The following is a 41,054-nucleotide window of genomic DNA, read 5'->3' as shown; positions in this document are numbered from 1 at the left end:
CCATGTCAATGTCCTTTCCGTTCACGAAGAATCCGTAGGCGAAAAAGCAGGGAATATGGAGGGCAGAATTTGCCTTACCAGGCAAATTCTGTTGCCGCCGGCGGCGCGAATGCATCGGCATTCGGGCCAACTGCGGCAAGCACCCTCCATATTCCCTGCTTTTTCACCAACGGATTCTAACGCTTACTCTATGGACTTTGACATGGCATACACTTCCCCGGCAGGGAACCAGACTCGCCTTTCACTACGCTGGGCGCATCCGGGCGGGAGGGCGGCTTCACGGGAGAGTGATGGACGGGGGCGGCGTATTTGGGTGGGCTATTTGGAATGTTGTTTTGTGGGATGTGCATAAATTATTGGTGGTAAAATAGGTGGTTTTTACTATTGTTTTTTTTGTTTTGATTTGTTATAGTACATTTTGTAAGAAAATTGATTATATGGAATGTTATGATTCAGTTCAGCATGATCCGTTAAGATGTTTATTTCATAGTTTATATGGAATCGTCGTACGGGTCTTTTTTATTTTACTTTGGGGGAAAGCAGATGAAGATTTCCAGAGTTTTGAATAATAGTTGTGTGATTGTGTTAGATGATAATGAGAAAGAGCTGGTTCTTTTGGGGAATGGGATTGGGTATGCTAAGCGGCCGAAGGATATGGTGGATAAGACCAAGGTTGAGAAGGTTTTTGTTCTGCAGGAGGGACAGCATGTGGAACGGTTTGCGGAGCTGCTGGAACGGGTGCCGGATGGAATCGTGGATCTTGCAGAGGAATTGATTGAGACGGCACATGAAAGCCTGGGGACGGAACTGGATGAGTCTATTCATATTTCGCTGCCCGATCATATTGCGGGGGCAGTGGATAATTATAAGAATGATGTTGTGCTACACAATACATTGCTTTTGGAAATAAAAAAGTTTTATGAGAAAGAATATCGTGTCGGAGAGGCGGGGCTGAAGTTGATTGAGGAACGCCTGGGAATCAGGATGGCCGAGGATGAGGCGGGGTTTATTGCTATGCATTTTGTGAATGCCCAGTCTAATTCAGAAAATGACCAGACCAGGGCAGTGATTACGCTGGTGGATGAGATGGACAGGATTATTTCTCAGTATTTTGGTAAGAAGATGGCAGCGTTGGATAAGAATTCCCTGATTTATTGCAGATATATGACTCATTTGAAATTCTTTGCGCAAAGGGTGCTTACCAAGACTTATTTTGAAGAGAATGATGTGAAGCCGCTGAACCTTACGCTGAGGAAATATAAAGAAGAGTACGCATGTAGCAAGAAGGTGTGCGGGTTTATTGAGAAGAAATACAATTACGAAGTAAATGAGGACGAGGTGCTGTATCTGACCGTGCACCTGGCACAGATCATGAACAGGAAGCAGCAGGTGTAGAATGCTGTGTGTTACTATTACGGAGCCGTGCACCAAGCTACACGGCATTCGAGACAATAAAGTGGTGGGGACGGGCAGCTGACCTGAGGGGCGGCTGGAAGTATAAGTAGATAGTGAAACAGGAATGTTATGATTGAGTTCAGCATGATCCGGATAACCAAGGGGGCGGTTTAAACTGCCGTCAGGTTTTCTGGATCATTTTTTATATAATAGGAACGTGCTTAGCACTCTCCTAATTATATAAAACCCTCCGGGGGATGCACACGCCCCCACAAGGTATATAGCCGCAACGCGGTATCGCGGCGGCGCCAAAGTGTGCAAGCCCCTTAGGAGTGAGGGGATGGGGAGCTGAAGTGTGCTTGGCCGCTTTGTTATCATCAGGTCATTTTATATGACCTGCAGCTGATGCTTCCGGGCATCTGTAAACTTGGGAAATACCGCTGTTACGGTGTTTTAAAGTCTCCTGCAGGGACAAATAGATTTTACTTCGAACATGTGATGTTCTAAGGAAACACAAGAAATAAGTTCATACAATTTATCAGGAAGAAAGAGAGGAAGAGAATTATGGCAAAGGATTACAGCAGGCTGGCGGAACAGATTGTTCAGTGCGTCGGCGGAAAAGAAAATATTAAGTCCTTGATCCACTGCATGACAAGACTGCGGTTTCAGCTGCAGGATACGGAGAAGGTGGACACTGGGAAACTGCAGCAGACGGAGGGCGTTATTAAGTTAATGATCTCAGGGGAGCAGTATCAGGTCGTGATTGGCACGCATGTGGATGAAGTGATGGCGGCCATTGAGAAAGTGACCGGTGTTTCCTATGGCGGGAAAATTGATGCGGTGGAGCCGGAAGACGTTAAGAAGGGCTGGAAGGAGAGGCTGTCACCGAAGAATATTGTGAATGTATTTATCGATACGGTGGCGGGTATCTTCCTCCCGCTGATGGGCGCTATGATGGGCGCGTCGCTGCTGAAGGCAGTGGCTATTATGTGCTCCACTTTCGGATGGCTTTCACCCGATAACACAACCTATACGATTTTATATGCAATCGGGGACGGATTCTTTTATTTCATGCCGATATTTCTTGCATTTACGGCGGCAAAGAAATTTGACGCAGAGCGGTTCGTGGCGGTGGCGATTGCCGCAGCTATGGTATATCCGGATCTGACGGCGCTGTACAGCAGCGGCGCAGAGACACAGTTTCTGGGGATTCCGGTTGTACTGATCAGCTACACGTCATCTGTACTGCCGATTATCGCTGCGGTATATGCGCAGAGTAAGCTGGAAAAAGTTTTGAAGAAAATTTTCCCGAAAATGATACGTTCTATTTTTGTACCGGTTTTAACGCTGCTGATCATTGTACCAGTTTCCCTGATTGTAATAGGGCCTGTTACGGATGTGATTGGTTCCGGTATCGGGAACGGACTTGGATGGCTGGTTGAGACGGTTCCGGCGGTGGCAGGATTTGCACTTGGCGTTTTGTGGCCAATCCTGATTATCTTTGGATTCCACTGGGGGCTTGTACCGGTTGTTATGAATAATATCACCGTGTATGGAGGGGATATGCTTCTTCCTTGTACGGTCGGAACGAATTTTGCAATGGCCGGCGCAGCACTGGGGATCTGGCTGAAGACCAAGAAAACTTCCGTGAAAAGCGCCGCGCTGCCGGCAGCCGTGTCGGCACTGGTGGGCGGTGTTACCGAACCGGCTATTTACGGACTGAACCTGAAGTATAAACGGCCGTTTTTTATCGCATGCCTCTGCACCGGCGTGGGCGGTATATTTGTGGGAATGTCGGGGGTCATGTTCCCATCCGTTATGACAACCTGTATTCTGACCCTGCCGGCTCTGATCGGTCTGGGCGGTGCGTCCGTGGCTATTGCATCCGCAGTTGGGTTCTTCGGAAGCGCGGTACTAACGTATTTGTTTGGATTCAATGATTCTATGGTAAAAGAGGAGGAATAGCAATGAAGAAACCTGCAGTTAATCCATATCTGCCGTCCTGGGAGTTTGTGCCGGACGGGGAGCCGCATGTATTTGGAGACAGGCTCTATGTATATGGATCCCATGACCGTTCCCATGGAACGACCTATTGCGAGGAGGACTATGTGGGCTGGAGCGCGCCTCTGGACGATCTGGGAGACTGGAAATACGAAGGCGTGATCTATCGGAAAAATCAGGACAGAGAGAACCCGGACGGTAAGAAGTTGATGTTTGCGCCGGATGCCGCGCAGGGACCTGATGGACGGTATTATTTGTATTACGGGCTTTCGGATGTAGAATACATAGGAGTGGCGGTCAGCAGTTCGCCGGCCGGCCCCTTTGAATATTATGGGAGAGTGGCATATGAAGACGGCAGCGGCCTGGAGGGGCTGGCATTTGACCCGGGGATTCTGGCAGAAGAAGACGGGATCTATCTTTATTATGGGTTTTCACATAAAGCAGATGATAAAACCAAGAGACAGTTTGAGGTCATGAACAAAAAGATCATGCCGGGTGCATACATGGTGAAGCTTGACAGAGACATGAAAACAGCGGTTTCAAAGCCGGTTCTGATTGCCAATGGCTATTCTTCTGCGAAAGGAACCAGTTTTGAAGAGCATCCGTTTTTTGAGGCTTCCAGTATCCGGCGTATTGACGGGAAATACTATTTTGTCTACTCCAGCCTGCAGGGACATGAGTTGTGTTACGCGGTATCCGATTCCCCGGAGGGGCCGTTTGTCTACGGCGGAGTGATCGTATCGAACGGTGATATCGGCCTGGGAGAGGGGCAGAGGGCCTATGATGCGAATAATCACGGCGGAATCGTGGAGGTAAAGGGACAGTACTATATCTTTTATCACCGGCATACCCACGGAACCCATTTCAGCCGTCAGGGGTGTGCGGAAACAATACGGATCATGGAAGATGGCAGTATCCCGCAAACGGAGATCACAAGCTGCGGGCTGAATCGCGGCCCGCTGCCTGCAAAAGCACAATATCCGGCATACATTATCTGCAATCTGCACGGTCCCAAACCTGCCTGCCACATACCGTCTAAACCTCCTTATGACGAGACAGTGCCCTATCTGTGGGAAACAGAAGAGGAGGACAGGGAGCAGCGGATATTATATCTGAAGAATCTTCAGAAAAATGCGGCCTGCGGGGTAAAATACCTGGAATTTTCAGGCGTATCAGAGATCAAGGTCACAGTCAAAGGCGCATCCGGGCGGATTCATGTTTGCCTGGATGATGAAAAGAACAGCCCGTCAGCCGTGATACATGTGGGAAACACTTCCGAAGAATGGCAGTCCTGCACTGCGCCCGCAGTTATTTCCGACGGCATTCATGCAGTCTATTTCTGGTTTGAACCAGACACAGGCTCCATGGACATGCTGGATTTCAGGTTCTCATAATATGAAGAATATTTCTGAAATAAGAAAAATTGACGGTATATGGACGCTGCTTGTGGATGGGAAACCATTTACCATGTTATGTGGGGAAGTGCATAACTCGTCGGCGTCCGATGCCGGATATATGGAAGAGCAGGTATGGCCTTTTCTGAAAGGGCTTCATATAAACAGCCTTCTGGTTCCGGTTTACTGGGAAATGATAGAGGCGCAGGAGGATGATTTTGATTTTACTGTATTAGATGCTGTAATTGAACAGGCAGAAAGGGAAGGGGTAAAACTTGGTATACTTTGGTTCGGCCTGTGGAAAAACGGAATCTCCAGTTATGCCCCGGAGTGGGTGAAGAAAGATCCGGGACGCTTCTTTCGGTCAGAAGACAGATATAACCGGCCCATGGATGTCATTTCCGCGTTCTGCAAGGCGGCTGTAGAAGCGGATGCAAAGGCATTTGGCAGATTGATGGAACACATTGGCGAGAAAAATAAAGAGATGCAGACCGTCATTTTGGTACAGGTAGAAAACGAAGTGGGGCTGCTGGGCAGCGACAGAGACTATTCCCCGGAAGCAAATGCGCTATTTGCGAAAGAAATACCCGGGGAGATCTCGGAGATGTATGAGAGAAGCGGTTCCTGGGAGCAGGCGTTTGGAGAAGAGGCTGCCGAAGTATTCATGGAATATGCCTACGCTTGTGCCGTTGGGGGGATTGCCAAAGCAGGAAAAAAGGCATACCCGCTTCCAATGTGTGTGAATGCATGGATTGAGAAATTTCCATGGCGTCCGGGCGGATATCCAAGCGGCGGCCCAATCGCCCGTTTCCTTCCGCTCTGGAAAAGATTCGCACCCGATATAGATGCAGTATGCCCGGATGTGTATACCTCAGATTTTAAAGGGATCTGCAGGGAATATAAGACGGCGGGGAATCCGCTGCTGATTCCGGAGCACAGACGCGATATCAGGAATATCAGTCATTTGTTTTATGCAGCAGGTGCGTGCCAGGCTCTGTGCTTTTCACCCTTTGGCATCGAGGATTTTCTGATGCCGCCGGAGACACGGACAGGGATCGGCAATCCGGAGGTTATGAAAATCCTGAATATCGATAAGAGCGCATGGGAGTGTGAAAAGACAGGTGTTTTTCTGGGCTTGGCATATCAGCTGCTGGCTTCCTCCATGGATGTGATATACCGATATCAGAAAATGGGGAAAGTGCACGGATTTCTGCGGGAAAATGAACATGATAAGGGAACGGTCATACACCTTTCATCCTGCGATGTGCGGATCGACTATATAGACCAGAAGCCGGATACGCCGAAGTCGGCAGGTCTGATTATAGAAAGCGGGGACAGGGAGTTCTATGCCGCAGGCGTGAATTTTAGATACTCACTGCTTCCGCCTAAAAACAAGATGAGGGAGGCAGGCATATTAGAATACAGCGAAGGGCAGTTTAAAGATGGTGAGTTCCGAAGATGCCGCATACTGAACGGAGACGAGAGGTACTGCATGCTGATGTTGGAAAAACCGGAGCTGCAGCGAGTGAAATGGTATTTTTATTAGGAGGACATAGAAAAATGAAACAGATATTTCCGGAAACATTTTTGTGGGGAGGAGCGGTAGCGGCCAATCAATGTGAGGGCGCTTATCTGGAGGACGGAAAAGGGCTTTCCATACAGGACGTGACTCCGAGAGGGATTATGGGGGCGCCCACTGAAACACCTACCAAAGATAATATGAAACTGACGGGCATTGATTTTTATCATCGCTATAAGGAAGACATCAGGCTGTTTGCAGAGATGGGGTTTAAAGTGTTCCGGACTTCCATAGCCTGGTCCAGAATTTACCCGCATGGGGACGACAGAGAGCCGAATGAGAAGGGACTTCAGTTTTACGATGATTTGTTTGATGAATGCCATAAATATGGAATAGAGCCTTTGGTGACAATTTCTCACTACGAAACGCCCTTGCATCTCGCTAAAGAATACAATGGATGGACTAATAGGAAACTTATTGCTTTCTATGAAAATTATGTGAGGACTATTTTTGAGCGCTACAGAGGGAAAGTGAAGTATTGGCTGACGTTTAATGAGATCAATTCCGTCCTTCACGCCCCTTTTATGAGCGGAGCAATCATGACGCCGAAGGAGTCTCTCTCTCAGCAGGATCTGTACCAGGCAATTCATCATGAGCTGGTGGCAAGTGCACGGGCGGTCAGCCTCGCACATGAGATGATGCCGGGGGCCATGGTGGGCTGCATGATTCTGGGAAACCCCACATATCCGCTGACGCCGGATCCGTCCGACGTCATGAAGGCGATGAAGCGCGATCAGGAGAATTATTATTTTGCCGATGTACAGGTAAGGGGATATTATCCCCGGTATATGGACCGTTTTTTTGAGGAAAATAATGTGAAGATACAGATGCTTCCCGGAGACGAGGAAATTCTGAAAAATACGGTGGACTTCATATCTTTCAGTTATTACGGAAGCACATGTGAATCTGCAGACCCAAAAGCCAAAACGGGGGAAGGCAATATCATGGGAGGCGTGGCCAATCCCTGCCTGCCGGTCAGCGAGTGGGGATGGCCTATCGATGCGCAGGGGCTGCGCTACTATCTGAATCAGTTGTATGACCGATACCAGAAGCCTTTGTTTATCGTAGAAAATGGCCTTGGAGCCGTAGACCAGCTCAAGGCAGATGAGGATGGGGTACTGACTGTGGAGGATGATTACCGAATCCAGTATCTGGACGCCCATATCCGGGAAATGGCGAAAGCCATAGAAGACGGCGTAGATTTGCTGGGATACACTACCTGGGGCTGCATCGATCTGGTCAGTGCAAGTACGGCACAGCTGAAGAAGAGATATGGATTTATCTATGTGGACAGAAATGACGACGGCAGCGGCACGCTGAACAGATATAGGAAAAAATCATTTTACTGGTACAAAAACGTCATTGAAACAAACGGGCAGTGTCTGGAAGATGAAAAGAAAGGAGTGTAGGGCTATGTTATCATTTTTAAAGAAAAAGAACCAGGAGGAAACCGTAAAAGAGCTGAAAGCATGTATATCCGGCAGAGTCATTCCGATCACGGAAGTAAAAGATCAGGTGTTTTCATCCAGGGCGCTCGGGGACGGCATTGCGATAGAACCAGAGGGCAATATCATAACAGCCCCTGGTGACGGCGTCATATCGGTTGTCATGGAAGATACCCGCCACGCAGTGGGAATGACACTCAATAATGGTGCCGAGATTTTGATTCATGAGGGGCTTGATACCGTAGAAATGAATGGAGAGGGATTCGAGTTATTCGTGAAAGCAGGTGAAAAGGTAAAGGCCGGGGACAGGCTGCTGAAGTTTGATGCGGATCTCATATTGGAGAGAGGGTTTGAGAAGACTTGCGTTCTTGTATTGACAAACACGGATGAGTTTCCTGACGTTACCTTTCATACGGGGATGCTTGGGGAGCAGAATCAGACGGTAGTGGTTAGCTTCTGAAAAAAATATATAGGACAGCTTCCGGTCTTTGCTTTCCTGTACAAAAGTTATTCGCGTTCCGTCAATATATTTATTATCATTTAGAGGCGCATTCTATAAAAATTCCTACTTGTCCTTTTAAAAAAAATAGTTATACTTATAAGTATAAACATATAGGAAAGTTGGGATGTTGCTTTATGGCAAGCAAATACGTAAAAGTCTACAGTGCATTAAAAAAGCAGATTGAGCTTGGAGAATATGGCGTAGGTCAGCTGATTCCCCCGGAAGGGGAGCTGATGCAGGAATACATGGTATCCAGGGACACGGTGCGCAAGGCGCTGGGGATGCTGGAAAACCAGGGGTATATCCAGAAGTCCAGAGGAAAGGCAGCGGTTGTTGTTGAGAAAAAGGACTACAAGTTTCCGTTCGCTGAGATTGCCAGCTTTAAGGAGCTGAATGAAAATCTGGGGCGGCGGACGGAGACAGAGGTGGAGAACCTGGAGATTCTGACGGATAAGAAGCAGATCATGGCAGTTTTTGAGGATGACAGGGAAAAAGAAGTCTATGAGCTGCTGCGCATCCGGAAGATCGAAGGCGAACGGGTGATTATCGACCATGATTATTTCAAAAGAAGCGTGGTGACGAACCTTCCTCTCAGGGCCTGCAGGGATTCTGTTTATGCATACCTGGAGAAGGAGCTGGGAATCCGGATAGGCTATGCCTCCAAAGAGATATCCGTGGAAACAGCAAATGATGAGGATAAAAAGTATCTGGATCTGGGAGAATATAACTTGGTGGTTGTAGTGAAAAGTTATACGTACATGCGGGACCATTGTTTGTTCCAGTTTACCGAATCGAGACACAGACCGGATCACTTCCGCTTTGTAGGATTTGCACAAAGAAAAGAATAGAAATTTATGAATGGTGCCAAAAATGAGTGCGGCACCATTTTTATTTTCTAAAATGCTTGACTAACAAATACGTATATGATAGCTTTATATTAACATATACGTATAAGTTAACAAAGGAGATTCACTTCAAAATAGGAGGAATAGGGAGAATGGCTGAGTTTTCAAAAGACGCTGAAAAGCTGTTAGAATTGATCGGAGGAAAAGAGAATGTGGTCTCTTTCACCCACTGTGCCACCAGAATGCGCTTTGTTCTCGCAGATGAGAAAAAGGCAGATGTAAAAAAGATCGAGGAATTGCCTTCTGTAAAGGGAAGTTTTACACAGGGAGGCCAGTTCCAGGTAATTATAGGTAACAAAGTATCCGTTTTCTTTGATGAGTTTTCCAGAATCAGCAGGATGGACGGCGTAGATAAACAGGAAGTAAAAGCGGCGGCCAAAGGCAAGATGAACCTTCTGCAGAGGGGCGTTGCGAACCTTGCGGAGATATTTGCGCCAATCATTCCGGCCATCATTGTCGGCGGTCTGATCCTGGGATTTCGGAATATCATTGGTGATATCAAGCTTCTGGAGGACGGCACCAAATCCATCACCGAAGTGTACCAGATATGGGCGGGAATCTACAATTTTCTGTGGCTGATCGGCGAGGCCATATTCGTATTCCTGCCGGTGGGTATCACATGGTCCGTATGTAAGAAGATGAATGTGGACCAGATGCTGGGCATCGTGCTTGGTATCACACTCGTCTCCCCGCAGTTGATGTCGGCAAGTGATTACATTGCTGCTGTGGAAGCCGGCGAAGCGGTGAAAACATGGGACTTCGGGGCATTCCACATCAACATGGTGGGATACCAGTCCCAGGTCATACCGGCCATCTTAGTCGGCCTTGTTTTCGCGGTGTTCTACCGGTTCCTGAAAAAACGTGTGCCGGAAATGATCTCCATGATTGTCGTGCCGTTCTGTTCCCTTGTACCGGCGGTGCTTTTGGCACATACCGTAATCGGCCCATTCGGAAGGATGATTGGCGACGGCCTTGCAAGCATTATCATGGCAGGGTTCAGCTCCTCATTCAGCTGGCTCTTCAGCGGAATTTACGGGCTCCTGTATCCATTGCTGGTGATTACCGGGCTGCACCACTCTATGCTGCCGATCGATCTTCAGACCGTTGCGGTCATGGGCGGAATCTATACATTCCCGGTTGTAGCTTTAAGCAACATTGCACAGGCCTCCGCAGTTATGGCTTTTGTATTTCTTCATAAAAAAGACGCAAGGGTCAAAGAAGTGGGGATTCCCTCATTTGTATCAGGGTTCCTGGGAGTTACGGAGCCGGCAATGTTCGGTGTAAATTTGAAATATTTATATCCATTTATCGGAGCTATGCTGGCAAGCGGCGTCATGGGGATTATATCCCGCGTATTTGGGGTGATTGCAAACAGCGTCGGAGTCGGCGGTATCCCTGCATTTTTATCCATGCGCGGAGATAAGATGCTGCTCTATATCGTATGTATTGTGATTGACATTGTTCTGGCATTTTTATTTACCGTTCTACTGTCTAAGACCAAACTGAAAGATTACGGAAATAAATAAGAAGTACTTCAATGAACATAAACGAACATGAATTAAAATGAAGATTATGAATCGATAATCATTATGACCAGGAGACTGTGAGAAGGAGAAGATATATGAATTTAGGAAATAAAGTCGTTTATCAGATTTATCCAAAGTCATTCCAGGATTCCAATGGGGACGGCTTTGGAGACCTGGCAGGGATCATCAGCCGTCTGGATTATCTGGCAGAGCTGGGAGCAGACTACCTCTGGATTACGCCCTTTTTTGTATCCCCCCAGTATGATAACGGGTACGACATAGCGGATTACCGCAGGATTGATCCCCGCTACGGCACGATGGAAGAATTTGAAACCCTGGTAGCCGAGGCGGGAAAGAGGAATATGTATCTGATGATGGACATGGTGTTCAACCACTGCTCCACCCGCCACGAATGGTTCCAAAAAGCGCTGGAAGGAGATCCATATTACCGTGATTTCTTCATCATCAGAAAAGGAAAAAACGGACTGCCCCCTACGAACTGGGTATCCAAGTTCGGAGGGAATGCATGGAGTTATCTGCCTGAGACAGACGAGTATTACCTGCATCTTTTCCATGTGACGCAGGCGGATTTGAACTGGGAAAACCCAAATGTGCGAAGGGAATGCTATGATATCATACGCTTCTGGATGGACAAAGGGGTAAAAGGGTTCCGTTTTGACGTGATCAACCTGATTTCCAAACCAGAGGTATACGAGGACGACCTGATTGGGGATGGGCATACATTTTACACGGACGGCGCGAAGATCCATGAGTATCTTCATGAGCTGAACCGGGAGACATTCGGCAGATACGACGATATCGTTACGGTTGGAGAGATGTCGTCTACAACCCTGGAAAACAGCATCCGCTATTCCAACCCGGAATCAGAGGAACTGTCCATGATCTTCAGCTTCCACCATCTGAAAGTAGATTACCCGTCCGGGAATAAATGGGCGGTGGAGCCTTTTAGATTCCACGATCTGAAGAAAAATCTTTTTACCTGGCAGAGGGAGATGGAAAAAGGCGGAGGATGGAATGCGCTGTTCTGGTGCAATCACGACCAGCCAAGAATCGTATCCCGTATTGGGGATGACAAAGAATACCGCCTGGAATCCGCAAAAATGCTTGCCACAACCATACACGGACTGCGGGGGACCCCCTATATCTACCAGGGGGAAGAGATCGGGATGACCAATGCCGGATACACGGAGATCGGCCAGTATCGGGATATAGAGTCCCTGAATTACTTCAACATCCTGAAGCAGGAAGGCAAGAGCGAGCAGGAGATCTACGAGATTCTGGGCAAAAAATCCAGGGACAACTCCCGCACCCCGATGCAGTGGGATGACACAGAACAGGCAGGGTTTACCGATGGAACCCCGTGGATATCCGTAATCCAGAATTATAAAGAGATCAACACACTGGACCGAAACCGGGAAGACTCTATCTTCCAATATTATAAAAAACTTATAGAACTAAGAAAAACCTATCCGGTCATTGCTGACGGAACCTTTGAAGCACTTCTCGAAGACCATCCGCAGATCCTGGCCTATAAGCGGGCCAATGCAGACAGCGAACTTTACGTGTTCTGCAACTATTATCCCGGGAATGTAGAAATACCAATGGAAATACCGGGAGACTGCAGAATCATCCTGTCAAACTATCCCCGGAGCAGTCGTTCCGTGCTCCGGCCTTATGAGGCAGTTATGCTGTATCGGGAGATTGGAACGGAAGAATAGGAAGCGGTGATGGCCGTTTGGCTTCCTAACTCCGCTTATACTTAGTGGGCGGTTCTCCATAATGTTTTTTAAATAATTTGCTGAAGTGGTAAGCATCGTCATACCCCACCATTTCCGCCACATTCTGGATACTGAGTCCGGGAGCTGCTTCGAGAAGCTCCCGGGCTTTTTCCATCCTTAGCTCAATCAGATAATTGATGGGCGTGTCGCCGGTCTCGCTTTTGAATATTTTAGAAAGGTAAAACGTACTCAGATACATATTACGGGCAATCCGGTCCAGGGAAATCTTTTCCTGGTAATGCTCATTAAAATAGCGGATCATCTGATTGACAACGTATTTTTTATTCGGTGATTCAAAGATACATCCCTTCGTATTCTTGATCCCCTCAGCCGCCTCCTTCTGCTCCCGGAGCAGCTGAAGAATCAGCTGGATGAGGTAGGCTTTCAGCATAAAATAGCGCCCCGGACGGTAGGCCTGGAACTCTTTCCCCATAGATGCACAAATGCGGAACACCTCCTGCCGGATGACTTCCTTCATGGGAAGAATCACATTCCCCCCGGGGAGTGGGAATGTGTTGGGAGGCAGATCCCGCAGATGAATATCCGAGAATGCAATATAATATTCAACGGCACTATCGTCGGGGCAGGTGTAAAGGCTCTTATGGTAGGCCCCCGGATTCAGGATGATCAGGTCGCCCTGTTTGACCGGGTATTCTTTGCCGTCTATGTAAAAAGTACAATGTCCTTTCTTCACAATCGACAATTCGATGTGTTCATGACAGTGGTAATTGTTTTCAGACTCCGTGCGCTTAAGTTCACAAAAAAACAAAAACGTGGGGTTCAAATCATCGTAGGTCAGATCATATTCCGGTCTGCACATATTGAGGCCTCCTAAAAAGTATTTAGATGCATTATACTCCATGATCCGCCGGATGAAAAGAGAAAATCGGGAATTAGCAACGGGCTTTAGTCCCGGGGCGGATGGAGGGGGACGCTTACCGTGAGCCAGGAGATGCTGCGGCAAGTGCCTGCCCTGTTGGAAATACAGCCCGCTGCGCCAGGCAGCAGTAAGAGGAAATCCGCAGAACCAGCCGGAACCGAACACATTCACCGCTTAATCTGATGATTAAGCGCCTCAGGTGTTCTAAAAAGCTGCTTCGGGAGCAGCTTTTTTCCGGCTGGTTCCACGGATTTCCTCTAACTGCTGCCAGGCTCGCTAACATGCATTTCCAACAGGGCAGGCACTTGCCGCAGCATCTCCCGGCTCACAGTAAGCTGGTTCATCCGGCTGGTAGGTTAGGACCCGTTACTGAGATGGGGCCTCAAACGGAGGCAGCGGATGTGGATTGGCTATGCGTATTTTTCATCTTCAAGATGTGTATTGAATTATTTTGATACTGGAACCGTATCCCATTGCTTATGTACACCTACTGGGGACATAAAAGTACCGCCAATTCAATACCATACGCTGCCCCCGCTTGAGGCCTCTCCTTAGAAACGAGCTTTTTCCTGCCGGTTGGATGCGCCAGCTCCATGAAGGGATAGCCGAAAACCTCCCGGAGAACATCCATGTCCTTTCAAAAACGCTCAAAGCGAACCTTAGAAATTCTTGGTGGGAACAGCCCTGAAAATGGAGAGATTTTTGGATTCCGAATCCAAAAATCAGCTGACCCAGCGCGAGAAATCATCGGATTTCTCGTGATGTGTCAGTGGTACGGTTCTTTCTTAACTTTGGATACCATGAGATTTCTGTTTTGCCCAATGCCGCCTGGCATGGGCAGTTCAGAAATCCTATAAGGTATGAATTATCCAAACATGAGAAAGAACCGTGGTGCTCCATTTTCAGGGCTGTTTCCCGCCTAGAATTTCTTAGGTCCGCTTTGAGCGTTTTTGAAAGAACATGGATATTCTCCGGGAGGCTTTCGGCTATCCCTTCCTTATGTAAAGATTACCATAATAAAGGTTATGTAAAGAGTTAGATTATGTAAAGAAATACGGTCTCAGCCCAGCATTTCCAATGAACTGGGCTGAGATTTCTTTACATAAAGTTTTTTCATGTCACCATATTTCTCTAAACCATACCAGAAGGTAAAGATAAATATGGTAACAAATATTGAAGAACTCGTTGCACTTTGCGATGAAGACTTTTCTGAGGATGATCTGATGTATATAAGAGATTTGCTTGGGCACTCAACCATGATGACAATAGAATTCTATGCAAGAACCGATGCTAAGCTGAAAAGAAAGGCTATTGAGGCGGCAGGCAAAGAAATCCTCCCACTAGAAGATGCAGTTTGGGATACGGACGCTAACTTAAAAGCATGGTTAACGAGTTTCAATAAGCGATAACTTTATGTAAAGAAATCTAAGCTCAATTCACTGGAAATGCTGGACTGAGCTCGTATTTCTTTACATAATCTAAATCTTTACATAACCTTTATGGAGCGTCCCCATCCGCGCCGAGACTAAAGCTCGCCACTAAATCCCGGTTTTTTTGGTATTGTTTTGGCGGCATCCCTGTCACCCGTTCGAAGACTGTGATAAAGTAGTTATAATCACAAAATCCACATTCTGATGCGATCTCCGCAAGAGTTAAATCGGGCTGCTCTGATAAGAGCAGCTTGGCTTTCTCAATGCGGAGTTTTCTTATATATTCGGCAATCCCAATCCCATAATTTTGTTTTGCAATTTCATAAATCTTTGTTTTACCAATTTTGAAATATTGTGCAATAGAGACTGCGTCAATATCTTCAGTAAAGTGCGCCTGGATATATTCGTCAATTTGAACAGGAAGCTCCTGTTGGCGAAGGGATACCATGCGCTCTATACACAGAAACGAACTAACCGCCTGCATGATATGAGAGGCGGAAGTGATGTAGTCTGCCTGAATAATAGGCAGGCGCCTGCAAGCTGCCTTCAAGTCTTCCATTGATAGTTCGTAGGATTTGCATAGCTTTTGAATTTTATTCCAGCCAGCTTCATAGGAAGGGTAGGAAAAGACATGGCCGAACAGAAGATATCCGATTACAATATTTCCCATAAGGATGGGCGTGATGCTTTCTGTCAGACCTGCGTGGCAGCGGTAGGTGTATAATGTTCTTTTTTTTGCGGCAATTTTACACGCACGGGCATCACATTCATGGCATATTGCAGCACCGGCCGAGGAAGAACGAATGATCTGGCAAAAGGGTGCAATTTCATCTGGATAAGAGGTTAATTCGTGGAAAGCATCGTCAAATACAGTAATACGAATTTTTGTCAAATTATAAAAGTCTTTAAGTAAAGAATGGAGTTTGCTGATGTCGAAGCTTGATATCATGGGATCCTCCTATCCGTAAAATAGAAATGTTTTAATCATCATAATTTTAACATATTCACGAACAACATCAAAGTAAAAAGAACTGGGAAAACCATTATATATCGGAATTAAAAATTGATTTTGTATGCGTAATAATAGGTACATTATTTTAAAAAATGATTATTCTGGTATTCCTTTGGGGTCATATGGAAAACTTTTTTGAAACATTTATAAAAGTAAGTTTTATTTGAAAACCCAATCTTTCGCATAATTTCGTTGATGGAAAGCTGTTCTTTAATTAAAAGATCCCGAGCATATTTCATGGCAAATTCATTTTTGTATTCGCATAAGGACTTCCCGGTAAATTTGTTTATCGTTTTGTTGATATAGTTGCCACTATAGTGCAAAATGGATTCCATGTCTGCACGACTGACATTTCCATGATAAGTTTCAAGGATATGAACGATTTGGCGAAATAAATATTCTCCGGATTCAGCGTCTAAGAAAATATTTTTACCATTAAAAAATGTTGTATTACCAAGAAGCGTAAAAAATTGCATGATATACCCGGCAGAAAAAAAGGTTGAAGAAACATTTGTGTGTTTACAGTATGACATGATATGATCAAATATTTCCTGGAATACAGCTTGAACTTCGGTGTTGTAGCATCGTGGACGAAAGTCAATGTAACACTTTTTATAACTGGAATTTTGAATGAGTGTTAATAATTTTTCGAGGATTGAGCTGCTCTGGAGATTTATACTTTTTGGTGAGTTAAATAAGTGATTAAAACGTGAAAGCATTGTTATAAAGTCATCAGACAGGAGAAGAAAAATGGCTTTATAGTCGCTGGAGTAGGATTCGATATGACGAATCCATTTGTTTAAAATGCAGCATTGTCCTGCATTACAAAAATAGCGCTGGTCTTCAATACGGTGTTCAACATATCCTTCTAATACGAACATGATTTCAACCGCATCATGTTGATGAAGATCAGTAACAAGGCTTGGATCAACATCTTTATTGCTCCGAATTACTTCGTGTTTGTAATAATTGGGAGCAGTACAGATGTAATCCATATAAGAACGCGAATTTTTTACGTATTCGGCTACTAAAGCATAAGGGGCGGAAAGTTGAAAGAATGCATGCGGAATACTTCCTAGCTTTGTGACCTTCAGAGGAGTGTAATCTGTACAGGATAATTTGTCAGAAGAAGAAATCGTTGGCATAATAAAAATCCTTTCTTGATTTTGAAATTTAAAATCCCAAATCTGATACTTAATTTATAAGTTGCGTGATATAGGACATTGAATGAGGAAATTCTTGAAGATATACTGAGTTTATGAATTAAGTATACAACAATATTAAAAGAAAAGAGGTGAAAAAATAGCAAAAACAACAAAAAGAGTATCATATATGGGAATATATTACAAGCAATGAAGAGAACGATGAAAAATAAAAATCATGTTTAGTGTAAAAAAATATAGGAAGGAAAAAGCGGTAAGAAAATGATAAAAAAAGACTTTAATAATGGTTGGTCAGTAACGAATACAGGTGATATGGTAGGAGCGTTATTAGGAGAAGAACAATTACCACCAAAGCCTGTAACACTTCCACATGATGCAATGATTTTAAATCCGAGAAAGAGAGAAAATCCATCTCAGAATTCAGGAGGATTTTTTCCGGGAGGAGATTATATTTACACAAAGGAGTTTATGGTTGACCAATCCAGCGAAGGCAAGAATTTTTACTTGGAATTTGAAGGCATATATGAGAGAGGACAGGTATATATAAATGGAAATTTTGCCGGTTCTATAGATTGTGGATATACCCGTTTGATTATTGAGATTGCGGATTATTTGATTTTCGGAGAAAAGAATACTATTTCTGTCAGGGCATATAATTCTTCGCAGCCAAATAGCCGCTGGTATACCGGTTCGGGATTATATAGACCGGTAAACTTATATATAGGCGATTCTATGAGGATACCAATAGATGGAGTAAAAATAACTACTCCGGAGGTTGCTGAGGATATTGCAAAAGTTGTGATTAACACGCAAATTGATTATACGGGAAATGTGGTAAAAAGAATTGTTTTACGGACAGAAATAATGTCTGGGGAGGATATGGTTGCATATGAAGTTACTCCTGTGACAATACAAAGAAATAAAAAAATAGAAGTGGAACAAAAAATTTATGTTAGAAATCCACTCTTATGGACAATAGATTGGCCCAATATATATGTATGCAAAATTAGATTAATAGAGGATGAACAGGAATTGGACGTAGCGGAAAATACGTTTGGAATACGAAAATTAAGGCTGGATCCGGTAAATGGACTTCGTCTAAATGAAGATGCAATCTTACTTAGAGGGGCGTGCATACATCATGATCATGGGGCACTTGGCACAGCATCTTTTTCCAAAGCAGAGGAAAGGAAAATAAAATGTCTTAAGGAGGCGGGCTTCAATGCCGTTCGAATCTCACATCATTCAGCAACAAAATCGTTACTGGACGCATGTGACAGGCAGGGAATGTTAGTAATAGATGAAGTTTTTGATGTGTGGAACCACTGTAAGGTTCATTATGATTATTCGCTGCGTTTTGCAAAAAACTGGGAAAGAGATATAGAAGACCTGGTAGCAAAAGATTTCAATCATCCTTCTGTATTTATGTATAGCTATGGAAATGAAATTCAGGAATTAGCTTCTGTAGCAGGGGCTTTTTGGAGTCGAAGGATTGCAAAAAAACTAAGAAAATTGGATTCTACACGTTATATAACAAATTCTATAAATGGTTTGTCTGCTCTGGAAAATAAAAATGGTGAAATTGCTGCCGATATGGGACTTCTGTCGAAGACGGAAGTGAAGCAGTTGGAAACAGGCGAATTCAAAGGCGATATTAATGAACTGATGACTGTTTTACACGGAGCTATGAATGAGATGGCGGCACATACGATGATTGAAGATGCTATGCATGAAGCATATTCCTGCTTAGACGCATGTGGTTTAAATTATATGCGGGACTGTTACGAATTATATCAGAAAAAATATCCAAATAGAATAACATTTGGATCAGAGACACTTCCGCCAGATATTGCACGAAACTGGGAAAAGGTAGAAAAACTTTCAAGCTGTATAGGAGATTTTACATGGACGGGCTGGGACTATATCGGTGAATCCGGCGTAGGAATTATTGGTTATGATAGTGTGGATACATTCTTCAAACCGTATCCGGCATATTTAGCGTATGTGGGGGATTTGGACATAACAGGTTACCGACGCCCTGCCAGTTATTTCAGAGAAATTGTATTTGGATTAAGAAAGATTCCTTATTTAGCTGTACAGGATCCGAAATACTATGGGAGAAAAGAAAGTAAAACACCATGGACAATTTCGGATGCCATTTCAAGCTGGTCATGGCCAGGTTGTGAAGGAGAAACATGTAAGGTGGAAATCTATTCCCCATCCGATGAAGTGGAATTAAGGCTAAATGGCACCGCGATTGGGAGATATCCCACGGGGAAAGAAAATCAGTTTACGGCTCTGGCTGAAATAGAATACGAGCCGGGAATTATTGAAGCAGTTCCATATACGGATGGCAAATCGGGAGAATCCTATCAGTTATGTACAGTTTTAAATGATTACAAGTTAAAGATTGTTTGTGAGGACAAGGAACTAGAGGCGGGAGAAGAAGATCTTGCTTATCTGATGATTTATATAACGGATCAAAAAGAAACGATTCATACAGAACAGGATTTTAAAGTTTCTGTAAAAGTGTTGGGTGCGGCGGCTTTGGCCGGCTTTGCCACTGCTGATCCGGTCAGTGAAGAGAATTTTTACGATACGGTCAGAACAACATATGAAGGGAGGGCGCAGGTGATTGTTCGTTCAGGGGAACAGGCTGGAGATGCGGAAGTGTTAATCGAAGCAGAAAAATGTGAGCCGGTTTCAATATATTTGAAGGTAAGAGACAGGAAGTAAAAAACAATTGGATAAACGGGTAAAGGAGAGGTAAAATGGGTAGTAAAAAATATTTGAAATGGTATAACCAGGTGGGATATGGTTTCGGAGCACTTGGGAATAATATTTTGTATGCGCTTCCAACATATTTTGTTATGATTTATATGACTGATAGTGTTGGGCTTAGGGCGGGGATGATTGGTACACTGATGGTTGTTTCCAAATTGTTTGACGGATTTACGGATATTGTTTGCGGAAGATTAATTGATCGTACTCATACGAAAATGGGAAAAGCAAGACCGTGGATGTTCTTTTCAATGTTTGGCGCGGCCGTTTGCCTGACGGCAACCTTTGCGATTCCGGAAAGACTTGGGACAACTGCAAAATATGCATGGTTCTTCATATTCTATACATCTGTCAATGCAATCTTTTATACAGCAAACAGTATTGCCTATAATGCATTAACAGCTCTGGCAACAAAGAATGAGAGTGAAAGAGTTGGAATGGGAACTTGGAGCGTCGTTGGCGGATACATTGCACAGATAGGATTAGGATACTTAGGTGTCTCGCTTTCGTCTGCATATGGATGGAGAAATACAGCGATTATTTTTTCAGTTATAGCACTTGTATTCAACTCAATAACTTTTTTGACGATTAAAGAGCTTCCGGAGGAAGAACTAAATGCAAGCGATGAAACGGAAGAGGAACAGGAAAATGCAACAGATGAAACTGGAGAAAAGGTGTCTTTCTGGAAGGCCATGAAAGTTCTTTTTACCAATCGCTTTTATATTATTATTCTTGCAATTATGATCCTTGTGTATGTATATGCAGGATTGAGCAGTGTCGGAACATATTGGTTTACTTACATCATGGGAGATGCGGGCAAACTGGGTACCTACTCTCTGTGCATCGGAATTCCCGCTTATGTTGGAGTGTTACTGAATGTACCATTGGTAAAGAAATTTGGCGTATATAAAACCGTTTTTGGAACAGAGATTCTTACAGCACTTTTTTTTGGAATTGCAATACCATTTGGACTTTCAGGTAATTTTGCTTTGTTTGTTGTAATGTGTGCTTTGGCGAATTTATTTAGCAGCCCGTACAATTGCTGCCTGAATACAATGATTGCAAAAGCCTCAGATTATTCATTTAATAAAGATCATGTGCGTTTGGCCGGAACGATGTATTCCTGTACATCTGTAGGAATTAAAGTTGGTTCTGCATTAGGGACAGGTCTATGTGGATGGCTTCTTGAATTGGGGAATTATGTGGCAAATGCTAAAGTGCAGCCAGCGAGCAGTATTGCGGTATTAAATTTCATGTTTGTTATTGCACCGTTTATCATTTTCGCAGTGATTGCTTTATTGTGCGGACTTATGGATATAGATAAAGCACAGGCAAAGCTAAACAAAACAATAGTAGCAAAAAACGAATAGCAATAAAAAGGTAAAGAACGGATTGTAAAATCCGTTCTTTTACATATATGGAAGCAGTAGAAATTCCTGGTCATACAAAAGGTGGTTTAGGCTTTTATATGTAAGGAAGAGAGCAGGATGTGTATTATAAATCCGAACAAAATCAGAGTAAAAAGAACAAATGTCTATATATTCTAAAAGCAGAAATTTATAAAATAAATACATACCCAAGGAGTTCCGTTATTCATTCCTCTGCGGTGCGGGGGTGCAATGAAACTAAAAAGGGGGTATGTATGAATAAAATGCAGTATTTAAATTCCAGAGGCAGTAAAAGAAAATAAAAAAGGATTCGTTCAGGAAATTTGCTTCATTGTGCTTTTACAAAACAAAATCAAAGGAGGATTCACAATATGAAAAAAATGACATTTGCACTGTGTTTCTGCAACAGAGGATTTATGCCGGGCGAGCTGATTTATGAGGCAAGGGAAGACATGATTAAAGCGGTCACGGATGCGGGATATGATTACATAGCCATGGATGCAGAACTGACCCGGTATGGCGGGGTCGAGACAAGGGAAGAGGGCCTTTTATACGCAAAATGGCTGAAAGAACATGAGGGAATGTATGATGGCGTGATATTCTCAATGCCCATTTTTGCGGACGAGAACGGAGCCATTACCGCATTGCAGGACGCGGGAGTGCCGATTCTAATGCAGGCATATCCGGATGAAATTGGAAAAATGGATTTCCAGCACAGAAGGGATGCTTATTGCGGCAAGTTTTCCGTAACCGATGTTTTTACGCAGTATGGCGTGCCGTTTACGGTGATGAAACCCCATGTCGTTCATCCGCTGTCGAAAGCATTTGCCGGAAATTTGATGGATTTTGCTGCGGTCTGCCGGGTAGTAAATGGCATGAAACGGTTTAACCTTGGCTGTATTGGGGCAAGGACCACGGCATTCAAGACGGTGCGGTTCGATGAGATTGCAATGCAGAAATACGGGATCAATGTGGAGTCGTTTGACTTATCCGAGGTGTTTTTCAAGGTAAGAAGTATGGCGGACGATGATGAGGCAGTTACTGCCAAAATAGAGCGCCTGAAAAATTACAGTGATTTTTCCCTTGTTCCGGAGAGTAATATGCTGACATTGGCGAAGATTGGGGTAGTGATTGACCAGTACATTGAAGAATATCATCTGGATGCACTGGCGCTGCGCTGCTGGAACGAGATGGAGACGGAGATGCGGGTATGCCCGTGCGTATTGCTCAGTGAACTGAATGACAGGGGAATTGCAGCGTCCTGTGAAATTGATATGTGTTCGGCGCTGACCATGCGGGCTATGAGCCTGGCGAGTGAACAGCCGACGGCCGTCCTGGACTGGAATAATAATTATGGCGAAGATGAGAATAAGGTGATTCTGTTCCACTGCGGTCCGGTTGCGCAGTCTCTGATGACCGGAAAGGGGACGGTCACCGAGCACAAGATGTTTGCAAAGAACGATCCGGGATCCGGCTGGGGATGCAATGAGGGGCGGATCAGGGCCTTTGATACTACGCTTTCCAATTGCCAGACCAGGGATGGGAAAATTATCGTATATGCAAGCGAGGCCAGATTTACAGACGACCCGATAGAAGATGCATTTTTCGGGTGCGGCGGGGTAGCGGAAATTCCTGATCTGCAGAACAAGCTGATGAAGCTGGCCAGAGGTGGATTTAAACATCATACTTCCATAGGCGCAGGACATATGAAAGAAATATTGAAAGAGGCATTTACTACTTATCTTGGTTATGAATGGGTAGAAATCGACTAGTACATCGTATAGTTAAGGATAAAGTTGCCGGCGGACAAAAAGCAGCAGCAGGTGGCTGAGAGCGGTTACCGGCAGATAAAAGCAGCAGCAGGTGGCTGAGAGCGGTTACCGGCAGATAAAAGCAGCTGCGGGCGGTTAAGAGCGGCTGCCGGCGGGAAAAAATAGCTGCGGGAGGAGGAAGATTATGAAAGTGGCGGGGCTGGATATCGGGACAACAGGCTGTAAACTGACAGTTTTTGACGAAGATGGTACTTATCTGGATGAATCCTATCAGGACTATTCTGCGAAAAGGAACGATGGTGTGCATGAAATAGATGCGGCTGCAATCATGGAGAGCGTATTCGGGGTGATCCGTGCAATAACGCGCACGCATCCGGACATTGCAGGGATTGGGGTGACCAGTTTTGGGGAGACCTTTGTTATGGCAGACGCAGAAGGGAATCCCCTGCATCCGGCGATGCTGTATACGGATCCGCGCGGGGAGGAGGAGTGCCGCTATTTGACAGAGCAGATGGATGGGAAGACCATTGCTTCTATTACAGGGGCAAAACCGCATGTCATGTACAGCATTTCCAAAATGATGTGGATGAAAAAGCACAGGCCGGAGATATACGGGCGGGCAGAGCATATCTTCCTGATGGAGGATTTTGTGGTGTTTGCACTGACCGGCCGGGCACAGATCGATTATTCTCTGGCGGCCAGGACGATGGCATTTGACATTACGGCGTTGAAATGGAGCCGGGAGATCTTTGCTCTTGCGGGAATCGACATGGAACTGATGTCAAAGCCGGTGCCCACGGGAACCAGCGCCGGAAGAATCCGGCCGGAAATTGCGCAAAAAACGGGCCTTTCCAAAGACACGCAGATCATATCTGTGAGCCATGACCAGGTGGCTGCTGCTGTGGGATCCGGGGTGTTTTCATCCGATAAAGCGGTGGATGGAGCCGGTACGGTCGAGTGCATGACACCTGTTTACGACAGTATACCGGAATTGGAGGTCATGTATGAGGGAAATTACGCGGTTGTCCCGTATGTACTGCCGGGAAAATATGTCTGCTATGCATTCTCTTACACCGGCGGAGCGCTGATTCAGTGGTGTGCAGATACACTTGCTAAAAAGGAGAAAGAGCTGGCAGAGGCACAGGGCATTTCGGTGAACGAGTTCTTAGAGCAATTGTATGAGGCAGAGCATGAATGCCCGGAAAATGCAGCCGGTACGGATGTTCCCATGCCTCCTACGGGAATATTGGTTCTGCCGCACTTTGCCGGGGCGGCCACGCCCTATATGGATACCGGGTCAAAGGGGGCAATCGTGGGAGTGACGGCCGCGACTACAGTCAGTGACATATACCGCGCATGTATGGAGGGTGTTGTTTACGAAATGATGTTGAATATGGAATGCCTGGAAGATGCGGGACTTCAAATGAAACGGCTGAATGCCACGGGGGGCGGCGCAAGATCAAAAGTCTGGATGCAGATGAAGGCGGATGCTCTGAATGTAGAGATCACTGCGCTAAAAACAGTGAATGCGGGAACTGCAGGGAGCGCGATGCTGACAGGAATTGCGGTGGGATGCTTTCAGAACCTGGAGGATGCGGCGGCGCATATGGTAGAGGAGACCGAAACTTATATTCCAAATCCGGAAATGACGAAGAAGTACAGGGAAGTTTATAAAAGATACCGGCAGCTGTATAAGGCAGTGCGCCCTTTGGTATGAATGGGCAGCAGTTCAGAAGTGTATGAATTGCCGTGTGAAAGGACAGCAGCTCGGCATTGTCTGAACTACCGCGTGAAAGGAGAATTTTGATGAACCCATATATCGGACATGATTCCCAAGTGTATGGAATCGAGGAACACCGCCTGGTGGGCGGTAAAGGCGATGGAATGCGCCTTCTGGAAATAAATAACGGAAAAGGGGCGGAACTGACGGTTGTTTTGGACCGCTGTGCAGACATCTCCCGGCTGCGTTACAAAGGGGTTAATCTGTCCTACTTCTCGCCCTGCGGCTATGTGGCCCCGGCGTATTATGATGCAGCAGGGGCAAACTGGCTGAAATCATTTACTGCCGGTTATCTGACTACCTGCGGGCTGCAGGCGGTCGGCTCTCCCTGCACGGATGAGGGGGAAGAGCTGCCCCTGCATGGTTCCATCGCCAATATGCCGGCAGAACAGGTATATTGGCTGGAAGAAGAGGGGGAGCTGGTGGTTTACGCGACGATTAGGGACGAGGGGATTTTCGCACCGAAACTGCGAATGTCCAGAGAGATCAGAGTCAGCCTTAGGAGTAATGAATTTTTGATTCAGGATACCATCGAGAATACCGGAGATACAAAGCAGCCCTTTGAGATTCTGTATCATATGAATATGGGCTATCCAATGCTTGATGAGGACAGCATACTGGAGATTCCGTCTGCCGAAGTGCTGCCCCGGGATGAGCATGCGGCGGAGGATATCGGGAATTGGATGCACATGATGAAGCCGGAGGCAGGATATGTGGAGCGGTGCTACTACCATAAGTTCCCGGATAGAAACGGAAAAGCCGGCATATACCAGCCAAAGCTGGGAAAAGGGCTGGAAATCACCTTTGACGCAGAGGAACTGGATGGGTTTGTAGAATGGAAGATGATGGGAGTCCGCGATTACGTGCTGGGGCTGGAATGCGGCAACTGCTATCCCGATGGGCGCGATGTGATGAGAAAGACCGGTATGCTGAAATTTTTGGAACCGGGAGAGAAAAAAACGTATCAGGTGAAAGTGCGTATGTTTGAGCGTTTGTAAAATATGGATGTACTAGAAAGGGTGAAACAAAAATGTTAGTATCGCTGAAGCAGATATTGAATCTATGTGAAGCAAAAAAATGCGCGGCAGGTTCTTTTAACACGCCGAATCTCGAGTCGGTTATGGCAGTGATTGGCGCAGCAGAGGAATTGGACGTGCCCGTGGTGATCCAGCATGCAGAAGTGCATGAGGAAATTATGCCGATTGAGATTATCGGGCCGATCATGCTGGAGCTTGCGGGGAGGGCAAAAGTACCGGTGTGCGTGCATTTGGACCATGGAGAGACATTAGAATATGTATGTAAAGCTTTGAACATCGGTTTTACCTCTGTGATGTACGATGGTTCGGTTCAGCCTTTTGAAGTGAATATGGCTAATACAAAGATGGTTGTTTCATTTGCGGCACAGACAGGGGCCTCTGTGGAGGCGGAGATCGGCTGCATGGGAAAACGGGAAACCGGAGCAGGAACAACTGGAAACGGGCCGGATCCGGAGAAGATTTATACAGATCCGGAGCAGGCAAAGCTCTTTGTGGAGGAGACGGGGATAGATGCCCTGGCCTGTTCCTTCGGGACGACACATGGGGTGTATATTACAAAACCCAAGTTAGACTTTAATGTAGTAAAAAATGTGCGCAGGAAAGTAGACATTCCAGTCGTCATGCACGGAGGCTCCGGTGTCAGCCCGGAAGAATTCCGCATGGCCATTGAGAGCGGGGTGCGCAAGGTTAATTACTATACATATATGGCGATGGCGGGAGGTGAGAAGATAGCAAGCCAGTTCCAAACGGGGTGTATTCCGGTTGAAAAAGGCGGGCGGCATTATAAATACTGCTATTCTTTGATCGAGAGCGATAAGGATACGCCGATTATGTACCATGATATTGTGCAGTATGGGACAGAAGCTATGAAAAGGAATTGTAAGGAGGCGATGGAGATATTTGCTATGAGGTAAGAGAGTTCTGATTAACTATACATAAAGAGGCGGCAGGAAAACACATGTGGTTTTCTACATTTTTAAGAGGGTGCTGCAAAATCATCAAAATGATGAGTTTGCAGCACCCTTGTTCTATTTTTTATATAAAAATTATTCTGCCCTCCGTGCTATATACGCATCGGTATTCGTGCAAAATACTACATTCATTGAACAAGAAACTACATTCTGCTTTTTCAATTAATGCTTATAATAGAGTATGTTTAGAAAAAGACAGGAGGTATGGATATGACGAAAAAAATGACAGAAGGCAGCCCGGCAAAATTGATTGTAATGTTTACGATACCTTTGCTGATCGGAAATATCTTTCAGCAATTATATAGCATGGTAGATACTTTGATTGTGGGAAGGACCCTGGGGGTCAATGCCCTGGCGGCGGTGGGCTGCACGGGGAGCATCAATTTTTTGATCCTCGGTTTTGCAATGGGAGTGAGCGCAGGACTGGCAATTATTACGGCACAGCGCTTTGGCGCAAAGGATGAGAAAGGGGTCAGAAGAAGCGTGGCCTCAGGAGCCTGGATCAGCCTTATGGTTACGGTCGTGCTGACAGCGGTTTCCGTTCCTATGACCAGGAAGATTCTGGAACTGCTGAATACGCCGCCCGAAATAATTGACGGTGCGTATGACTATATTGTTATAATATTCTGGGGAATAATAGCTTGTATGCTATTTAATTTTCTGTCGAATATTATCCGGGCGCTGGGGGACAGCCGGACGCCGCTTTTGTTCCTGGTTATTGCATGTGTATTGAATATTATTCTGGACTTTGCGTTCATACTTGGGGGAGGGATGGGGGTTGCCGGCGCGGCCTGGGCCACAATTATCTCACAGATGGTATCGGCACTCCTCTGCCTGTGGTACATCAAAAAGAAGCTGCCGATTCTGCATTTAACGAAGGATGACTGGAAGGTATCCGCATGGGATCTGAAACAGCACTTTCGGATCTCTATGCCGATGGGGTTCCAGATGTCGATTATCGCCATCGGTGCTGTGGTGCTCCAGTTCGTACTTAACGGGCTTGGTTCCGCCGCTGTGGCAGCATTTTCTGCGGCACAGAGAATTGACCAGATCGCCGGTCAGCCTATGAATTCTTTTGGCACCACAATGGCTACCTATGCGGCTCAAAATTATGGGGCAGGGCGGATAGACAGAATTAAGAAAGGCGTTCTGCAGTGCAGCCTGATATCGGTAGGATTCAGTATTGCTGTGGGCTTCTGAACATATTTGCGGGTTATCAGATGGCAGGCTTCTTTGTCGGGGCCGGGGAAGAGACGGTACAGTCTATGGCTCAGACTTACCTTCAGATTAACGGGGCTATGTACTTTGTACTGGCACTGCTGTTTATCTTCAGATTTACCCTGCAGGGGCTGGGGAAAGGCGTTATGCCGACTGTGGCGGGTGTGATGGAACTGATTATGAGGACATTTGCTGCGGTATATCTGACTGCGGCTGTCGGCTTTGCCGGGGCATGCTGGGCCAACCCGCTGGCATGGGCGGGGGCATGTATCCCACTGGCAGCGGCATACTTTTTGACTATGCGGCGGCTGTCTGCCGGAAACGGAAATGCGGATTCCGGCAGTGTGTGCAGGAAAGCTGAAACCAATGCCGCCTGAAAATTGCCTGTAGCATAAAAATAGTAAAACCCCGGTCAATGTTAAATTACTGACCGGGGTTTTACTATGAAAAATCAATCCTGTAAGTGAAGTATAAAGTTTAAAGTCATCATGATGTGCTCTGGTCTAGGAGTTCAGCCATCAGGTAATGCAGCTTTATAAAGTCAGGGGTAAAGCCTCTTCTCAAAGTTACCGGATACCGAGCAGCCTTCGGTAAATATCATAAATGCATTGGGATCAATTCCCCGCACAATTCTTTTTAACTGGCTGACCTCATATTTTGAAATCACAACGAACAGGATGTAGGAGGCCTGATTTGTATAGGCTCCGGCTCCGTCCCAGTTGGTGACTCCCCTCCCCATCTGTTCGATGATAGCCTGGGAGATGCCCAGCTTTTTGGTAAATATCATGACACTCATATTAATATTCTGGATATGTACTCTGTCGCAGGCGATGGAATATACAACGCCGTAAATCAAAGAATAAATCACGATCTCGATGTTAAACATCAAAAGGCATATTCCGTAGACGAAACAGTTGATGATGATGGAGACCTTGCCGACGCTGAATCCAGGGAATTTTTTTGAAAAGTAGATGCCCAGAATGTCCTGTCCGCCTCCGGAACTGCCTCCCCGGAGAATCATGCCGGATCCGGTTCCCGCGATAATACCGCCAATGACACAGGCGGTCAGATAATCGTCAATGACCGGGCTGGATGGAATCGGGATAAAGGTGAGCGCTGCGGTCTGGATAATAATGGTTATAATGGAACGTGCAAAAAAAATCCTGCCCATTTTACTCCATGCCAAATAGATCAGGGGCAGGTTGATCAGAAAGTAAATGATACCTGCAATATCTGTCTGCCCGAGAGAAAAGGGCAGTACTTTAATCACTAAGGTACGGATCAGCTGGGAGATTCCCATGAAGCCGCCATTATATAAAGATAGCGGTATGATAAATACATTCAGTCCAAATGCAAACATGACAGAGCCCGCAGTTGCGTAGCCCATACCAAACAGACGCTGCCTCTGCCGCTCACTTAAAGAATTAAAAAATGACATATTATTTTCCCCCACTAAAGCGATAAAGTTACCGATGTGTATATATTCTAGCACTTTGATTTCGGCAATACAAGACAAGATACTGCAAAATCTTATAATAGTTCATTATGAGTGTATAAATAGCCATTATAAGGGAAATCCCCGGCGTACGCCGCACATGGAGGTAGTCGGTCTGAGCAGTAATATATGTAACTGTTCTTGCCTGCATTACCTGTTACATATATGGAAAAATGCGCATAGTGAAAGAAAATAAAATGGTTTAATGTGGAAAAAAATCATGATATAATTATCTTATTTCATGGTTACTAAAGAGCGTGCCTAAAGAGCACTCCTAAAAAGATAAGAGGTGTACTTATGACTCAATGGTCACTGGCGGGGGAATTTTGGGCTTTTATAGTTATCGTAATTCTAATACTGTATTTTTATGAGAGGCGTCTGGCCGTAAATGCCAGGGACAAGCTGTACCGGAACTGCCTTTGGATGTCCATGCTCTGCATTGGCCTGAATGTGTCCAGTGTGGTGCTGCTTCAATATCCGGAACAAGTGCCGGGGTGGCTGAATATACTTTTGAACAGCGCTTACTTTCTGGCGGTTGTGGCTGCATGCTCGATGGTGGCGGCGTTTGTATTTATGATGATGATGGAGCATGTCTATGAAAAACACTGCCTGAGACGTGCATTTACGGGGCTCTTTGTTGTAAATATACTGTATGCGGCTGCTGTGTTGTGGAATATAAAGTCCGGCATCCTTTTTTATATTGACAGTGCTGGCATCTATCACAGGGGAAGGCTGAACGGGCTGGGCTACGCAGTGCTGGCAGTGGAAATTGGCATGATATATTTTTGTTACATAAAGAACCGTCCCAGCGTCAGCAAGTCGATGGTAAAGGTGATCTGTACGATCCCGCCGGTTACGGTTCTCTTATGCATGTTCCAGGCGCTCTTTCCTGAGATTATATTGAATGAGACCGCCATGGCGGTAGCCAATCTGGTTCTGTTTATCGGATTTCAGAACAGAGCAGTCAGAAGGGATTATCTGACTATGGTGGGCAACCGGGAGAGTTTTTATGAGAACCTTACGCTGAGGCTGGCCGGGAAACAGGAGTTCCAGCTGATTCTTCTGTCTCTGCGGCAGTATGATTTTGTAAATCAGAATTACGGGCATCAAAAAGGGGATGAGATTCTTTATACAATTGCGACCGGACTTGGCCGCCTGATACCGGGAGGAGAAGTATTCCGGTTTGGGAATGTGGATTTTGCTATGATTATTCCTCTGAAGTCGGCAGAAGAGGCCGCATCTAATTTCAAAACAGTAAAAAAACGGTGTGGGCAGACGTGGACCGTTGGAGATATACACGCTCACGTGCGCACCGTGTTTCTGTATCTGGAATATCGGGGAGAGCCGTGTACACCTTCGCAGATGATGGAGTATCTGGAATACGGTATTCGCAAAGCAAAAGAGAAGCCGGGAGCCTGTATTCATTTTACAGATGCGCTGCTGAAAGAATATGAAGAAGAAAAGCGGATTCTGGAGATCATGCAGCAGTCGGTGGAACAGAAGCGCTTTAAGGTATGGTACCAGCCGGTGTATCATCTTGGGGCGGGAGTCCGGTCCGCGGAGGCGCTTTTGAGGCTGGATGACTATGAGGGTAACCCGCTGCCGCCATCCAGGTTTATTCCAATCGCGGAGGAATCTGGGTTGATTGATGAGCTGAGCTGGATCGTTCTGGAGGAGGTGTGCTCGTTTCTGGAACAGAGCAATTCTAAACGGATAGAAAGCATATCTGTCAATCTGTCAATGCAGCAGTTTGCCGACATTGGGATATCTGAGCGGATTCAGGAATGTCTTAAACGTCACAGCCTGAGTCCGGATCAACTGAAAATAGAGGTGACAGAGAGGGTGCTTCTTCAGGATATGGGGTATATGAAGCATGTCATGCGGGATATGAACAGAGCAGGCATTGGGTTCTATCTGGATGATTTCGGTACCGGCTATTCTAACCTTTCCAGCGTGCTGGAGTTCCCGTTTGAGTGTGTAAAACTGGATAAGAGCCTGCTCAAAGAATTTCCTGGGAATCCGGATGCTGAGATGATGGTCAGGACTTTAACCGAACTTTTCCACAGCATCGGCAATCAAGTTGTTGTGGAGGGGGTTGAGGAGAAAACACAGGCGGAGCTGCTCGGGGTAATAGGAGCGGACCGGATACAGGGATATTATTACAGCAGGCCTTTGCCCCAGGATATATTTGCAAGGGAGTATAGTTGAAACTATTGTACTTCTTTCCAATAAACTACCAGATCGAACGGTTAATGTGAAATTTGAAAAAGGAGAAGGAAAAGTACTTTTGAATGAAATTTGAGTGAAGATTCCAGTGCAGTTGTAGGCTGAGGTGTGGCCATTTTTAACAGGATTACGATTATTTCTGGAAATAGATGATAATGATTGAACTGTGCGTGCACGATGGGGTATAATATAATTAACAATGAGGCGGTGTTATAATGTCAGAGATAAGGAGTTGATAATATGACAGACCACACGATTATTACCATTGGCAGACAGTTTGGGAGCGGCGGGCACGAAATTGGGAACCGCCTTGCAGAACGGCTGGATATTCCGCTTTATGACCACAACCTGATCCGGATGGCGGCTAAAGAGCTGAAGGTAAGCGATGAGGAGGCATCCCGTGTTGATGAAACTATACTGGGGAGGTTTTTATCCGCATATGTAGTCGGGACAGGAGATTATACGGCATTTATGAGCCAGGAAGCTTATGGTGTGCCTTTAAGCGACCGGATGTATGAGACGCAGACGGAGATCATTAAGAAGCTGGCGGCTCAGAGCTCCTGTATTTTTGTGGGCAGGTGTGCAGATTATGTGCTGGGAGATTATACGAATTGTATCAATATTTTTATTCATGCCTTTAAGGATGACAGAATACGCCGGGTCATGAATATCTATAAGCTGACTGAAAGACAGGCATGGGATAAGATCAAGAAAGTGGATAAGGAGCGCAGGCTTTATTATGAAGCGCATACCGGACGCGAATGGGGCAGCAGTGAGTCACATGAGATCCTGTTCAATGCCAGTCTGCTGGGAGTGGATGGAGTTGTGGACGCAATGGAAGCAATTTATAAAACCTGGGAAGGCAGAAAGTGATGAAAAAACATGGAAAGAAGATGATAGCGCCAGTCATTATAACGATTTTGCTGCTGCTGTATTTTATCGGGTTTGCGGCGGTGGTATTTATGCTGAGGCCCCCTCTAGCAGTATGCATTTTTGGCGCAGTCATACCTCTTGCACTGGCAGGAGTGGCGCTGGGAGTATGTATCCAGCGGATTAAAGAGATAAGGAGTGGAGAAGAAGATGATCTTAGTAAATACTGATTATATTACAGGAAAGAATTTTGAAATGCTGGGTCTTGTAAAGGGAAGTACGATCCAGTCAAAGAATGTGGGAAAAGATATAACACAGGGCTTTAAAACCCTGGTCGGCGGCGAGCTGAAGGCCTACAATGAGATGATGAATGACGCGCGGGCGCTGGCTACAAAGCGCATGACGGAAGAGGCGGAGAATCTGGGAGCCGATGCCATTATTAATATCCGCTATGCTTCCTCCGCAGTTATGGCCGGGGCTGCAGAAGTTATGGCCTACGGTACTGCAGTGAAGTTTACGGAACCGTAAGCAAGGCCTGTATTTTTAAGAAGAATCAGATATGCAGAGCAGGAGATTCTGTCTGATATGGCAGAGTCTCCTTTGCGTATACGCAGGGCTTATGAAGAGGGATACCGGAAAAGACAGAATTATAATAAGGGGATGGATCAATGGACAGAAGAAACTGGAAAAAGAGAATTCTGGCACTTATACTGCCGGCCTTTCTGATGCTTTTTGGATTTGCATCAGGTGCGCAGCAGGCCGACACGGTAAAGGCAGCAGGTGGGAATAACAGGCTGGAAGTGCATTTTATGGATGTGGGGCAGGGGGACGCCACACTGATTATGACGGACGGCCATGCCATGCTGATCGATGCAGGAAACAACGGTAAGGGTACGGCGGTTCAGAACTATCTGCAGAAACAGGGCATCAAGAAACTGGATTATGTGATCGGTACACATCCGGATGCCGATCATATCGGGGGGCTTGACGTTATCATATACAAATTTGACTGCGGAAAGGTTCTGCTCCCGGATTACCAGAAGAATACGAAAACCTATGACGAAGTAGAAGACACTTTAAAAGCTAAAAGCTATCGGGCGGCGCATCCGGCAGCAGGGGATACTTATCAGTTAGGAGACGCGGTATTTACCGTAACCGCGCCGGCTGATAAAAAATTTGACAACGCCAACGATTATTCGATTGCAGTACGGCTTGAGTACGGAAAGAATGCATTCTTGTTTGTGGGTGATGCAGAGGAGGATTCCGAGAATGAGATGTTGAAAAGTAAGCAGGATATCAGCGCCGATGTGTATAAGGTGAGCCATCATGGGAGTAAAACGGGAACATCCGAAGAATTTCTGGAGAAAGTAGATCCCAAATATGCCGTGATCAGCTGCGGGGAAGACAATTCCTACGGGCATCCCCACGCAGAGGTTCTGAATCTGCTGCGCCGGGAAGGCGTCCAGGTATTCCGTACAGACGAGCAGGGTACCATTGTGGCTGTTTCCGACGGCAGGAAAATCACCTGGAACATGTCCCCGGATGATAGCTGGAAGGCCGGTGAACCAAAGGGAACCGCCGGCGATCAGGACAGCGGTGGTTCGGGCGCTGTACAGAAAGCAGAGAAAAAGGCGGCAGGGCCCAGGAGTGTGGATGGATATATTTTAAATACCAGTACAAAGAAAATCCATCGGCCTTCCTGCAGCAGCGTAAAAAAGATGGCGGAAAAAAATAAAAAAGAGACGGACAAAGAGATAGAGGAACTGAAAAAGGACGGGTATAGTCCGTGTAAAAAATGTCTGTAACCACAGAATAGGATTAGGGGGACGCCAGGCGGACTGTAAGGTCTTACTGTCTGAAGGGATATCTCCTGCGGTTGTCCGCCCTGTAGAGCGGCTTGGTATTGTTGGGAGTGCCGGTATGGGGGCATTGGAGTACTATCCGGAATTAATGCAGCTGGATGCTGCGCAGCAATTAAATTTTGACAGGATGTCTCAGGAATGTGAAAAGATTTTGAAAGAAGAAGAGAGTAATGAACTGGATACATTATTTAAATTAGGCGGATCATCAGGCGGAGCAAGGCCAAAGGCATTAGTTTCCGTGGACGGTGCTTCATGGATCGTGAAGTTCCCTTCTTTATATGACCGCAGGACAATAGGGGAAGAGGAATATTGTTATATGAAGTGTGCCGGAAAATGCGGAATAGATGTACCGGAAGTGAGATTATTTCCATCAGAGTACGGTATAAGGGGTATTTTGCAGTAAAGCGCTTTGACAGGGGAAGCAGGGGCAAAGTGCACATGATTACGGTAAGCGGGTTGCTGGAAACTTCCCATAGAATCCCCAATCTGGATTACAGGGATTTGATGAAATTAACATATATTTTGACAAAAGATAATCGCCAGCTGGAAGAGATGTATCGAAGAATGTGCTTTAATGTCTATGCACATAACCGGGACGACCACGCAAAGAACTTCTCATTTTTATATGATGAAGAGAACAGCAGATGGATACTTTCTCCGGCGTATGACTTAACTTACAGTAATTCTATTGTCGGAGAACATGCAACCTGTGTAAGCGGGAATGGAAAGAATCCAGGAGTAAAAGAGCTTGTCGGGACAGGGACGGCGGCAGGAATTGCGCAAAGCAGAGCGATGAGGATCGCAGGAGAAGTGGAAGAGATTGTGGCATATGAATTAAGGGGAATTCTGGATTCATATTCGTAGGCGGGGCGTATAAAATGTAAATGATGTGTGCAGGAGTGTATTTGTAACAGTTTAGGCCTGCTTGAACTGTTACGTGTATTTCATGAAATGTAAGCAGAGCCTATTCGTAGTTTGGGGCAGTGTGCCGATTACTATGGATAGGCTCTTTTTATTTTATAGGGAAGTTTGCCTATCAGATAAAAATGCTCTCCCGGCGGGATGTGCACTGTGGCGTAAGAGGCAGGTGCCGCTATGCGGCCGCCGCAGGCGCGAGTTTCGCAGGCAAAAACTTATTTTTGTGCAATTTGTATAAAGTTTTTTGGGTTTTTGGAAAAATGATAAGAAAATGAAAGAAAAATATCATGTTTTGTGCGGATATGTTGATTTTTTTGATTAACTAGTGAATATAAAATAGAAATATCTTATTAAGATTTTATACTCATCAGAGCGGTTATTAATTTTAAGACGTAATAGGAGACGGCGAAAATAAGATCCGTATCAGATGAAAAGCAAAGAAAGGGGGCATGAAGCATGCACAGTCTGAAATTCATCAACTGGTATGAAACGTTTCTGGGCGAGGATGGCCCGAAGGTTTATGCGGAGACTGTTTTGGACAAGCGGGAGATGAGAACGGTTCATATGTTTCAGATTTCAGGCAGCGAGATTACGGTTGAAGATGCTATTTTACAAAAGGATGATAAGGTTGAGGTCATCCGCCGTGTTCGTTCAAATGGAAAAGCAGATACAGGAATTGAAAAAAACGGGATTGCATTCGGTATGGAGATTCTGCTCGGGGAGGGAAAACAGTTACGATACGGCATTCCTTCCTGCCGGTATTCTTCGGGACAGGCGGGGAAACATACCTATATGGAGGAACGGCTGACGGCACCGGTCATTATGGCATATGATGAAAGTGCCAGGACAGCAGTATCTGTGGCCAGGACCAGGCCGCCTGCGGATACGGGAAAGGAAGAACGAAAGACAGGAGACTCCCGCTATCTGCACGAGACGGAGGTGGGATCTCTTGGATATGAATGTCAGGAAGGCAGGGAAAATATCCTGTGTGCCCGCTGGCCATATGAGGAGATGGAAAAGAGTGTGGCGCTGGATGCCAAGGGGACCCCTGTTCAGGCCTTTTACCCTATAACCGGGAATGCCTGGGAGATGGAGCTGCATTATGAACTCCAGCAAACCTGTGACAGAACATTTACTGACGGTTTGTATCACGTTTTTAAGGGGCTGGCAGAGCACTTTGAAACTGAAGGACACCGTACAGTCAGCCTTCCGTTTACTTTGGAGGAAGAAATTATCTGCCGTGAGACAAGCCTCATGCGGAGCTACCGGGAATTTGGAGATGACGGGGCGGGATTTTTCTTTCATTTTGATCCGCGCAAGGGGTACGGTTCCGAACCGTCCGGTTTTGGAACCTCTTTCAATACAATACCCCACAGCACGTATGTACACATTCTGGAATACGGTTTTACCGGCCGGCAGAATCATACGGCGCTGATCCTGGCCAGAGATAAAGGCGGTGAATGGATCGAAAAGGGGGAGAAAGTAGTGGACTTTTTCCTGAAGCACTGCATGAAGGAGAACGGATGGGTGTATTCACTTTATGACCTGGAACGGGAGGAGCCTTTCTTTTCCTTTGGGGATCTGGATGCTCCAAAGCTTCATTATATGGATTACCGGGGAGCAAAAGGGAACTATCTCAGAACAATGACGGAACCGGTAAATGATGTACTGGAATACTGCAAATGGTATCGGGAACAGGGGCGTGTTAAGCAACAATGGCTGGAGGCTGTCATGCGCTACGCAGACCTGCTGGTCTCTCTGCAGAATGAGGACGGTTCCTGGTACCGGGCGTACGAACCGGACGGTACTCCTGTTTTTATGCTGGAGGAACCGTGGATGACAGAGCAGGAAAGAGAACGGGGCCGAAAAGCCGCGTCAGCCATTCCGATCGTGTTTCTTTGTAATCTGGCAGAATATCTGTCCGAAGGGGAGTTCAGTACAGATGCTGCGAATACAGAGCCGGCCGGTTCGAAACGATCCGTCTATCTGCGCGCCGCAGTGAGGGCCGGTGAATATGTCCTTTCCAGGGGATGCAGGGAAGAACTCTTTCAGGGAGGCACGCTGGATAATCCCAATGTGGTGGATAAAGAGGCGGCACAATATGCGATGGCCGGATGCTGGCGCTTATATGAACAAACCGGTGAGAAACGGTTTCTGGATGGTGCGGTGACGGCCGGGAAACAGTTCGTGACATGGAATTATATCTGGAATGCACCGGTGAAAGCGGGAACAGTTCTTGCTGAAAAAAAGTTCCGGACAAAGGGAATGGGAGCCATCAATTCCATCTGGTGCGGAGGCGTGGTCGATATCTACTCCCTGTTCCATATCCGGGAGCTGTATCTGACGGGCCGGGAGACAGGGGATGAATTTATGATCCGGATGGCCGACTGGATCAGCACGGCCGCACATCAAATCATGTCCTGGCCGGGAGACCGGATGGGATTCGCAGATATCGGGATGCAGCCGGAAGGATTCGGCATATGCCCCCAGGGAATGGATGAGGGAATGATACAAAAAGGAGATATCTGGGGAACACTCGGATGGATTTATTCCGCCGGAATAGACGGCGTGGATAGATATATAAGAGAACTGCCTCAGGCAGAATAAAAGGAGGAAAAATGATGAAGAAAAAAGTATTGAGTTTGATGCTGGCGGCAGCTATGACAGTTACCATGCTGGCAGGGTGCGGTTCATCCAAACAGGAAGAGCAGAAGAAAACAGAAAAGTCTGATTCAGGAGCTGTTGTCCTGAATATGTACCACAGCTGGAGTACTGACTCTGAAAGGGGCGCAGCACTGGATAAGCTGATTCAGGAGTTCAACGAAGAGAATAAGGGAAAGATCGAGGTGGAAGTGACCGTAAATCCGGATTTTCCGGCATATCAGGAAAAAGTAAAGACCATGATCTCCACAGATACAACGCCGGATATCTTCCATTATAATTTTAACCCGAACGATCTGTCCAGGCAGGAATCCGGCAAGCTGATGGATTTTTCAAAGTATATGGATGATGAGTGGGCGGAAAGATTCGGTGAAGGGGATCTTGAGACACTGACCGTGAACGGGGAAATCTCATCCATTCCATTTGAAAAGGCGGGAGCAGTTTTTTATTACAACAAAGAACTTTTTGCGCAGGCAGGAATCGAAGAATTCCCTGACACGTGGGACGGACTTCTGGATGCATGCGCAGCATTAAAAGAGAAGGGAATCACTCCATTTTCCCTGTATACGGCGGACGATGCCTGGTATACATGTAATTTATTCACTTATCTTGCGGCAAGTTATGCAGGAACAGAGACGCTGAATGAGGGCGGAAGCATTGACACTCCGGAAATGAAACAGGCGGCGGAAATGCTAAGAAAATTCTGGGATTATACGACAGGGGATGCAATCGGGGCCAATTACTCCGTAGCCATGAATAATTTTGCTTCCGGCAAGACAGCCATTGCTATTGATGGACCGTGGCTGATCGGCTCCCTTTCAGAAATACAGGATAAAATCGGAATTGCGAAGGCGCCTACATTTGGCGATGGAAAAGTGGCTGAGAATTATCTCGTGACGGACGCACAGACACCGTGGGCAGCAGCTAAGACAGATGATCCGGAAAAAGAAGAGGCCATCGTTGCATTTATGAAATATATCACCTCTGAAGAAAGCGTGAAACAGCTGACACTGGAAGGTGCAGTTTTCCTTTCACCGAAGCTGAATATGGAAGACCCGGATGTAAAGAATACAGAAGGGCTTCTTGGAGAATATCTTGCCCTGAATTCTGTGGTAGAGGGAAGTACAGTTAATATCCAGAGAAACCTGACGACTACGGCAAATACAAAACTTCCGTCTCTTCTGGAAAGCCTTGCACTGGACAGTGTAACTCCGGATGAATTCATAGAGCAGCTGTCCAAAGAAAATCAATAGAAAAAGAAAGGGGCGGACGAACGATGAAAAGACGGCAGACCGTATTATATATGGCGCCTGCAGTGATTCTGATAGTTGCTTTCTTTTTGGGGCCGCTTTGTTATCTGGGATATGTAAGCTTTTTCGAGTGGAACGGCCTTGGGCCAAAGACATTTGTAGGAATAGATAACTTCCGATATGTATTCTCAGATCCGGTTTTCAGGATGGCGTTTAAAAATACTGTTATCTGGCTTCTGTCAGCCCTTTTTTTACACATTCCCTTCGGGCTGCTTCTGGCGCTGCTTTTAAATAAGCAGCCCAGGGGATGGAAATTTCTGCGGGTGATGTATTTTATTCCCAATGTAATTTCAACGACGGCAGTTGCCTTTCTGTGGTATTTTATCTATCATGTTGATGTGGGACTCTTAAACAGTGTGCTGAAAAGCCTTGGGCTGGGAAAGCTGGCACATGCATGGCTGAATGATCCGGGAACCGCACTGATCTGTAATCAGGTTCCGTTTATTTTCTATGTAGGGCTGACAATGATTATATTCCTGACCCAGTTGTCTACCGTGCCGAAGGAACTGAAAGAGGCTGCCATGGTGGACGGCGCCACAGGATTTCAGATTGATATTCATGTATATCTGCCAATGATGAAACCGGCAGTCATTACGAATATTATGCTGAACCTGGCATTTTGCCTCAGGACATTCGAGTATCCGTTTCTGATGACGGGCGGCGGGCCGGCTAACAGTACAACGAATCTTTCTTTATATATTTACAGGGAGATGGTCGGATCCAACAGGTATGGGATATCTATGGTAGCAGGACTGATTACCGTACTGCTTGGTTTTGGGATTATGCTGCTGGTTAATGTGCTTCAAAGAGAAAGGAGGAGCCGTCATGAATAGCAGGAGAACACCGGGGCGCACAGTGATGTACATATTTCTTGCTGTGGTGCTTGTCTTTATGCTGGTACCGTTTTTATGGCTGCTGGTTTCTTCCTTCCGGCCCAACGCGGATCTGTTCAACGAACCGTTTGCGGTGCCGCAACATCTTTCGCTGGAGAACTTCAGGGCAGTGATGGAAAGCCATCCGATGGTATTATACTTTTTCAATACGGTGGGAGTGGCAGCCCTGGCAACGGTTATTTCGATCCTGTCAGCCACTTTGGCATCCTACGCCATGCTGTACAGATTCAGCAGCAGAAAAATCCTGACCGTACTTTTTTCCATGTGCCTGTTTATTCCAACCAATGCATTTCTGGTTCCGTATTATGTCATGATCAATAAAATCGGACTTTATGATAACATTCTTGGCATAGCGCTGGTGTATGCGGGCGTGAACCTGCCAATGAGCCTGATGGTTATACGGGGGTATATGGAGACGATTCCCGGAGAGCTTCTGGAATCGGCAAAGATAGACGGCGCAACTGCGGGACAGGCCTTTCGGAGGATTATACTGCCGGTTTCGAAACCCGGCATTGTTACGGCATGTGTATTTATCGTCATCAATTCATGGAATGAACTGCTCTTTGCAAATCTTTTGAACCAGAGCGACTCTTCCAGAACGATCCAGGTGGCGATCCGATCCTTTTTAACAACCTTTGAGGCCAATTATGCCTATGCGTTTGCTGCGATGGTGATTTCCATACTTCCTACCATTGTGATCTATGCAATGCTGACTGACAAGATTATAGGGGGGATGACAGCCGGCGCCGTGAAAGGCTAGGCGCGTCCAGAAAAGGGCGGTTGGTTTAGTGGGTGGAAATCCCATACGGCAAGGTGTAGCGAGCCACCGTTAGCGAGTCTT

General features: G+C 46.0%; 31 protein-coding genes and 1 pseudogene. 28 read left to right on the top strand and 4 right to left on the bottom strand.

Annotated elements, in window-relative coordinates; all coding sequences use genetic code 11:
- Positions 1-543 precede the first annotated feature (543 nt).
- The 9 genes from licT (at position 544) to treC (ending at position 12,486) form a co-directional block, all read left to right on the top strand.
- Positions 544-1,395, top strand: a complete 852-nt coding sequence (gene licT / locus ARB69_RS14255; RefSeq protein WP_055153839.1) for a BglG family transcription antiterminator LicT — start codon at positions 544-546, stop codon at positions 1,393-1,395.
- 564 nt (positions 1,396-1,959) lie between these two features.
- Complete coding sequence (locus tag ARB69_RS14250) at positions 1,960-3,360, top strand: PTS transporter subunit EIIC (RefSeq protein WP_055153836.1); 1,401 nt, start codon at positions 1,960-1,962, stop codon at positions 3,358-3,360.
- 2 nt (positions 3,361-3,362) lie between these two features.
- Positions 3,363-4,790, top strand: a complete 1,428-nt coding sequence (locus tag ARB69_RS14245) for a family 43 glycosylhydrolase (protein WP_055153834.1) — start codon at positions 3,363-3,365, stop codon at positions 4,788-4,790.
- A 1-nt stretch (position 4,791) separates the two neighbouring features.
- The gene (locus ARB69_RS14240) at positions 4,792-6,336 is read left to right on the top strand and encodes a DUF5597 domain-containing protein (RefSeq protein WP_055153832.1); all 1,545 of its coding nucleotides are present in this window, start codon (positions 4,792-4,794) and stop codon (positions 6,334-6,336) included.
- A gap of 14 nt (positions 6,337-6,350) precedes the next feature.
- On the top strand, positions 6,351-7,778 hold the full coding sequence (gene ascB, locus ARB69_RS14235; RefSeq protein ID WP_055153830.1) for a 6-phospho-beta-glucosidase: 1,428 nt from the start codon (positions 6,351-6,353) through the stop codon (positions 7,776-7,778).
- 4 nt (positions 7,779-7,782) lie between these two features.
- A complete protein-coding gene (locus ARB69_RS14230) occupies positions 7,783-8,274 on the top strand; it encodes a PTS sugar transporter subunit IIA (protein WP_055153828.1) in 492 nt (163 codons plus the stop codon).
- A gap of 176 nt (positions 8,275-8,450) precedes the next feature.
- The gene (gene treR / locus ARB69_RS14225; protein ID WP_050641429.1) at positions 8,451-9,164 is read left to right on the top strand and encodes a trehalose operon repressor; all 714 of its coding nucleotides are present in this window, start codon (positions 8,451-8,453) and stop codon (positions 9,162-9,164) included.
- 149 nt (positions 9,165-9,313) lie between these two features.
- On the top strand, positions 9,314-10,747 hold the full coding sequence (gene treP / locus ARB69_RS14220) for a PTS system trehalose-specific EIIBC component (RefSeq protein WP_055153826.1): 1,434 nt from the start codon (positions 9,314-9,316) through the stop codon (positions 10,745-10,747).
- Positions 10,748-10,842: 95 nt separating this feature from the next.
- Entirely contained in the window at positions 10,843-12,486 is a 1,644-nt protein-coding gene (treC, locus tag ARB69_RS14215) for an alpha,alpha-phosphotrehalase (protein WP_050641427.1), read from the top strand.
- 25 nt (positions 12,487-12,511) lie between these two features.
- Here the strand turns inward: treC and ARB69_RS14210 are convergent, their stop codons facing one another.
- The gene (locus ARB69_RS14210; RefSeq protein WP_050641426.1) at positions 12,512-13,366 is read right to left on the bottom strand and encodes an AraC family transcriptional regulator; all 855 of its coding nucleotides are present in this window, start codon (positions 13,364-13,366) and stop codon (positions 12,512-12,514) included.
- 1,220 nt (positions 13,367-14,586) lie between these two features.
- On the opposite strand from ARB69_RS14210, the gene ARB69_RS14195 reads away from it, so the two are divergent.
- Positions 14,587-14,835: a hypothetical protein gene (locus tag ARB69_RS14195; RefSeq protein ID WP_055153820.1), complete on the top strand. Its 249-nt coding sequence runs from the start codon at positions 14,587-14,589 to the stop codon at positions 14,833-14,835.
- Between the two features lie 88 nt (positions 14,836-14,923).
- Here the strand turns inward: ARB69_RS14195 and ARB69_RS14190 are convergent, their stop codons facing one another.
- Positions 14,924-15,805 (bottom strand): PocR ligand-binding domain-containing protein, encoded by an 882-nt coding sequence (locus tag ARB69_RS14190; RefSeq protein WP_055153818.1) that lies wholly within the window; start codon positions 15,803-15,805, stop codon positions 14,924-14,926.
- Positions 15,806-15,948: 143 nt separating this feature from the next.
- Positions 15,949-17,013, bottom strand: a complete 1,065-nt coding sequence (locus ARB69_RS14185; protein WP_055153816.1) for a helix-turn-helix domain-containing protein — start codon at positions 17,011-17,013, stop codon at positions 15,949-15,951.
- A gap of 279 nt (positions 17,014-17,292) precedes the next feature.
- Here ARB69_RS14185 and ARB69_RS14180 point away from each other — a divergent pair, with 279 nt between their 5' ends.
- The 8 genes from ARB69_RS14180 (at position 17,293) to ARB69_RS28110 (ending at position 28,355) form a co-directional block, all read left to right on the top strand.
- Positions 17,293-19,767 carry a glycoside hydrolase family 2 TIM barrel-domain containing protein gene (locus tag ARB69_RS14180; RefSeq protein ID WP_055153814.1) on the top strand — a complete coding sequence of 825 codons (2,475 nt, stop codon included), beginning with the start codon at positions 17,293-17,295 and terminating at the stop codon, positions 19,765-19,767.
- A 35-nt stretch (positions 19,768-19,802) separates the two neighbouring features.
- Positions 19,803-21,182, top strand: coding sequence for an MFS transporter (locus ARB69_RS14175; protein WP_055153813.1), 1,380 nt, complete (start codon positions 19,803-19,805; stop codon positions 21,180-21,182).
- Positions 21,183-21,571: 389 nt separating this feature from the next.
- The gene (locus ARB69_RS14165) at positions 21,572-22,972 is read left to right on the top strand and encodes an L-fucose/L-arabinose isomerase family protein (protein WP_242857605.1); all 1,401 of its coding nucleotides are present in this window, start codon (positions 21,572-21,574) and stop codon (positions 22,970-22,972) included.
- Between the two features lie 184 nt (positions 22,973-23,156).
- Complete coding sequence (locus ARB69_RS14160) at positions 23,157-24,689, top strand: FGGY-family carbohydrate kinase (RefSeq protein ID WP_055153809.1); 1,533 nt, start codon at positions 23,157-23,159, stop codon at positions 24,687-24,689.
- An 89-nt stretch (positions 24,690-24,778) separates the two neighbouring features.
- A complete protein-coding gene (locus ARB69_RS14155) occupies positions 24,779-25,750 on the top strand; it encodes an aldose 1-epimerase family protein (protein WP_055153807.1) in 972 nt (323 codons plus the stop codon).
- Positions 25,751-25,782: 32 nt separating this feature from the next.
- On the top strand, positions 25,783-26,703 hold the full coding sequence (locus tag ARB69_RS14150) for a class II fructose-bisphosphate aldolase (protein ID WP_050641422.1): 921 nt from the start codon (positions 25,783-25,785) through the stop codon (positions 26,701-26,703).
- 267 nt (positions 26,704-26,970) lie between these two features.
- Entirely contained in the window at positions 26,971-27,960 is a 990-nt protein-coding gene (locus ARB69_RS14145; RefSeq protein WP_070102440.1) for an MATE family efflux transporter, read from the top strand.
- A gap of 20 nt (positions 27,961-27,980) precedes the next feature.
- On the top strand, positions 27,981-28,355 hold the full coding sequence (locus ARB69_RS28110; RefSeq protein WP_070102438.1) for a hypothetical protein: 375 nt from the start codon (positions 27,981-27,983) through the stop codon (positions 28,353-28,355).
- A 164-nt stretch (positions 28,356-28,519) separates the two neighbouring features.
- On the opposite strand, the gene ARB69_RS14140 is transcribed toward ARB69_RS28110, so the two are convergent.
- Complete coding sequence (locus ARB69_RS14140) at positions 28,520-29,416, bottom strand: YitT family protein (protein WP_050641420.1); 897 nt, start codon at positions 29,414-29,416, stop codon at positions 28,520-28,522.
- A gap of 354 nt (positions 29,417-29,770) precedes the next feature.
- Between ARB69_RS14140 and ARB69_RS14135 the strand changes: the two genes are divergently transcribed.
- The 10 genes and pseudogenes from ARB69_RS14135 to ARB69_RS14085 all read left to right on the top strand — a co-directional run bounded on the left by ARB69_RS14135 (position 29,771) and on the right by ARB69_RS14085 (position 40,973).
- Positions 29,771-31,681: a GGDEF domain-containing phosphodiesterase gene (locus ARB69_RS14135; protein WP_055153805.1), complete on the top strand. Its 1,911-nt coding sequence runs from the start codon at positions 29,771-29,773 to the stop codon at positions 31,679-31,681.
- 258 nt (positions 31,682-31,939) lie between these two features.
- Positions 31,940-32,572, top strand: coding sequence for an AAA family ATPase (locus ARB69_RS14130; protein WP_055153803.1), 633 nt, complete (start codon positions 31,940-31,942; stop codon positions 32,570-32,572).
- Positions 32,572-32,799, top strand: coding sequence for a hypothetical protein (locus ARB69_RS14125; protein ID WP_153920964.1), 228 nt, complete (start codon positions 32,572-32,574; stop codon positions 32,797-32,799). The genes ARB69_RS14130 and ARB69_RS14125 overlap by 1 nt, the downstream gene beginning before the upstream one ends.
- Entirely contained in the window at positions 32,780-33,097 is a 318-nt protein-coding gene (locus ARB69_RS14120; RefSeq protein WP_050641416.1) for a YbjQ family protein, read from the top strand. Before ARB69_RS14125 ends, ARB69_RS14120 begins: the two co-directional genes overlap by 20 nt.
- A gap of 140 nt (positions 33,098-33,237) precedes the next feature.
- The gene (locus ARB69_RS14115; RefSeq protein ID WP_055153801.1) at positions 33,238-34,374 is read left to right on the top strand and encodes a ComEC/Rec2 family competence protein; all 1,137 of its coding nucleotides are present in this window, start codon (positions 33,238-33,240) and stop codon (positions 34,372-34,374) included.
- A 115-nt stretch (positions 34,375-34,489) separates the two neighbouring features.
- Positions 34,490-35,295, top strand: a pseudogene (locus ARB69_RS14105) (type II toxin-antitoxin system HipA family toxin).
- Between the two features lie 510 nt (positions 35,296-35,805).
- The gene (locus tag ARB69_RS14100) at positions 35,806-37,956 is read left to right on the top strand and encodes a hypothetical protein (protein WP_055153795.1); all 2,151 of its coding nucleotides are present in this window, start codon (positions 35,806-35,808) and stop codon (positions 37,954-37,956) included.
- Positions 37,957-37,967: 11 nt separating this feature from the next.
- Complete coding sequence (locus tag ARB69_RS14095) at positions 37,968-39,263, top strand: ABC transporter substrate-binding protein (RefSeq protein WP_197278221.1); 1,296 nt, start codon at positions 37,968-37,970, stop codon at positions 39,261-39,263.
- 23 nt (positions 39,264-39,286) lie between these two features.
- Entirely contained in the window at positions 39,287-40,153 is an 867-nt protein-coding gene (locus ARB69_RS14090) for a carbohydrate ABC transporter permease (protein ID WP_055153793.1), read from the top strand.
- Entirely contained in the window at positions 40,146-40,973 is an 828-nt protein-coding gene (locus ARB69_RS14085) for a carbohydrate ABC transporter permease (protein WP_055153791.1), read from the top strand. Before ARB69_RS14090 ends, ARB69_RS14085 begins: the two co-directional genes overlap by 8 nt.
- Positions 40,974-41,054: the final 81 nt, after the last annotated feature.

The organism is Faecalicatena contorta (assembly GCF_001404335.1).
GTDB lineage: Bacteria > Bacillota > Clostridia > Lachnospirales > Lachnospiraceae > Faecalicatena > Faecalicatena contortus_B.
This window is presented reverse-complemented; position numbering and strand designations above follow the sequence as displayed.

Bases quoted from the DNA above. Each gene is read 5' to 3' on its own strand.
- licT (WP_055153839.1), top strand. From the start codon at position 544: ATGAAGATTTCCAGAGTTTTGAATAATAGTTGTGTGATTGTGTTAGAT.
- ARB69_RS14250 (WP_055153836.1), top strand. From the start codon at position 1,960: ATGGCAAAGGATTACAGCAGGCTGGCGGAACAGATTGTTCAGTGCGTC.
- ARB69_RS14245 (WP_055153834.1), top strand. From the start codon at position 3,363: ATGAAGAAACCTGCAGTTAATCCATATCTGCCGTCCTGGGAGTTTGTG.
- ARB69_RS14240 (WP_055153832.1), top strand. From the start codon at position 4,792: ATGAAGAATATTTCTGAAATAAGAAAAATTGACGGTATATGGACGCTG.
- ascB (WP_055153830.1), top strand. From the start codon at position 6,351: ATGAAACAGATATTTCCGGAAACATTTTTGTGGGGAGGAGCGGTAGCG.
- ARB69_RS14230 (WP_055153828.1), top strand. From the start codon at position 7,783: ATGTTATCATTTTTAAAGAAAAAGAACCAGGAGGAAACCGTAAAAGAG.
- treR (WP_050641429.1), top strand. From the start codon at position 8,451: ATGGCAAGCAAATACGTAAAAGTCTACAGTGCATTAAAAAAGCAGATT.
- treP (WP_055153826.1), top strand. From the start codon at position 9,314: ATGGCTGAGTTTTCAAAAGACGCTGAAAAGCTGTTAGAATTGATCGGA.
- treC (WP_050641427.1), top strand. From the start codon at position 10,843: ATGAATTTAGGAAATAAAGTCGTTTATCAGATTTATCCAAAGTCATTC.
- ARB69_RS14210 (WP_050641426.1), bottom strand. From the start codon at position 13,366: ATGTGCAGACCGGAATATGATCTGACCTACGATGATTTGAACCCCACG.
- ARB69_RS14195 (WP_055153820.1), top strand. From the start codon at position 14,587: ATGGTAACAAATATTGAAGAACTCGTTGCACTTTGCGATGAAGACTTT.
- ARB69_RS14190 (WP_055153818.1), bottom strand. From the start codon at position 15,805: ATGATATCAAGCTTCGACATCAGCAAACTCCATTCTTTACTTAAAGAC.
- ARB69_RS14185 (WP_055153816.1), bottom strand. From the start codon at position 17,013: ATGCCAACGATTTCTTCTTCTGACAAATTATCCTGTACAGATTACACT.
- ARB69_RS14180 (WP_055153814.1), top strand. From the start codon at position 17,293: ATGATAAAAAAAGACTTTAATAATGGTTGGTCAGTAACGAATACAGGT.
- ARB69_RS14175 (WP_055153813.1), top strand. From the start codon at position 19,803: ATGGGTAGTAAAAAATATTTGAAATGGTATAACCAGGTGGGATATGGT.
- ARB69_RS14165 (WP_242857605.1), top strand. From the start codon at position 21,572: ATGAAAAAAATGACATTTGCACTGTGTTTCTGCAACAGAGGATTTATG.
- ARB69_RS14160 (WP_055153809.1), top strand. From the start codon at position 23,157: ATGAAAGTGGCGGGGCTGGATATCGGGACAACAGGCTGTAAACTGACA.
- ARB69_RS14155 (WP_055153807.1), top strand. From the start codon at position 24,779: ATGAACCCATATATCGGACATGATTCCCAAGTGTATGGAATCGAGGAA.
- ARB69_RS14150 (WP_050641422.1), top strand. From the start codon at position 25,783: ATGTTAGTATCGCTGAAGCAGATATTGAATCTATGTGAAGCAAAAAAA.
- ARB69_RS14145 (WP_070102440.1), top strand. From the start codon at position 26,971: ATGACGAAAAAAATGACAGAAGGCAGCCCGGCAAAATTGATTGTAATG.
- ARB69_RS28110 (WP_070102438.1), top strand. From the start codon at position 27,981: ATGGCAGGCTTCTTTGTCGGGGCCGGGGAAGAGACGGTACAGTCTATG.
- ARB69_RS14140 (WP_050641420.1), bottom strand. From the start codon at position 29,416: ATGTCATTTTTTAATTCTTTAAGTGAGCGGCAGAGGCAGCGTCTGTTT.
- ARB69_RS14135 (WP_055153805.1), top strand. From the start codon at position 29,771: ATGACTCAATGGTCACTGGCGGGGGAATTTTGGGCTTTTATAGTTATC.
- ARB69_RS14130 (WP_055153803.1), top strand. From the start codon at position 31,940: ATGACAGACCACACGATTATTACCATTGGCAGACAGTTTGGGAGCGGC.
- ARB69_RS14125 (WP_153920964.1), top strand. From the start codon at position 32,572: ATGAAAAAACATGGAAAGAAGATGATAGCGCCAGTCATTATAACGATT.
- ARB69_RS14120 (WP_050641416.1), top strand. From the start codon at position 32,780: ATGATCTTAGTAAATACTGATTATATTACAGGAAAGAATTTTGAAATG.
- ARB69_RS14115 (WP_055153801.1), top strand. From the start codon at position 33,238: ATGGACAGAAGAAACTGGAAAAAGAGAATTCTGGCACTTATACTGCCG.
- ARB69_RS14100 (WP_055153795.1), top strand. From the start codon at position 35,806: ATGCACAGTCTGAAATTCATCAACTGGTATGAAACGTTTCTGGGCGAG.
- ARB69_RS14095 (WP_197278221.1), top strand. From the start codon at position 37,968: ATGATGAAGAAAAAAGTATTGAGTTTGATGCTGGCGGCAGCTATGACA.
- ARB69_RS14090 (WP_055153793.1), top strand. From the start codon at position 39,287: ATGAAAAGACGGCAGACCGTATTATATATGGCGCCTGCAGTGATTCTG.
- ARB69_RS14085 (WP_055153791.1), top strand. From the start codon at position 40,146: ATGAATAGCAGGAGAACACCGGGGCGCACAGTGATGTACATATTTCTT.